This window comes from Lysobacter sp. ISL-50 (assembly GCF_018612875.1).
GTDB lineage: Bacteria > Pseudomonadota > Gammaproteobacteria > Xanthomonadales > Xanthomonadaceae > Lysobacter.
Window position 1 is genome coordinate 1 of the sequence record NZ_JAGGRI010000046.1, and the last position, 45,238, is coordinate 45,238.

General features: G+C 68.0%; 29 protein-coding genes. 14 read left to right on the top strand and 15 right to left on the bottom strand.

The features are described 5' to 3' along the window. Positions 1 to 1,539 (bottom strand): ATP-dependent RNA helicase RhlB (gene rhlB / locus J7J50_RS21960; RefSeq protein ID WP_215097561.1); only part of this gene is annotated, 1,539 nt, incomplete at its 3' end. A gap of 275 nt (positions 1,540 to 1,814) precedes the next feature. Between rhlB and trxA the strand changes: the two genes are divergently transcribed. Together trxA and rho are read left to right on the top strand one after the other, a co-directional pair. Then, positions 1,815 to 2,147, top strand: a complete 333-nt coding sequence (gene trxA / locus J7J50_RS21965) for a thioredoxin (RefSeq protein WP_057944869.1) — start codon at positions 1,815 to 1,817, stop codon at positions 2,145 to 2,147. A 249-nt stretch (positions 2,148 to 2,396) separates the two neighbouring features. Further along, entirely contained in the window at positions 2,397 to 4,166 is a 1,770-nt protein-coding gene (rho, locus tag J7J50_RS21970) for a transcription termination factor Rho (protein ID WP_215059939.1), read from the top strand. 99 nt (positions 4,167 to 4,265) lie between these two features. On the opposite strand, the gene J7J50_RS21975 is transcribed toward rho, so the two are convergent. From J7J50_RS21975 to J7J50_RS21985, 3 genes are all read right to left on the bottom strand, one after another. Then, on the bottom strand, positions 4,266 to 6,065 hold the full coding sequence (locus tag J7J50_RS21975; RefSeq protein WP_215059937.1) for an XVIPCD domain-containing protein: 1,800 nt from the start codon (positions 6,063 to 6,065) through the stop codon (positions 4,266 to 4,268). A gap of 227 nt (positions 6,066 to 6,292) precedes the next feature. Further along, positions 6,293 to 6,490, bottom strand: coding sequence for a hypothetical protein (locus J7J50_RS21980; RefSeq protein WP_215059936.1), 198 nt, complete (start codon positions 6,488 to 6,490; stop codon positions 6,293 to 6,295). Between the two features lie 192 nt (positions 6,491 to 6,682). Beyond that, positions 6,683 to 7,537, bottom strand: a complete 855-nt coding sequence (locus J7J50_RS21985) for a protein tonB (RefSeq protein ID WP_215059934.1) — start codon at positions 7,535 to 7,537, stop codon at positions 6,683 to 6,685. A gap of 203 nt (positions 7,538 to 7,740) precedes the next feature. On the opposite strand from J7J50_RS21985, the gene J7J50_RS21990 reads away from it, so the two are divergent. After that, a complete protein-coding gene (locus J7J50_RS21990; protein WP_215059932.1) occupies positions 7,741 to 9,579 on the top strand; it encodes a monovalent cation:proton antiporter-2 (CPA2) family protein in 1,839 nt (612 codons plus the stop codon). Between the two features lie 750 nt (positions 9,580 to 10,329). Here J7J50_RS21990 and J7J50_RS21995 read toward each other — a convergent pair. The 5 genes from J7J50_RS21995 to J7J50_RS22015 form a co-directional block, all read right to left on the bottom strand. Next, a complete protein-coding gene (locus J7J50_RS21995; protein WP_215059930.1) occupies positions 10,330 to 13,698 on the bottom strand; it encodes an ankyrin repeat domain-containing protein in 3,369 nt (1,122 codons plus the stop codon). After that, entirely contained in the window at positions 13,691 to 13,948 is a 258-nt protein-coding gene (locus J7J50_RS22000) for a YcgL domain-containing protein (protein WP_215059928.1), read from the bottom strand. The genes J7J50_RS21995 and J7J50_RS22000 overlap by 8 nt, the downstream gene beginning before the upstream one ends. A gap of 395 nt (positions 13,949 to 14,343) precedes the next feature. Continuing rightward, positions 14,344 to 15,972, bottom strand: coding sequence for a S8 family serine peptidase (locus tag J7J50_RS25190; protein ID WP_215059926.1), 1,629 nt, complete (start codon positions 15,970 to 15,972; stop codon positions 14,344 to 14,346). Positions 15,973 to 16,285: 313 nt separating this feature from the next. Further along, a complete protein-coding gene (gene cydB, locus J7J50_RS22010) occupies positions 16,286 to 17,290 on the bottom strand; it encodes a cytochrome d ubiquinol oxidase subunit II (RefSeq protein WP_215059924.1) in 1,005 nt (334 codons plus the stop codon). 28 nt (positions 17,291 to 17,318) lie between these two features. Continuing rightward, positions 17,319 to 18,719: a cytochrome ubiquinol oxidase subunit I gene (locus J7J50_RS22015; protein ID WP_215059922.1), complete on the bottom strand. Its 1,401-nt coding sequence runs from the start codon at positions 18,717 to 18,719 to the stop codon at positions 17,319 to 17,321. A gap of 668 nt (positions 18,720 to 19,387) precedes the next feature. Here J7J50_RS22015 and J7J50_RS22020 point away from each other — a divergent pair. Further along, positions 19,388 to 21,763: a S9 family peptidase gene (locus J7J50_RS22020; RefSeq protein WP_215059920.1), complete on the top strand. Its 2,376-nt coding sequence runs from the start codon at positions 19,388 to 19,390 to the stop codon at positions 21,761 to 21,763. 204 nt (positions 21,764 to 21,967) lie between these two features. Next, complete coding sequence (gene hemF, locus J7J50_RS22025) at positions 21,968 to 22,876, top strand: oxygen-dependent coproporphyrinogen oxidase (RefSeq protein ID WP_215059918.1); 909 nt, start codon at positions 21,968 to 21,970, stop codon at positions 22,874 to 22,876. Between the two features lie 165 nt (positions 22,877 to 23,041). Here the strand turns inward: hemF and J7J50_RS22030 are convergent, their stop codons facing one another. After that, a complete protein-coding gene (locus J7J50_RS22030; protein ID WP_215059916.1) occupies positions 23,042 to 23,527 on the bottom strand; it encodes a YetF domain-containing protein in 486 nt (161 codons plus the stop codon). 844 nt (positions 23,528 to 24,371) lie between these two features. Further along, positions 24,372 to 27,155, bottom strand: a complete 2,784-nt coding sequence (gene polA / locus J7J50_RS22035) for a DNA polymerase I (protein WP_215059914.1) — start codon at positions 27,153 to 27,155, stop codon at positions 24,372 to 24,374. Positions 27,156 to 27,446: 291 nt separating this feature from the next. On the opposite strand from polA, the gene J7J50_RS22040 reads away from it, so the two are divergent. The 3 genes from J7J50_RS22040 to J7J50_RS22050 all read left to right on the top strand — a co-directional run bounded on the left by J7J50_RS22040 (position 27,447) and on the right by J7J50_RS22050 (position 29,030). Further along, a complete protein-coding gene (locus J7J50_RS22040) occupies positions 27,447 to 27,785 on the top strand; it encodes a DUF2782 domain-containing protein (protein WP_215059912.1) in 339 nt (112 codons plus the stop codon). Positions 27,786 to 27,871: 86 nt separating this feature from the next. Further along, a complete protein-coding gene (locus tag J7J50_RS22045; protein ID WP_215059910.1) occupies positions 27,872 to 28,315 on the top strand; it encodes a GNAT family N-acetyltransferase in 444 nt (147 codons plus the stop codon). A 166-nt stretch (positions 28,316 to 28,481) separates the two neighbouring features. Next, complete coding sequence (locus tag J7J50_RS22050; RefSeq protein WP_215059908.1) at positions 28,482 to 29,030, top strand: hypothetical protein; 549 nt, start codon at positions 28,482 to 28,484, stop codon at positions 29,028 to 29,030. Positions 29,031 to 29,078: 48 nt separating this feature from the next. Here J7J50_RS22050 and J7J50_RS22055 read toward each other — a convergent pair whose 3' ends face one another. Then, a complete protein-coding gene (locus tag J7J50_RS22055) occupies positions 29,079 to 30,290 on the bottom strand; it encodes a phytase (protein WP_215059943.1) in 1,212 nt (403 codons plus the stop codon). Between the two features lie 166 nt (positions 30,291 to 30,456). Here J7J50_RS22055 and J7J50_RS22060 point away from each other — a divergent pair, with 166 nt between their 5' ends. Next, positions 30,457 to 32,799, top strand: a complete 2,343-nt coding sequence (locus tag J7J50_RS22060) for a TonB-dependent receptor (RefSeq protein ID WP_215059906.1) — start codon at positions 30,457 to 30,459, stop codon at positions 32,797 to 32,799. A gap of 302 nt (positions 32,800 to 33,101) precedes the next feature. On the opposite strand, the gene uvrD is transcribed toward J7J50_RS22060, so the two are convergent. Beyond that, entirely contained in the window at positions 33,102 to 35,279 is a 2,178-nt protein-coding gene (uvrD, locus tag J7J50_RS22065) for a DNA helicase II (protein WP_215059904.1), read from the bottom strand. 62 nt (positions 35,280 to 35,341) lie between these two features. Between uvrD and J7J50_RS22070 the strand changes: the two genes are divergently transcribed. Continuing rightward, a complete protein-coding gene (locus tag J7J50_RS22070; protein WP_215059902.1) occupies positions 35,342 to 36,361 on the top strand; it encodes a hypothetical protein in 1,020 nt (339 codons plus the stop codon). Between the two features lie 140 nt (positions 36,362 to 36,501). Here the strand turns inward: J7J50_RS22070 and J7J50_RS22075 are convergent, their stop codons facing one another. Continuing rightward, on the bottom strand, positions 36,502 to 37,170 hold the full coding sequence (locus tag J7J50_RS22075) for a TIGR00645 family protein (RefSeq protein WP_215059900.1): 669 nt from the start codon (positions 37,168 to 37,170) through the stop codon (positions 36,502 to 36,504). A 272-nt stretch (positions 37,171 to 37,442) separates the two neighbouring features. Here J7J50_RS22075 and J7J50_RS22080 point away from each other — a divergent pair, with 272 nt between their 5' ends. The 4 genes from J7J50_RS22080 to J7J50_RS22095 all read left to right on the top strand — a co-directional run bounded on the left by J7J50_RS22080 (position 37,443) and on the right by J7J50_RS22095 (position 42,989). Next, entirely contained in the window at positions 37,443 to 38,153 is a 711-nt protein-coding gene (locus J7J50_RS22080) for a glutathione binding-like protein (RefSeq protein ID WP_215059898.1), read from the top strand. A gap of 94 nt (positions 38,154 to 38,247) precedes the next feature. Next, positions 38,248 to 40,539, top strand: coding sequence for a S9 family peptidase (locus J7J50_RS22085; protein ID WP_215059941.1), 2,292 nt, complete (start codon positions 38,248 to 38,250; stop codon positions 40,537 to 40,539). A 40-nt stretch (positions 40,540 to 40,579) separates the two neighbouring features. Further along, the gene (locus J7J50_RS22090) at positions 40,580 to 41,008 is read left to right on the top strand and encodes a cytochrome c oxidase assembly factor Coa1 family protein (protein ID WP_215059896.1); all 429 of its coding nucleotides are present in this window, start codon (positions 40,580 to 40,582) and stop codon (positions 41,006 to 41,008) included. Positions 41,009 to 41,111: 103 nt separating this feature from the next. Beyond that, a complete protein-coding gene (locus tag J7J50_RS22095; protein WP_215059894.1) occupies positions 41,112 to 42,989 on the top strand; it encodes a DUF885 domain-containing protein in 1,878 nt (625 codons plus the stop codon). 159 nt (positions 42,990 to 43,148) lie between these two features. Here the strand turns inward: J7J50_RS22095 and J7J50_RS22100 are convergent. After that, the coding region (locus tag J7J50_RS22100; protein ID WP_215097564.1) for a serine hydrolase domain-containing protein at positions 43,149 to 45,238 on the bottom strand (2,090 nt) is incomplete at its 5' end.

Here is a 45,238-nt window from a genome sequence, read left to right on the forward strand (position 1 = left end):
CTCGCCTTCGGCCGGATTCGCGCCCGGATGCGCGGCATCGGTCACCGCGCCTTCGACCCGCGGCTTGCGCGGCGGACGCGGCGCGGCGGCTTCGGCGCCGGCCACGGCGGCATCGGCCGGCTTGGCTACGCCGTCTTCGCTGCGCGTACGTTCGCGACGCGGCGCGCCATCGCGGCGGCCTTCGCTGCGACCGCCGCTGCGGCCCGCGCCCGGACCGCCGGAACGGCTGCCGCGACTGGTCACTCCGCGGCGCGCATCGTCGGCGGCGCGCTGCTCGCGCGCTTCCTTGAAGATCGAACCGATGCTCTCGTTGTCGTCGTCGCCTTCCTCGCCCGGCGGAATTTCGCGCGGCGCGCGCGGCAGCGCGACCAGCAGCTCGGCATCGACCGGCAGGGTCGGCAGCTTCTGCTCGATGTAGGCCTCGATGTCCGGCAGGCTCATCGCATAGCGCTCGCAGGCGAAGCTGATCGCGTCGCCCTCGGCGCCCAGGCGCGCGGTGCGGCCGATGCGGTGCACGTAGTCTTCCGCGTCGAACGGCAGATCGTAGTTGTAGACGTGGCTGACGCCGTCGATGTGCAGACCGCGCGCGGCCACGTCGGTGGCGACCAGGATTTCGAGCTGGCCCTTCTGGAACTTGTTGAGCAGCGACTCGCGCTTCTTCTGCGGCACGTCGCCCGACAGCACGCCGACGCGGTAACCGCCGCGCTCCAGCGCGCGCGCCACCCGCTCGACCCAGGCCTTGGTGTTGACGAACACCATCGTGCGCGCGCCTTCGCTGCGCGACAGCAGGCCCAGCAGCAGCGGGATCTTTTCTTCGTCGGCCGGGAAGTACACCTTCTGGCGCACCTTGGCGGCGGTGATGAACTCGGTTTCGACGACGATCTTTTCCGGCTCGTTCATGTGCTCGTAGGCGAGCTCGAGCACGCGATGGCTCAGCGTCGCCGAGAACAGCAAGGTCTGCCGTTCGGTGCGGATCGGCATGCGCCGCAGCAGGAAGCGGATGTCCTTGATGAAGCCCAGGTCGAACATGCGGTCGGCTTCGTCGAGCACGCACATCTCGCAGGCGTGCAGCGACACGACCTTGTGCTGCTTGACGTAGTCGATCAGGCGGCCGGGCGTGGCGATGATGACGTCGGCGCCCTTCTGCAGCAGCTCGCGCTGCTTGTCGTAATCGACGCCGCCGTAGACCAGGGCGAACTTCAGGCCCAGGTCGGAACCGAACTTCACCGCGTCCTTATGGATCTGGATCGCCAGTTCGCGCGTCGGCGCCAGGATCAGCGCGCGCGGGTCTTCGGGCTTGCGCTCGGCCAGGGCCGGGCGGGTCAGCAGGCGGTTCACCACCGTGACCAAAAAAGCCAGCGTCTTGCCGGTGCCGGTCTGGGCCTGTCCGGCCACGTCGCGGCCGGTCAGCGCGATCGGCAAAGTCAGTGCCTGGATCGGCGTGCAGCGCGAAAATCCGGCGGCCTCAAGGCCAGCCAGCAGGCTCGGATGCAGGTCGAAGGAGGAAAACGTAATGTCGGTTAAAGGCTTGTCGCTCATGCGTTTCGGAGATCCGCGCCGGTTCGGCGTCGTAGAGTGTCGCTTGCGTGGGTGGCGTCGGCGAAGCAGACTGCCGGGGCCGAGCCGACACCCGTTTTGCATTGGGAAGGCTGGCTCGATGAGGCCGTGGCGCGACACATTCTTTGAGGCCAGGGGCCTTGAAGGAGCCGCGAAACGCCCCAGTTTAGCGTAAGCCCCGCCCGGCATGGCCTGCCGGGCCGTTCCGTTCAAGATTCGCCCGATCCGTATGGACCGGGCTCCCGCAGGAGACCCCCGTGAGCGAAAAAGTTCTGCATGCTGGCGATTCCAACTTCGACGCCACCGTGCTGCAGTCGTCCGAACCGGTCCTGGTCGATTTCTGGGCCCCGTGGTGCGGTCCCTGCAAGGCGATCGGCCCGATCGTGGAGCAGCTCGCCGAGCAGTACGACGGCAAAGCCAAGGTGGTCAAGGTCGATGTGCAGGAATTCCCGTCGCTGGGCGTTCGCTACAACGTGCGCAGCATCCCCATGTTGTTGATGTTCAAGGACGGCCAGGTCCATTCCAGCCAGCTGGGCGCGCCGCCGAACATCAAGTCGCTGCTGACCCAGATGATCGACAAGGCCATCTGAGGCCTGTCATCGAAGATGCGTGACGCTTGCGCCCGCAGCGGGCGCAAGCGCTCCGGGCCTTGCCCGGCAACGTGAACGGTATAGCCCGGGAAGCTTGCCGCCACGCAGCAGCAGTGCTAGTTTCGCAACACCCGGCGTCGGACTTCGCGTCCCTGCGCCGCACCCCGTCTAGCTACTCATCATCAACCCACGTCCCTGACGTCCCGCTCGCCCGATGCGAGCGCTCGCCGCTTAGCGAGGAACCTCCGCTTGTCCGATAAGACCCCCGACGCTGGCGATACCGCCGAAAAGCGCGTGCGCAAGCCGCGTGCCAGCAAAGCCGCCGACGCCGCCCCCGCGGTCGTCAGCGATGCCAGCCCGCTGATCCCAGCCCCCGTCGCGCCGCCCGCGCCCGCCGCCATCGCGGCCGCCGAGCCGGCCGCGCCCCGTCCTCCCAAGATTTCGCCTGCTCCGGCCGCCAGCGCCGGCGAGTCCGCTCCGGCCGCCTCCGGCGCCGCCGAGACCGCCGCGCCGCAGAACCAACACGGTGAAGGCAACAACCCGCAATCGCAGCAGCAAGGCCAGAACCAGGGCCAGCAGCGCGACGGCGGCTTCAACGACCGCGGCGGCAATCGCCGCGACCGCTTCCGCAATCGCCGCGACCGCGATCGCAACGGCCGTCCGCAGCAGCAGCGCGGCGGCGACGACGGTTTCAACGAAGGCAACGGCGAGAACTTCGTCCCGCGCCCGCACCCGCAGGTGCCCGAGGGCTTCCCGCAGTATTCGCTGGGCGACCTCAAGCGCATGCCGGCGCCGAAGCTGCTGGATCTGGCCGATCAGCTCAGCATCCAGGAAGGCGTGGCCCGCGCGCGCAAGCAGGACGTCATCTTCGCCCTGTTGAAGGTGCTGACCCGCCACGGCGAAGGCGTCGCCGCCGACGGCGTGCTGGAAATCCTGCCGGACGGTTTCGGCTTCCTGCGCGCGGCCGAGGCCAGCTATCTGGCCGGCCCGGACGATACCTACATCTCGCCCAGCCAGATCCGCCGCTTCAACCTGCGCACCGGCGACCACCTGTCCGGCCGCATCCGCTTCCCGAAGGACGGCGAGCGCTACTTCGCGCTGTCGGTCGTGGACAGCATCAACGGCGAGCCGCTGGAAGCGTCGAAGAACAAGGTGCTGTTCGAGAACCTGACGCCGCTGTTCCCGCGCCGCAAGTTCAAGCTCGAACGCGCCGACGGTTCCACCGAAGACATCACCGGCCGCATCCTCGACCTGATGGCGCCGCAGGGCAAAGGCCAGCGCGCGCTGATCGTTTCGCCGCCCAAGGCCGGCAAGACGATGATGATGCAGCAGGTCGCCACCGCGATCACGCACAACCATCCCGACGTGCACCTGATCGTGCTGCTGGTGGACGAGCGTCCAGAAGAAGTGACCGAAATGCAGCGCACCGTGCGCGGCGAAGTGGTCTCCTCGACCTTCGACGAACCGGCCGCGCGCCATGTGCAGGTCGCCGAGATGGTGATCGAGCGCGCCAAGCGCCTGGTCGAACACAAGAAGGACGTGGTGATCCTGCTCGACTCGATCACCCGCCTGGCCCGCGCCTACAACAACGTCGTGCCCTCCTCGGGCAAGGTGTTGTCCGGCGGCGTGGACGCCAACGCCCTGCACCGTCCGAAGCGCTTCTTCGGCGCCGCGCGCAACGTCGAGGAAGGCGGCTCGCTGACGATCATCGCCACCGCCTTGATCGACACCGGCAGCAAGATGGACGAGGTGATCTACGAAGAGTTCAAGGGCACCGGCAACTCGGAAGTCCACCTGAACCGCCGTATCGCCGAAAAGCGCGTGTACCCGGCCATCGACATCAACCGTTCGGGCACGCGCCGCGAAGACCTGCTGATCGAGCCGGAGCTGCTGCAGAAGATCTGGATCCTGCGCAAGCTGCTGCACGGCATGGACGAAATCGGCGCGATGGAATTCCTGCTCGACAAGATGAAGACCACCAAGTCGAACGACGAATTCTTCAGCTCGATGAAGCGCTGAGCGATCCGCGATCGAACAAGAAAAAGCCCCGCGATCCGGGGCTTTTTCCGTTTCGGCGCGCACCCGCGGCGACAACGCCGCGGGTGCCTCGGGCCGGCGTCAGAAGCCGCGGCCGCCGTTTTGCGACAGCTGGGTTTGCGCCTGCGATTGCTCGTGGGCGGTGTGCTGCGCCGCGAGCTTGCTGCTGGTTTCCACGCTCTGGTGCGAGCCGGTGGCGACATCCAGCGCGACCATGCGCCGCGTCGGCGAATCCAGGTCGCCCTGCACCGCGAACACGCGGCTGCCGTCCTTGCTCGCGACCAAGTGATCCACCTGGGTCAAGCCGCCGGCGCGAGTGGCCGGCACCAGCGCCGCGGCCAGATTCTTCTGCTGCTGATCGTTGAGTTTGGGCATCTCGGTGCCCTTGACCTTGTCGAGCAGGTCGCGGAACTGGCCGTTCAACGCATTCGCGCTGCTGGTCAAAATACCGGCCACGCGCAGCCCGTCCTCGATCGTGCCGCCGAGCTTGTTGGTGTTGCGATTGGCCGCTTCCTGCGCCGCCGCCGGCAGCAGGTAGGTGCCGCGCTCGCGATCGCCGTCGCGATCGCGCACGTAGCGCTTGACGTCCTTGAGCTCCAGGTCGAGGAACTCCTTCGACGCGTTCTTGGCCGCCTGCGCCAACAGCATCTGCTGTTCCAGGTTCAACTTGTCCAGGTTCTGGCCCGACGCCAGGGTATCGACCAGCGAGGCGGGCTGCACTTTTTGCTTGAGGAACGCCAGGAAGCGCTCGCGCGTTTCCGGGTTCTCGCCGATGCCGTCGACGATGCGCGTGGCGGTGGACAGCGCGTTGGGGCCGTCGGTGGGCATGCCCGCGATCTGGCGCATCACGCCGCTGATCGCGCGCTTGGGCTCCATGCCTTCCGCGAACGGGAAGCGCTCGCGGAACTCGTCCCATTGCGGCGCCAGAATCGCTTCGCGCGCACGCTTGATCAGCTCATACGCGCCGGCGGCGAAGGCCACCACGGCGACGCCGACCGGCGCGATGCCGATCAGGCCGCCGACCAGACCGGCGTTGCGCGCACCCATCAGCAAGGCGACGTTGCCGATGCTGCCGGCGGTCTTGAAGCCGCCGCTGAGCAGGTCGAACGCGGCGTCCACGCGCTGGTCGGTGTCCAGCGCCTTGCCGGTGACCGGATCGCGGCCGTTGAAGACGCGGCCGGCGTTGTGGCCGATCTCTTCCGCGCCGCCGACCACGGTCTTGATCGCGCTGTAGCGTTCGAGAATCTTCGCCGCGTCGCGTTCGCGGCCGGTGCGGGTGGCGAATTCCAGCACGGCGCCGAGCGCCACCGCGTCCAGCGGCTGACCGTTGCGCTGCGCGGCGCTGCCGGCCTCGATCGCGGCCTGCAAGGCTTCCAGGGTTTCGGCGACATCGCCGTGACCGCCGCTGACGGCGAGTTGCTTGAGCTCGTTCAACGGCCGGTCCACCGACGCCGGCGGCTGGCTGTCGCGATGGGCCGACCAGGTCTTGGCGTAGCCGACCAGCGAGGCCTGCAGGTTTTCCGGCATCGCCACGGCATAACCGTGGAACGGCGGCGACATGCGTGCATCGGAGCGGGTCTCGCCCGGATGCAGCTTCCAGTTCAGCGCGGTTTCGGCCAACGCGCCGCCGGGCGCGGCGACCGAATTGACGGTGGCTTCGAGGGTGTCCTCGTCCACCACCAGCCCGTTGCGTTGCAGCGCATCGGCGACGACCGCGCGCAGCACGGTATCGCGCGACCACTCGTCGTCGGCGGGCAGCAGCGCGGTGTAAGCGCCGGCGGGGGTTTGCGAATCGCCCTGGCCGGCGTACCAGCGGTGGGCGGCGGGGTCCTCGGCCGGACTGCGGCCGGGAGGTGAAATCGAATCGACTGCGGCATTCATAGACACTGGCTCCATGTCGGTGCTACTGCTTCACGAGTCGCCGAGCCCGACTAGGGAGTGCGGGTGCTACGGGTGGCGGGCGAACCGGCATCATGCCCCGGACTGGGGTCCGGGACAATTCGGGGGCGGATGGGCGGGGCCGGCCGCGTTCGCGCGGGCGCGGGGCGAGCGCCCGGGATGCGCAGCCCATGGTCCGCTCGATGCAACGATGGATCGCCGCGAAACCGTTACCGGTCCGTCGGTCCTCCCTGATTGCGCAAGCACACGAACGATTCGCCTGCGCCGAGCCGAGGATCGGGGTAAGCCAGGCCGTCGCCGGCCTGATCGCCCGCGATCAATCCCCAATGCCCGGTCGGATCGTCTATCAAGCCCGGATCGCACGCGCTCAACAACAGCGCCAGCAGCATCGCCGCGACGATTTTCATGACCACCTCCCTGTGTAGGACAACGGATGCGCTCCTGCGCGACGCCGGACGCGTTGCGGCCGGGTCGTCCGTTATTGTCCTTGGGCGCTATCGCACAGGGCGCGACCAGTCACAACGCATGTGCATTGTCGTGATGGGATCGGTGTCTTGAAGCCGCCAGGCATCGGTGGAAACCGTGCCTGGCCTTGCGATTTATCCCTGCGACAAGGGCGTCAGCAGGCGCGGCCCGCGACCGAGCATGCGCAAGCCGGTGCCAGAAAACGCATCCACACCGGCGGTCGCATCCTGGTCGGTGGGCAGCCACGGCGCGCGTGCGCGCGGGCCGGGCACGTAGGCCTCCCACTGGCCGTAGGCCGGGCGCTTGCGCTCGAACAGGAAGTCCACCGGCACGCGCACCTGCCAATGATCGGCGCCGACTTCAGCGCCTTCGCGCGGCGGCGTGAAGCGCCAGCGCTTGACCGCGCTGAGGCTGGCGGCGGCGAATTGCTTGCGGAAAGCGTCCATCTGCCGCTCGCTGCCGATCGCGCGCAGATTGACCTGCTCGGCGAAGGCGTCGCTGACCTTGCCGTCGCGGCCGATGCGCGCGACCAGATACACCGTCGCCGGCAAGCGCGCGGCGGCCGCGGCGCTCGGGTAGGACGGCGGCGGCAGCGACACCGAGGCCGGCATTTCGGCCGGCTTCGTCTCGCCGAAGTGAGCGCTGACGATGCGCAGGGTGTAATTCTCCGCGCCCTGCTCCGGCGCCTGGCGCAGGACCACGCGCACGCTCATCGGCGTGCCGTCGGCATCGGCGGCGTCGCCGGGATGGGCGGGATCGAATTTCCATTGCGGCACTGCGCCGCGGATCAGCTGACTGACGGACGCGGGCACGTCGCTTTCGCGGTCGATCTGCAGGCCCTGCACATGGCCGTCGGCGGCGATGCGGACCTTGCCGGTCAGCACCATGCTCATTTCGATCTGTTTGCGCACCGCGCCCGGACCCTTGCCCGCGGCCAGCGCCGGGATCGCGAAGGCCAGCAGCAGCGCCGCGCAGGTGGTTCGTTTCATCATGTTCATCCGTAAACCCCTTTAATTCAGATTCGCTTCCGCCGCCGCGCGGACGATTGAAATTCGGCGACCGGGCAACCATAGCAAAGCATCGGCGTCATCCTTCGCTGCGGTCGGACCGTTGCTATCCATAACGCAACTTCGCCTCGCTACCCTCCCCCAACCGGCGCCGTCGCGCGCCATAATCCTGATCGGAGGTGCCCATGCACGGTGGCGGTCTAGAACTTGCGTTGTTGTTTCTGCTCGCCGCGGTCATCGCGGTGCCGGTGTTCCGCAAGTTCGGGCTGGGCGCGGTGCTGGGTTATCTGGCCGCGGGCGTGGTGCTGGGGCCTTACGGAATCAAGGTGATCAGCGATGCCGAGCCGGTCCTGGCGGCGTCGGAAATCGGCGTGGTCATGATGCTGTTCGTGATCGGCCTGGAACTGTCGCCGGCGCGGCTGCGGGTGATGCGCAAGCCGGTGTTCGGCGCCGGCGGATTGCAGGTGTTGCTCAGCGGCCTGGCCCTGGGCGCGCTGGCGATGTTCGGCGGCCAGTTGGGCTGGAAAGCGGCGACCGTGGTCGGCCTGGGCCTGGCCCTGTCCTCGACCGCGGTGTGCCTGCAATTGCTGTCCGAGCGCAAAGGCCTGTCGGCCGATTACGGACGGCTCGCCTTCGCCATCCTGCTGTTCCAGGATCTGGCGGCGATTCCGCTGCTGGCGGCGATCCCGCTGCTCGGCAAGGCCGCGGCGGTGGAAGGCCTGAACTGGATGGCGGTGGCCAAGGCGGTCGGCGCGATCGCGGCGGTGGTGTTCGGCGGCCGGGTGTTGCTGCGACAGGTGTTCCGCATCGTCGCCCGCACCCAGATGCCCGAGGTGTTCACCGGCGCGGCGCTGCTGACCGTGCTCGGTTCGGCCTGGGTGCTGCAGACCGCCGGACTGTCGGCCGGCCTGGGCGCGTTCCTGGCCGGTGTGCTGCTGGCCGATTCGGAATTCCGCCATGAGCTGGAATCGCAGATCGAGCCGTTCAAGGGCCTGTTGCTGGGCCTGTTCTTCATGGCCGTGGGCATGAGCATCGACCTGCAGCGCGTGCTCGCCGAACCGCTGCTGATCGGCGCGATCGTCGCCGCGCTGCTGGCGGTGAAGTTCGTATTGCTGTTCGGCGTGGGCATCAGCGCCGGCGGCCTGGACAAGCGCGGCGCGTTCCAGCTGGCGACGGTGATGTCGCTGGGCGGCGAGTTCGCTTTCATCGTGTTCAACGAAGCGGTCAAGGCGAATCTGCTCGACGATCCCACCCGCGATCGCCTGATCGCCGCGGTCGGCGTGTCGATGGCGCTCACGCCGCTGCTGATGATCGCCGCGCAGCGCATGCTCGATGCGACGCCGGCGCCGAAGGACAAGCGGCCGTACGACGAGATTCCCGATCATCATCCGCAGGTGCTGATCGCCGGCATGGGCCGCTTCGGCCAGATCATCGCGCGCCTGCTGGTCGCTCACCGCACGCCCTTCATCGGCATCGAGAACAGCGCCGAGCAGGTCGATTTCATGCGCCGCTTCGGCAACATGATCTATTACGGCGATCCGGCGCGGCCGGAGCTGCTACGTTCGGCCGGCGCGGCCAACGTGAAGATTTTCGTGGTCGCCATCGACGATCGCGACAGCGGCATCCGCACCGTGCGCACGATCCGGCGCCTGTATCCCAAGGCCAAGGTGTTCGCCCGCGCGCGCGACCGCCGCCACGCCTGGGACCTGATGGACCTGGGCGCCGAGCCGATGCGCGAGACCTTCCACTCCAGCCTGAAATTGGGCGAAGAAGTGTTGGTGGAACTGGGCGTGGAGGCCGAGATCGCGCGCGATCATGTCGAGCGCTTCCGCGAGCTGGACGAACGCATGCTCAACGCGCAGTACCTGGTGCACGACGATGAAGACGCGCTGATCCAGAGCGCGCGCGACGGGCGCAAGGAACTGGAGGAGTTGTTCAACGCCGATCGCGGCGAAGGCATCCTGGCGGGGATGGTGGATCAGCAGAGCACGACGCTGCCTGGGGAAAGCGTGACTCGGCATTGAGCGTCAGCCGGTGCTTGGGGTTTCACCTGGCCTCGTGTCGGGGCTGAAAGCCCCTCCCACAAAAAACCTCGGACCGGCGCAGGGTTTGTGGTGGATGGCCTTCGGCTACGGGGACTGTTGAGCGTCAGTCGGTGTTTGGGGTTTCACCTGACCTCGTGTCGGGGCTGAAAGCCCCTCCCACAAAAAACTTCGGACCGGCGCAGGGTTTGTGATGGGCGGCCTTCGGCTACTCAGACTGTTGAGCGTGAGCCGGCGCTTGGGGTTTCACCTGACCTCGTGTCGGGGCTGAAAGCCCCTCCCACAAAAAACTTCGGACCGGCGCAGGGTTTGTGCTGGGTGGCCTTCGGCTACGGGGACTGTTGAGCGTCAGCCGGTGTTTGGGGTTTCACCTGGCCTCGTGTCGGGGCTGAAAGCCCCTCCCACAAAAAACTTCGGACTGGCGCAGGTTTGTGCTGGGCGGCCTTCGGCTACTGAGACTGTTGAGCGTCAGCCGATGTTTGGGGTTTCACCTGACCTCAGTCGGGGCTGAAAGCCCCTCCCACAAAAAACCTCGGACCAGCGCAGGGTTGTGGTGGGCGGCGTTCGGCCACTGAGACTCATGCGAAGCCTCGCGTAACCCCGAGCACTTTTGTGGGAGGGGCTTTCAGCCCCGACACCCGCAGCGGTTAACCACTCAGGCCCGACGACCTGACCGAAGCCCGGAATACGCGATCGACAGACCACGGCGAAGGCGCGATCCGCGCCGCGCCGTCAGCCGCCGCCCGGCCCGCGCAGAAACCGCGCCATCGACACGCCGCCGTTGCTGCCGTTGCCCGGCGTCGCCGGAGCGAACTCGGCGGCGATATCGACGAAGCCGCGCATCACCGCGATCTCGCGCGGCGTGCGGTTGAGCGCATCGCGCACGTCCGGGTTGGCGCCGTGGCGCAGCAGGCGCTGCACCACGCGCAGCAAACCATGCAGCGCGGCCAGATGCAGCGGACCGAAACCGCGCGGGTCCTGCACGTCCAGCGAAGCCTCATGATCGAGCAGCAGTTCCAGACCGGCGATCAGCACGTCCTCATCCGCGGCGGTGCCCGGCTCGGCGCGCGCGCCCAGCAACAGCAACAGCGGCGTGGCGCCGGCGGCGGACTGGTCGGCATCGACGCCGGCCAGCAGCAAGGTGTCGAACAAGGCGACCAGGCGGCTGCGCTCGCGCGCGGTGAAGCCGAACATGGCCGCGCAATGCAGGGCCATGCGGCCTTGCGCGTCGCGCGCCTGGACGTCGGCGCCGGCGGTCAGCAAACGCGCGGCCAGATCGGTCAGGCCGAGCGCGCAGGCGACCATCAACACGGTCAGATCGCCCGGCAAGCGCTGTTCCAGCGAAGCGCCGGCGGCGACCAGACGATCGACGATTTCGCCATGACGCATGCTCACCGCGGCCGACAACGGCGTCGCCCCGGAATTGGCCGCGCGCTGCGGATCGGCGCCGCGCGCGAGCAGCAGATCGACCACCGCGCGATGACCGCCACCGGCGGCGCGCAGCAGCGAGGTGCAACCCTGACTGTCGGGCGAATCCACCGACAGGCCCAGGTCGAGCAGGCGGCGTACCGCGTCGGCGTCGCCGACGATCGCCGCGGCCGGCACATCGGCCGGCTGCAGCGGGCGGCGCGGCAACGGCCAGCCGCGCCAGTCCAGCCAATCGGCGAGGTCGCGCCGGCCCGAGGCCAGGGCGACGCCGAGTGGGGTCTGGCCGTCGGCGGCGAGCAGATCGGGCGCGGCGCCGTTCGCGACCAGGCGCTTGAGCATGGCTTCGCGGCCGAGCGCGGCGGCCAGATGCAGCGCGCTCATGCCGTGGCTGTCGCGGGTGTTCAGATCGACGCCGGCGGTGAGCAGGCGTTCGAGCAGGCGCGACCAGCCCAGCCGCACCGCGATCGCCAGCGCGGGATCGCCGTTGGCCGTGCACGCGAACGGATCGGCGCCGCGTTCGAGCAGGTCGAGCGCGAATTGTTCCAGCCCGCGCGCGGCCTGATCGCCGGCCGAACAAGTGGCCAGAAACCGTCCCAGGCCGCCGCGGCCGGCCGGCGAGACGCCGTGGCGCAGCAGCGTCTGCAGGGCCGGCAGCGAGGCCGGCGCGCGGTCGAGCAGGGCGAACAGCACCGTGTCGCCCTCGGCGTTGCGCACGTTGACGTCGGCGCCCTGGCCGAGCAGCCATTCGATGCGTTCGGCGGTCGGCACCTGGCCGTCTTCTTCGTGCAGTTGCGCGCCCAGCTCGGCCGGGCTGAGCAGCTTGGCCAGGCCGGTGAGTTCCGAAGCGCGGCCGTCGCGCAGACCGTCGCGCAACAGCGCGGCCGGCATGCGATCGACGATGACGCGCTCGCCTTCGGGCGCATCGCTGTCGCCTTCGCCACTGACCGCGGTCGGCAGCGGATAGGCGCGATCGAGCGCGGCGACCAGCGACCAGCGTCCGGCCTCGGCGGCGCGATCGACCGCGCGCTTGCCCTGGCGATCGCGCAGTTCCGCGTCGATGCCCAGATCGAGCAGGCGCACCACCAGCGGCGGCGACGCGGTTTCGGCTTGGCAGGCCAGGATCAGCGCGCTGGCGCCGTCGGCGTCGACCGCCTGGGCCTCGGCCACGCCGCCTTGCGGCAGGTGTTCCAGCAAGCGTTCCAACACCGCGGCGCGGCCGCCGCGCGCGGCTTCCAGCAGCGGCGTGCGCTGCTGGCTGTCGATCGCGTTGGCGTCGGCGCCGGCGGCCAGCAAGGTGGTGACGATGTCCAGATGGCCGGCGAAGGACGCGGTGTGCAGCGCGCTACGGCGCTGACCGTCGCGGGCGTCGATGCGGGCCTTGTGCTTGAGCAGCAGCTGCACGCCGGCCGGATCGTCCTCGTCGCCGCCGGCCGCGGCCAGCAGCGCGGGCGCGCCGCCGGGGTGTTCGGTCTTGGCGCCGCGCTCGAGCAAGAATTTGGCCAGCCGCCAGTTGCCGCTGGCGCAGGCCACGCCCAGCGGCGACAGGCCGTCCTGATTGAGCGGTTCCAGCTCGGCCTGGGCGTCGCGCAGCAGCGCCGCCACGCCCGGATCGGAGCTGCGCGCGGCGTGGTGCAGCGGCGTGTTGCCTTCGAAATCGGCCAGGCGCGGATCGGCGCCGTTGGCGAGCAGGGTCATCACCGCGTCGGGGCGGCCGTGCCAGCTGTCGCGGGTGGCGGCCAGCAGCGGCGTCATGCCGGCGTGGCTGGCGTTGAGGTCCACGCCGCTGGCGATCAGCGCGCGCAGCAGGCGCAGGTCGGGCAGCACCGCGGCCAGCACCGGCAGGCTGCGGCGGTCGCGTTCGTCGCCAGTGGGCTCGGCGTTGACGTCGGCGCCCAGTTCGATCAGTTCCAGCGCGCGCTCGACCTTGCCGGCGCGGGCGGCGGCGTACAGGGCCGGGGTCAGTTGCGCATCGGCCAGCGGTTCGCCGTCGTCGAGCAGGTCGTCGGCGCCGTGCACGGTGTCGAGTTCGGGATCGAATTCCACGCCCGGCAGCGGCTGCGCCGGGGCGATCGACTGCAGCAATACGTGCAGCGCCGGCGAGGCCACGGCGAAGACCGCCGCCAGCCCCCAGCGCGCGCCGTCGAGCAACAGCCCGGGCCAGGCCAGCAGCACCGCCGCGCCGGCCAGGCCGGCGACGATCGCCGCCACGCCCAGGCCGCGCCACGCGCCCAGATCCAGCTCCGCCAGCCGCGCCCATTGCGGCGGCAACGGCGCGCCGTCGCGTTCGGCGCCCTGCCACAGCGGCCACAGCCGCCACAGGCCCAGCAGAATCAGTCCGGCGACCACGCTCAGGCCGAGCGCCGCCAGCAGCGATCCGCTCTGCATCAGCGCGCTCAGCGGCCAGGCGACCAGCGCCGCGGTGGCCGCGGTGACGCCGCCCCACAGCGCCGACAGGGTCAGCAGTTCCGGTTTCCACGCCGGCGTCGCCTCGCGCCGTTTCCACATGCGCGCCGCCAGCGCGAACGCCGGCTGCGACAAGGCGCCGCCGATCAACGCGATCACCCCGCCGACCGGACCGCCGCCGAAACCGGTCGCCAGCGCCAGCGCCAGGCCGGCGGCGAGCGCGAGGCCGAAACCGCGGGAGAGGGCGCTCGGGCTGCGGGGCTCAGGCATCGGGCGTCGTGACCTCGCCGATCACCGGGGGAAATTGCAGATGGAAGCCGCGGGTGCGGAGGTTTTCGCGCACCGCCGCCGCGTCGGCGCGAGCCAGCTTGCGCTGCGCGCTCAACTCGACCTCGAGCACGAACTGCAGCGAACCCAGCTGCGCGCGCACGGGCTCGGGCAGGCGCTCGAAATCGTCGCGCGCGCTCAGGTACACGTAGGTGTCTGCCTTGCGGAGACTTTTGTAAACGTAGGCTTGCATGGGGCGGGCGGTACAGCCGGGGGAGACTGTTTTTCTGCATCGCAGATGTGATGCACAGCATACCTGCCCGTCCGGTCTACGCGAACTTCCATGTTCAGCCCCAGGCCCGGACCGAAGTGCTACGGCGGGTGCCGGTCGCGCAGGGGTGGCGACCCCTGACAGCCCCCAATGCTCCTTTGATGGTCGGCGATGACCGCCGGCCTTCGCCGCCCCGGCCGACGGCGGCGGACTTGGCCGCGGCCATCATCGGGCGGCGCCAAAGCCAGGGCGATCGCTTTTCGTACCTGCGCCGCCCACGATCGCCAAGGCGGCGAGCCCGGGTCACGCCCCGCCCGGCCACGAACGCCGCCCTCCGGCCGAAGCCGGAGGACGGCGGCGGTCCGGCGTGGGCCGGCTCAGTTGGGCGCGGACGCGCCGGTGGAAGTCAGCCGATCCAGGGCTTCGAACGCGCGGACCATGCCGGCGCCGTACTCGTTGTCGCGGCCGGGCGCGCCGAGATCCTGCGCTGAAGAGGTGATCGCCTCGCGTACCTGCGCCGGCGTCGCCGACGGCCGGGCCGCGAACAGTAGCGCGGCTACGCCGGCCACATGCGGCGAAGCCATCGAGGTGCCGCTCATCATCGCGTAGCTCTCGGCATCGTAGACCGGGGTCGGGTTGAGCGTGGCGGTCTGTCCGACGCGGGCGAGCAACTGCTGTCCGGTCTCCTTGTTGACGCTGGCCAGGCTGATCGAAACCGAACTCGCCAGCCGCCCGGTGATCCCGAACGGATCGTTCACGTTGTTGGCCAGCACCATGCCGACGCCCCCGCCGTTCTTCGCCGCCGCGACCTTTTCGGTAACCGTGTTCTCGCCGCGCGCGCACAACACGATCTTGCCGCTCCAGCTGCCGGCCGCGGTGCAAAGCCCGCCGTCGACCAGCGCGCCGCTGACCGTGGTGGACGCCGAGCCGCCCAGCGGCAGCGTCGGGAAGCTGTCGGCGCCGACCGTCAGCGGCGTGCCGCGAACCGGATAGGTGCTGGAAATATCCACGCCCGGCGCGGCGATATCGACCGCGTCGTTGAATTGCGAGAATGGCGCGCGGGCCTGGTTGGCATCGATCGCCGCCACCGAAAACACGCTTGCGTAGGACGCCGGATACGACTTGCTGCTGTTGCCGGAATTGCCCGCCGCGGCCACCGACAGCACGCCCTGGCTCAACAACTGGGTGAACGCGTTGCTCTCCAGCGAACTCGACACCGGACCGCCGAGGCTCATGTTGATGACCTTGGCGCCGGCCTGGGCGCAGCGATTGGCCGCATCGACCAGACTCGACGCGAACGACGCGTGGCCGCAGGTGGGGCCGTCGAAATATTTGACGATGTGCAGCGAGACCTTGCCCGGGCTCACCCCGATCACGCCCTTGCCGTTGTTGCCGACCGCGGCGATGGTGCCGGCGACGTGAGTGCCGTGCCCGCAGGTGTCGCTGTTCCAGGTCTTGCCGGTGGGCGCGTAGCCGTTCAGGGCGATGCCGGCGAAGTCCTCGTGGCTGGCGCGCAGCCCCGAATCGATCACGCAGACCTTGACGCCGGTGCCGTCGGCGCCGGCGGCGACCGCATCGGGCGCCTGCACCTGCGATACGCCGTAGGGCACGAATTCGCCCATCGGATAGCGAAGCGCGTCTTCTTCCACGATCAGGTTCTTGTTGCCGCGCAGATTCGCCACGACCTCGGCCGGCAAGGTCATGACCACCGTGTTGAGATGGTCGAATTCGTAGTGGGTCTTGGCGCCGATCAGGCGCGCCGAGCGCGCGCTCTTGTTCGCCGCGATGGAGGAACGCAGGGCATCGACCTTGTGCTGGATCAGCGACTTGATCCCGGTCTTCTGGCCGGACGCGTAGCGAATCGAGACGCGGCTGGTTTCGCTCGCCGGTTGATTCGGGAACGACGGTTCCACCGGTTGCGCGGCGGCGACCAGGCCGGACAGGCCGAGCGAGATCGCCGCGACCAGCGCGACGGAAAGCGGATGACGCGAATGCGTGATAGCCATTACTTCAGTTCCTTCTTCGAGTACGGATTCGGCCTGTCTGGCCGGCGATGCGCCCGCGGCGACGCGTTGCCGCGGGACGCAGCCAAGCTAGCGGCGCAGTCGAAAATCGAACAAGGCGTAAAGAATCCACACCGGCCGCAATGCGGACGACGCGAATCACACTTCGAAGAAAGGTTCTAACGAATGCAACGAAAACATCGCGAACAGTCGCCGGCGTACGGCGCGATCATCGCGCGTTCGCAAAGCGCGCCGCGCAAGCGCACAGCGATGCGAACGAAGAAGGTTTCAGAGGAAAGCGATGCGTCGCGATGTTTCAGTGATAACCGACATCGGCCGCGACCTTGCCGCTGAACACGCGATACGACCAATACGTGTAGCCCAGGATCGCCGGCAACAGCACCACCAGTCCGGCCAGCACGAAGCCTTGCGACGACGGCGGCGAGGCCGCGTCCCAGATCGTCAGCCCCGGCACGATGTTCGGCCAGATGCCCGCCACCAGCCCGATGAAGCCGAGCACGAAGAACCCCAGCGCGTACACGAACGGATGCCCGTCGCGACCCTCGCGCATGACCGAGCGCCACAGCGCCCAGGCGTTGGCGATCACCAGCAGCGGCACCGGGAACAGCCAGTAGAAATTCCCGCCCTCGAACCAGCGCGCCATGATCCGCGAATCCAGAAACGGCAGCCACGCGCTGACCAGGCCGATGAACACCGCCACCACCAACACCAGCGGCCGCGCCAAGGTGCGCGCGACCAGTTGCATGCGCCCGTCGGTCTTCAGGATCAGCCAGGTCGAACCGAGCAAGGCATAGCCGAACACCACCGCCGCGCCGGTCAGCATCGAAAACGGGCTGAACCAGTCGAAGATGCCGCCGACGTATTTGCCTTCCTGCATCGGCATGCCTTCCATGATCGCGCCCAGGATCACACCCTGCGCGAACGCGCAGAACAACGAGCCCAGCGAGAACGCCGCGCCCCAGGCTTTCTTCGCCCGCCGCGCCTTGAAGCGGAACTCGAAGGCGACGCCGCGGAACACCAGCGCGATCAACATCAGCAGCACCGGCAGATACAGCGCCGACAACACCAGCGCATAGGCCTTCGGGAACGCCGCGAGCAGGCCCGCGCCGCCGAGCACCAGCCAGGTTTCGTTGCCGTCCCAGATGGGCGCGGCGGTATTCATCATGTGATCGAGCTGGTCTTCGTCCTCGGCGAACGGCGCCAGGATTCCCAGGCCGAGCACGAAGCCGTCGAGCAGCACGTACATCAGCACGCCGAAGCCGATCACGCCGAACCAGATCACGGGCAGCCAGTATTCCATCGTCCTACTCCGTTTCGATTCGAAGCGCTCAGGCGCCGGCTTCGCTGGATTCGTCCGGCACCGACAACGGTCGCGCCGGGGTCTTGTCGCCCATCGCGCCGCGCGGCGGCGGCTCGTGCGGATGCGGGCCCTTGCGGATCAACTTGACCAGATAGCGGAACCCCGCGCCGAACACGGTCAGATACACCACCGCGAACACGATCAACGACGTCATCACGCTGGCCGCCTCGATCGGGCTGACCGCGTCGGCGGTGCGCAGCAAGCCGTAGATCACATACGGCTGGCGGCCGATCTCGACCACATACCAACCGGCCAGGATCGCGACGAAACCGCTCATGGTCAGCACCCGCCAGCCCCACAGCGCCGCGCGCGACCGGTACAAGCGCCCGCGCCACAACTGCCACAGCGAAAACACCACCAGGACCAGCATCGCCACGCCCAGGCCGACCATCACCCGGAAGGCGTAGAACACCGGCTTCACCGGCGGCCGCTCGCTGGCCGGCACCGACTTGAGCGGCTGGATGTCGCCGTCGAGGGTGTGGGTGAGGATGAGGCTGCCGAGCTTGGGCACGGCGATTTCCAGATCGTTGCGTTCGGCTTTTTCGTTCGGCACCGCGAACAGGATCAGCGGCACGCCTTCGCCGGGCGGGTTGGATTGCCAATGCGCCTCCATCGCCGCGACCTTGATCGGCTGATGCTCGCGCACGTTCAAGCCGTGCAGATCGCCGACGAACACCTGCGTTGGCACGGTGATCGCGGCGAAGATCACCGCCGCCTTGAGCATGCGCTTGCCCGCTTCCACATGCACGCCGCGCAGCAGGTACGAGGCGCCGACGCCGCCGATCACGAAGCAGGTGGTGATGAACGCCGCCAGCACCATGTGCGCGAGGCGGTACGGGAACGAGGGATTGAAGACGATGGCCCACCAACTGTCGGGCTCGAACACGCCGTTGACGATCTTGTAGCCGGCCGGCGTCTGCATCCAACTGTTGGCCGAGATGATCCAGAACGTGGAGATCAAGGTTCCCAGCGCAACCATGCAGGTCGCCAGGAAATGCACGCGCTCATCGACCCGGTTCCAGCCGAACAGCATCACCCCGAGGAAGGTCGCTTCCAGGAAGAACGCGGTCAGCACCTCATAGGACAGCAGCGGCCCGAGGATATTGCCGGCCTGTTCGCTCAGCACCGCCCAGTTGGTGCCGAACTGGAAACTCATGACGATGCCCGACACCACGCCCATGCCGAAGGACACGGCGAAGACCTTGGTCCAGAAGAAGAACAGATCGCGCCACAAGGTGTCGCGGGTGCGCAGCCAGCGCCATTCGACGAACGCCAGCCAACTGGCCAGGCCGATGGTGAAGGCGGGAAACAGGATATGAAACGAGATCACGAAGCCGAACTGGATCCGCGACAGCAGCAGGGCGTCCACGTGCATTGCCTCCATGGCGCATCACGACGCGCCAGCGGGTTCATTTTGCGCCGCACCATGCACCGATGCGGGCGGTTGCGTGGAATCACATAAACCGCAAAGGCGGTGAGCGTGGCGTAGTGGCGGGGTGAAACGGCTTGCGTTGTGTGCGCACTATCGCGTTGCGAACATGCCGGATCAAGCGCTTGCGTCGCCGTCGGCGACATTCGATGTTTCCGCCCGCGTCGCGTTTCGCGGTTCGATGCCGGGCGGCATGTGCGACAAAACGCGGCGATTCGATTCGCGCGAATTTTCCCTCGCGGCGAAGGTTTTCGTCGCTCACTTCCGCTCACCTGAGACGTTTTGTCCAGTGGATATTTGCGCTCGTTCATATCGGCGTACCTCATGCCGTTCCCTTCTCCCGCTTGCCACCCAAGGTGACTTCCTTCGGGCGCGGGAGAAGGTGCCCGAAGAGCCTGCCCCGCGAAGGCGGGGGGCGGATGAGGGCCGCGGCCGCGAAGGCAGACACGCTCGCCGCCCAGCTCAAGACAAAACCGCCGATCCGGCAAACCCCAAGCCAATACCCCGCCAATCCCGCGATTTCGCCCTTATCCCATGACCAACGGCCGGCCCGGCGCCCCGCTCCGGACTGATACGCTGCGCCCACTTTTGTCCCTAGAGCCCGTTCGATGCGCCTCTCCTACGCCACGCTCGCCGCCCTGCCCCTCGCGCTGCTCGCCAGCGCCGCCTTCGCCCAGGCCGCGCAGCCCCTGACCCTGGCCGACACGATGGCCGACCCGGACTGGATCGGGCCGCCGGTCGAACGCGCCTGGTGGGCCTGGGACGGCCAGCGCGTGCAATACCAGCTCAAGCGCGACGGCGCGAGCATCCGCGATACCTGGCAGGCCGGCGTCGGCGGCGGCACGTCGCAGCGCCTGGACGGTGCCGCGCGCGGCGACATCGACGCCATCAAGCCGGCCTACGACGCCCAGCGCACGCGCATGGCCTTCATCCGCAACGGCGACGTGTTCGTGCGCGATCTGCGCAGCGGCGCGCTCACCCAGGTCACCCGCAGCAACGACACCGAGGCGCGGCCGCAGTTCGGACGCGACGGCAATCTGGTGTTCCGTGTCGATAACCAGTGGTACCAGTGGCGCGCCGGCCAGGGCGTGAGCCAGGCCGCGCAGGTGCGCGCCGAGAACGACCCGGCCAAGCCGCCGAAGGCCGACGTGCTGCGCGACTATCAGCTCGCCACCATCGACACCTTGCGCCACGATCGCGCCGCGCGCGAAGCCGCGCGCGAGCAGGACGAAGCCTGGCGCAAGAGCGACGCCAGCCGCGCGCCCAAGCCGGTGTACCTGGGCGACGACGTCGAGATCATCGACAGCGCGCTGTCGCCCGACGCGCGTTACCTGCTGGTCGTGACCCAGGCCAAGAAGGGCGATGCCGGCACCGTCGGCAAGATGCCCAAGTACGTGACCGAATCGGGTTACGAGGAATTCGAGGAAACGCGCACGCTGGTCGGCCGCAACGATCCGCTGCCGCAGAAGCTGTGGCTGGTCGATGTCGCCAACGCGAAGGCCAGCGAACTCAAGTTCGACAAGCTGCCGGGCATCACCGACGACCCACTCGCCGCGCTGCGCAAGGCGGCCAAGCGCGACGCGCTCAAGGGCGACCGCCCGGTGCGCATCGGCACCGACGGCGACGGCAGCGGCGTGGCCATCCACTGGAGCGACGACAGCCGCCACGCCGGCGTGGTGGTGCGCGCGATCGACAACAAGGACCGCTGGCTGACCTCAGTGGATCTGGCCAAGGCGACGCTGGAAACCCGCCACCGCCTCACCGACAAGGCCTGGGTCGGCTGGGATTTCAACGATTTCGGCTGGTTCGCCGACGGCGGCCTGTGGCTGCTGTCGGAACAAAGCGGCTACTCGCACCTGTACGTGAGCGACAACGGCGGCGCGCCGCGCGCGATCACCTCGGGCAAGTGGGAAGTCTCCGCGCCCGAACTCGGCGCCGACGGCAAGACCTTCTTCTTCCTGTGCAACCGCAAGTGGCCGGGCGACTACGAAGTCTGCGCGGCCGATCGCGGCGGCGGCGCGGTGCGCGAAGTCACCGCGCTCGACGGCGTGGAAAGCTTCTCGGTCTCGCCCGACGGCGGCAAGCTGCTGGTGCGCTATTCGCAGAGCTACCTGCCGCCGCAGCTGGCGGTGGTCGACAGCAGCGGCGAGAACACCGTCAAGCTCACCGACACCCGCAAGAGCGCGTTCAAGAACCGCGAGTGGATTCAGCCCGAATACGTGCAGGTCCCGTCCAAGCACGGCGCCGGCACGGTCTGGGGCAAGTTCTACGGGCCGAAGAACTACGAGCCGGGCAAGAAGTATCCGATCGTGATGTTCGTGCACGGCGCCGGTTATCTGCAGAACGTCAGCAACCGCTACTCCAACTACTTCCGCGAGCAGATGTTCCACAACCTGCTGGTGCAGGATGGCTACGTGGTGCTCGATCTGGACTACCGCGCTTCGGAAGGCTACGGCCGCGACTGGCGCACCGCCATCTACCGGCAGATGGGCCATCCCGAACTCGAGGATTACCTGGACGGCCTGGACTGGCTGATCGCCAACAAGCAGGGCGACCGCGACCGCGCCGGCATCTACGGCGGCTCCTACGGCGGCTTCATGACCTTCATGGCGCTGTTCCGCGAACCGGGCAAATTCAAGGCCGGCGCCGCCCTGCGCCCGGTCTCGGACTGGTCGCAGTACAACCACGAATACACCGCCAACATCCTCAACACCCCGGACCTGGACCCGGAGGCGTACAAGAAGTCCTCGCCGATCGAGTACGCCTCGGGCCTCAAGGACCACCTGCTGATCGCCCACGGCATGATCGACGACAACGTGTTCTTCAAGGACTCGGTGATGATGACCCAGCGCCTGATCGAGCTGCGCAAGGATAAGTGGGAAATCGCGCCGTACCCGCTGGAACGGCACGGCTTCACCCATCCGGAGGCGTGGTACGACGAGTACCGGCGGATCTATGAGTTGTTCAATCGGACGTTGAAGTAAACCCGAGCGTTTCGCGCCGCGCCTCGACGCCCGCCCGCGACCGATGGCCGCGGGCGGGCGTTGTCGTTTGCGGCGCGGCGTCGCATGGCCGCATCGCGCGGGAAGGCGCCGAAACGCGCAGCGGACTTGCTCCCAAGGCTTCACCGGACTTGGCTGCTCGCGCCCGCTCCTGCCACCGCCCCGCGGCATCGTTAGAATGACCGCATGAGCGACTTCGACCGCGTACGCGACTATCTCTCCGGCCTGCAGGACCGCCTGTGCGCCGCCATCGAACAGGCCGACGGTGAGGCGCGCTTCGCGGAGGACATCTGGCAGCGACCGGAGGGCGGCGGCGGACGCACGCGCATCCTGCGCGGCGGCCAGGTGTTCGAGCAGGCCGGCGTCGGGTTTTCCGATGTCTCCGGCAGCCAGTTGCCGCCTTCGGCCAGCGCGGCGCGGCCGGAACTGGCCGGTGCGTCGTGGCGCGCGGTCGGGGTGTCGCTGGTGTTCCATCCGAACAACCCGTACCTGCCGACCACCCATGCCAACGTGCGTCATTTCCGCGCGATGCGCGACGGCGAAACGGTCGCGTGGTGGTTCGGCGGCGGCTTCGACCTGACTCCGTTCTATCCCTTCATCGAGGACGTCCGCCACTGGCACGGCACCGCGCGCGCGCTGTGCGAGCCGTTCGGCGGCGAGGAGCGCTATCAGGCGCACAAGCGCTGGTGCGACGACTACTTCTTCCTCAAGCACCGCAACGAGACCCGCGGCGTCGGCGGTCTGTTCTTCGACGATCTGCACGGCGACTTCGAACGCGATTTCGCCTATCAGCGCGCGGTCGGCGACGGTTTCCTCGACGCGTATCTGCCGCTGGTGGAGCGCCGCCGCGACATGCCGTTCGGCGAGCGCGAGCGTCAGTTCCAGTTGTATCGGCGCGGGCGCTATGTCGAATTCAATCTGGTGTTCGACCGCGGCACCTTGTTCGGCCTGCAGTCGGGCGGGCGCACTGAGTCGATCCTGATGAGCCTGCCGCCGCTGGTGCGTTGGGAGTACGGGTTCTCGCCGGAGGCCGGCAGCGATGAGGCGAAGCTGGCCGACTATCTGCGGCCGCGCGATTGGCTGGGCGAGGGCTGAGTCGCGGGGTGGTTGCGTCATCGCCGGCAGTTCGCTGTCGGGGCTGAAGCTCCCTCCCACAAAAAACCTCGCGGCCTCATCGACACCTGGGGCGTGCGCGAAAGCTTCGAAGTCTTTTGTGGGAGGGGCTTCAGCCCCGACGCTCTCGTCTCAGCCCACGCAGCCCTACCCGCCCTGATCCGCCTTGTGCACGATCGTGATGTGCCCGTTGGTCTCCAGCATCGCCAGGGCCACGTGGTCGATCTCGCTGCAGTCGTTCTCGCGCATCGCCTTCTCGAAATCGGCGCGGCTCACCAGTTCGCGCCGCAGCACGTTGCGGAAGACGTGGCCGTCGCGCGCCAGCACCACCGGCTCGCCTTCGAGCACGCGCTCGGCGCGGGCGCTGCGCGCGGCCAGGAAGCCGACCGACCAGTTCAGGACGATCAGCGTCGCCGCCAGGATCAATCCGCCGGTCACCGAGTTGTCGGTGCCCAGCAAGGCGTTCTGCACCGCGTTGCCCAGCAGCACGATCAGCAGCATGTCGAAGGAGGTGAACTGCCCCATCGAGCGCTTGCCCGAGACGCGGATCATCAGCAGGAGGACGAAGTAGACGATGCAGGCCCGCACCAGATACTCCCACCACGGCATCGACAGATCGAAGGCATCGGACATCGGGCAAGCTCCTGGAACGGCGGACGGGCGACGGTAGCGCGGCGGATTGTGGCGCCGCCGCGCGTGCATCGCATGTTACGGGCGGTGGCGGCGCGACCGTGGCGGCGGCGGCGCGGGGCAAGGCCTGCCGCTGCGGGCACCGGGGCGGGATCAGTGCGGCGCATCGTGGCGGGCTGTCGTTGCAATGCGCCTGACGGTGTCGGGGGGCGCACGCGGATGCGCACGCCGGTCGGAGCCGCTCCGGATCGATCGCGGCGGGTCGGGTCAGCCGCCTTGGCCGTGTTCCCGCCTCGGCCAAGGCAATCGCACGGACCTCGGCCCGGATCGCGCGGAGATATCGCCGATCCCGCCCCGCGATCGCTGCCGCCATCCGCGCCTTATTGATTCTAATTATTTCCAAACCCAGGCAAACGACGAACCCGCGCGATTTCATATCCGCCGGTTTTGTTTTACCCGCGCCGACGGCGAATCGGACTTTACCCGGCGAGTGATTTCGAGCGCGCCGATATACCCCGCCGCGCGTGGTGAAAGACCGCTTCGCGTATCGCCGCGGCGACCAACAAAAAAGCCGCTCTGCATCGCAAGGCGGCTTTCGGCGCTACAAATAAAAAGCCCCGCAGGCAGGGGGGGCCGGCGGGGCTGGTGGAGCGTGACCTGGGGAGGGGTCGTTCGCTCCGGGGGATCACTCCAGGGGAGGGAGAGATCGGCGACAGACGTTGCATCTGTCGCGACCTATATGACCACCTGGCACATGGATAGTTCGTGAAGATCAGAGTTAATAAATTGTTGGATTCAGGACCGATTCATTAAACCAAATCCAGCAAAATCAATGGCTTCCAGATAATCAATGCGCTTCGTCCCAATTAATACCGACCCCGGTATCAACGACAAGGGGCACACGTAGCGTGGCCGCCGCGGACATGCGTTGCGAGGCCTGCGTCACCAATTCTTCGACGAACCCATCTTCCACTTCAAACACCAGTTCGTCGTGTACCTGAAGAATCATCTTGGCACGATCGTTGTGAGCGGCAAGCCATGCATCGATGTCGATCATCGCGCGCTTGATGATGTCGGCCGCGGTGCCCTGCATCGGTGCGTTGATCGCGGCGCGTTCGGCGCCCGCGCGCAGGCCCTGGTTGGAGGCCTTGATGTTCTCCAGGTACAGGCGCCGGCCGAACACGGTTTCGACATAGCCCTTATCGCGCGCATCCTGCCGCGTGCGCTCCATGAAATCGCGCACTCCGGGATAACGGCTGAAATACAGGGCGATGTAGTCTTGCGCCTCGCTGCGGCCGATGCCGAGCTGGCGCGCCAGACCGAACGCGCTCATGCCGTACATCAAGCCGAAGTTGATCGCCTTGGCCGCGCGGCGTTCGTTGCCGCTGACTTCATCGAGCGATTGCTTGCCGAACACTTCCGCCGCGGTCGCGCGATGCACGTCGGCGCCGGATTCGAACGCGCGCACCAGGCCCGGGTCTTCCGACAGGTGCGCCATGATCCGCAACTCGATCTGCGAATAATCGCAAGCCACCAGACGCCGGCCCGCGGGCGCGATGAAGGCGCGGCGGATGCGGCGGCCGTCTTCGGTGCGGATCGGGATGTTCTGCAGATTCGGATCGCTGGACGCCAAACGCCCCGTCGCCGCGCCCGCCTGGTGATAGCTGGTGTGCACGCGGCCGGTACGCGGATTGACCATCTCCGACAGCTTGTCGGTGTAGGTGCTGCGCAGCTTGGCCAGGCCGCGGTATTCCAGGATCACCCGCGGCAGTTCGTGCTGATCGGCGATCGCTTCCAGCGCTTCTTCGTTGGTGCTGGGCTGGCCGGTCGGCGTCTTCACCAGCACCGGCAGTTTCAGCTCGTCGAACAACAGCGCCTGCAACTGCTTGGGCGAATCCAGATTGAAGGTGCGCCCGGCCAGTTCGGTCGCCTTGATCTGCGCTTCGAGCATTCGCTTGCCCAGGTCCTGCGATTGCCGGCGCAGTTCGTCGCCGTCGATCATCACGCCGTTGGCTTCGATGTGCTCCAGCACCGGCACCAGCGGCATTTCGATGTCGCGGTACACGCGTTCGAGTTCCGGCTCGGCGGCCAGACGCGCGCCGAGCACGCGGTGCAGGCGCAAGGTCACGTCGGCGTCTTCGGCGGCGTAACGCGTGGCGTCGTCGATGGCGACCTGCGAGAACAGGATCTGCTTGGCGCCCTTGCCGGCCACGTCGCTGTACTTGATCGTGTCGTAGCCCAGATAGCGCTTGGCCAGCGAGTCCATGTCGTGACGGCTGCCGGTGGCGTTGTAGACGAAGCTTTCCAGCATGGTGTCGTCGGCGTAACCGGCGAGCTGCACGCCGTGGCGGCGCAGGATGTGCAGGTCGTATTTGCCGTGCTGGCCGAGCTTGCGCCGCGCCGGATCGGCGAACACCGGACGCAGCGCCGCCAGCACCAGCTCACGATCCAACTGCGCCGGCGCGCCGGGATAATCGTGGCCGAGCGGGATATACACCGCGCGTCCGACTTCGGTGGCGAAGCTCAGGCCGACCAGGTTGGCCATCATCGGGTCGAGCGAATCGGTTTCGCTGTCGAAGGCGAATTCATCGCTGGCCTGCAAAGCCGCGACCAGCGCATCGAGCTGCACCTGCGTGGTGATCGCCTCGTACTCGCCCTTGACCGCCAGCGCGGCGTCCGGCGTCTCCGCGGCGGCGCTGGAACGGGCGTGGCCGGCGGCGGTCGCGCGCAGGCCGGCGCGATCGGCGGCGATCTCGTTCGCGGTGGCGTTGCCGCTGCCTTCCAGTTCGCGCAGCGCCTGCTTGAAGCCGTAGCGCGCGTACAGCGTGCGCAGCGATTCGGCGTCGCGCTCGCGCAGCGCCAGTTCGCGCGGGCCGCGGTCGAGCTCGACATCGGTCTTGATCGTCGCCAACTGGCGGTTCAACGGCAGCCGGTCCAGCGCGGCGCGCAGGTTGTCGCCGATCTTGCCCTTGATCTCGCCGGCATGGCCGATCACCCCGTCCAGGGTGCCGTATTCGCCCAGCCACTTGGCCGCGGTCTTGGGCCCGCACTTCTCCACGCCGGGGATGTTGTCCACGCTGTCGCCCATCAGCGACAGCAGGTCGATCACCTGATTGGGATTGACCCCGAACTTGGCGAACACCGCCTCGTCGGAATCCATGCGGCTGCCGCTCATGGTGTTGACCAGGGCCACGCCCGGGCGCACCAGCTGGGCGAAGTCCTTGTCGCCGGTGGAGATGGTGACGTCGATCGCGTCGTCGCCGGCAAAAGCGTTGGCGCGCAGGGCCAGGGTGCCGATCACGTCGTCGGCCTCGACGCCGTCGATGCGCAGGATCGGGATGCCCAGCGCCTCCACGATCTCGCACATCGGCAGCACCTGCGCGCGCAGGTCGTCGGGCATCGGCGGGCGATTGGCCTTGTATTGCGGGTCGAGATCGTCGCGGAAGGTCTTGCCCGGCGCGTCGACGACGAAGGCCACGTAGTCGGGACGTTCGTTCAAGGTCGAGCGCAGCATGTTGACCACGCCGAACAGCGCGCCGGTGGGCTCGCCGGCGTCGTTGCTCAGCGGCGGCAACGCGTGGAAGGCGCGGTAGAGGTAGCTGGAACCATCGATGAGGACGAGTCTTTTCATGGGCCCGATTCTACGCCGACCGGTCGCCGGGGCTGCGAATCGCCGGTGGACGGCGCGGGGTCGGGTGGGTTCGTGTCGGGGCTGAAGCTCCCTCCCACAAAAGACTTCGGAGCTTTCGCGGGCACTTCACCTGTCGGTGAGGCCACGAAGTCTTTTGTGGGAGGGAGCTTCAGCCCCGACCCGCAGCCACACCAACGACGCACGCCGCGAAGCCGAGCCCGCACCCCCACCGATGCGCACGCTTAACGCGCCCCCGGCGTATGCTGTCGACCTGAAAAACGGAGAACCGCCATGCGCGCCCCCCACGCGTCGCCGCCCCCCTTCGCCGCCCGGTTCGGCGTTCTGTTCGCGGCCCTGTCGCTCGCCCTCGCGCTGAGCGGCTGCGCCACTACGGCCGCCGCCGACGATCCCACCGCCGCGCTCAGCAACGCCGAAATCCGCACCCGCACGGTCGAGAACGGCGACACGATCGAGGAATACCGCGTCGCCGGGCAACTGCGCGCGGTCAAGGTCACGCCGGCGCGCGGCCCGATCTATTACCTGGTCGATGAAAACGGCGATGGCCGGCTCGACACCAGCAAGGGCGAAGGCACGGTCTCGCCGGTGTATTTCAAGCTGTTCAGCTGGTAAGCCGGGCCGCACGCCCGTCCCGTGAGCGGCCGGCGACCTCGCCGGCCCGATCGACCCCCGCCTGTGTCCTCAATCGTCCCGATCCCATGCCCGCCGATTCCCTTCCCGAAATCCGCACCATCGTCGGCGATGCCGAACTGCGTGCCGCGTGGCCGCTGGTGTCGCAGCTGCGGCCCGAATTCGACGAGGAACGCTTCGTCGCGCAGATGCACCGCCAGATCGCCGAAGGCTGCCGCGCCACCGTCGCCTTCGATGCGCAAGGCGTGCCGCGCGCGTTCGCCTGCTGGCGGGTGATGGAGATGCTCGCGGTCGGCCTGCACGTGTACGTGGACGATCTGATCACGGATCAATCCGTGCGCAGCCAGGGCTACGGCAAGGCGATGCTCGACTGGCTCAAGGCCGAAGCCAAGCGGCTGGGCTGCGTGCGCCTGCAACTGGATTCGGGCACCCACCGCCCGCACGCGCATGCCTTCTACATGCGCGAGCGGCTGCGCATCGAAGCCTTCCACTTCGGCGTCGAACTGACCTAAGCCCACGCGGGCATCGCCGCCGCATAAAACCCACGCCTCGATACATATTGGCGGCCGCGCGGCCACGGCGCCCGCGGCGACCGTTTCGTGAGGCACGCGCGCGCGGCCGCGCAGGCTGCTAGGGTGCCTTCGGGTCCACAGGGGTGGCGACACAAGGATGAAGTCGATGACTCGCTCTCAGCGTTCGCGCGGTTTCGCCGTCGGCTGTCTCGCCGTCGCCTTGGCCGCGCTGCTCGGCGCTTGCGGCGAACCGGCCGCGAACGTGGCCGAGCCCAAGCCTTACGATCGCCTCGGCGTGCACATGCAGATTCCGGGCAACTGGAAGCTCAGCGACGACGAACGCATCGCCAGCGTGCACTACCTGACCGTGGAGAGTCCCGGTTCGGCGGTGTTCATCGCGATGGTGCAGACCGACCGCAGCCGCGAGCTGGAAGAATTCGCGCGCAGCTTTTCCGCCGAGGCCGACAAGCAGACGCCGGCCGTGCTCGGCCGCGACAGCCGCTTCGACTTGTCCGCGTTCGCCGAAGGCACGATCCGCGAGCACTACGTCGTCAGCCTGGCCGGCGTGAAGGTTCCGCACCTGCGCGAGTACCGCAAGATCACCGGCGCGCATCGCACCGCGTTCCTGATCACCCAGAGCGCCGACGAAGACCTGGCGCGGACTCAGCCCGGGCTGGATCTGCTGGTGAAGTCGTTCAAGCTCACCGACCGCTGAAATCCGCCGCGCCGACATGCGCGCCGGCGTGAACGCGCGGCGGCGCGCTCAACCGCCCTGGCAGCGGCTGCGCAGATTCAAGGCGCGGGCGATGTCGCGCCAGTCGAACGCGCCCACCGCCTGATCGTCGTGCACGGCGTAGAACACGCCGTCGGGAAAACGCACCGAGCCGCTTTGCTGCAGCCACACGCCGTCGGTGTTGCCGACCGTGCCGCCGGCGAACGCGCCCAGATGGCGCAGGCTGGCGCGGTCGAACACGTGGAACACGCTGCGGTCCTTGAACTGATCGGTGGCTATCCAGTAACCGCTGCCGTCGGCGCACTGCCACAGGGCGATGCCTTCGGCCTGCGCCTTGAACAGGCCCAGGCCGATGGTCTGGCCGCGATAGCGGCCGTCGAGCGTGTAGTCGCGGATCGCGGTGCCGGTGCCGAGGTCTTCCTCGGCGATCAGCAGGCGGTCGTGCGCGGGGTCGCCCCAGATCGACTCCGGTACGCGGATCGCACCGGCCGCGCTGGTATCGCCGAACGCACCCAGGTGGCGCGCGACCGGCTCGCCGCCGCGCAGGTCGATGCGATAACGCTGCATGCGCCGGCCCAGTTGCTCCAGCGGCGGCGGAATCTCGTCGCCCCTGGCGTCCTCGCCGGCCATGTAGGCGTCGGTGACGATCACTTCCAGTTCGTCCGCGCTGATGCCGCGCACCCACAAACCGTAAGGCTGCTGCAGTTGTTCCTGGCCGAAGCTGGCGAGCGCGCGCAATCGCGGCGCGCGCGTATCGGCGATGCCCGGCGCGTTGAGCGGCGCCGACGGCAACGACAGCGACAGCACCTGCACGCGGTGGTTGTCGCGTTCGACCACGAAGGCCAGATCGCCGAACACGGCGATGCCGTTGGGACGGCGGAACTCGCCCAGTCCGTTGCCTTCGCGGCCGTAGCGCGCGACGCTCGCGCCCTGGTCGCCGTCGTAGATCACCAACCCATCGCCCTGCTTGGCCGTGGCCAACAACCACAAGCGTCCGTTCGGCGCGCGCCACACCGCCGGCGAATCGATATTGTCCTGCGGCGTGGCCGCGGTCACGAACGCCTCATCGACCCGCCGATAATCCACGCCGGCGCGCGCCAGCAACGGATCGGCGTCGGCCGCGCCGCGCTCGTCGGGCTCGCGTTGCGCGCTGTGCGCGGGCGCTTGCACGCCGCGCTGCGAATCGGAAGTCGCGCAGCCCGCCAGGACGAAAGCGAGGGACAGCATCAGGGTCGGACGCATCGGCATGCCTGGATTCGAAAGGTAATTCCCCGAACGCTGTTATAGAACCGTCACGTGCCGCTTTCATGACAAGGCCGCCGCGGCGAAGCGAGAAATCACGCACACAGTCATCGTCCTGCCATCCCCCGGACTTACAACGTTCGCCACTTGTTCACCGGCGAACCCCATGCGCAGCCCGCGACGTTCGAAGCTCCGCCATCACGCGCTCAGCGCCGCTTTGTTGAGCGTGCTCGCCGTCCCGGCCGTGAGCGCGCAAGCGCCGGCGACCGATTCGGCGACCGAACTAGACCGGGTCACCGTGACCGGCCAGATCGCCTACCGCGACCGCAGCGAAGCGACCGCGCCGACCTTGAGCTACGGTCTGGATTACTTCCAGCGCTTCGAGCCGCTGACCGTGGGCGACATGCTCAAGCGCGTGCCCAGCGTGGGCTTCGTCTCCGACGTGCTCGAATACGACGGCGCGCGCCTGCGCGGCCTGGACCCGGGCTACACCCAGATACTGATCAACGGCCGCAAAGTGCCCGGCGCCGGCGGCGATCGCTCGTTCTACGTCGATCGCATTCCGGCCGAACTGGTCGAACGCATCGAGATCATCCGCAGCCCCAGCGCGAACCGCTCCGGCGACGCGGTGGCCGGCGCGCTCAACATCGTGCTGCGCGACGCATACGAGTTCGACGGCGGTTATCTGCGCGCCGGCGCGCTGCATTTCGACGACGGCAAGATCAAGCCGGTGTTCGGCGCGGTCGGCAGCGGCGAAGTCGCCGGCGGGCGCCTGCTCGGCGGCGTCAACGTGCAGGGCCGGCACAATCCCAAGCGCAAGCGCAGCGACCGTTTCGATGCTCCCGACGGCGATTTCGTCGATCGCGAGGACCAGAGCGACGTGCGCGACGGCACCGACTACTCCGGCAACCTGTCCTACACCCGCGACATCGGCACCGGCCGATTGAGCCTGGACGGTTTCTACGTCCACACCGACCGCACCGAAACCGAAAACTCGCGCGAGTACAACGATCCGGTCAGCCGCGAGCGCGCGCGCCTGTTGTCGCTCAACGATCAGAACGTCGACATCAAGCAAGATAACGCCAGCCTCAACGCGCGCTATGTGTTCGACATGGCCGGCGGCCGCAGCGAGATCGACCTGGGCTACGCCCGCTTCGAAGACCGCCGTCACGACACCGAGCAGGAAGTCGGCTACGACGACGAAGACAGCCCGCCGTCGTTCGACGGATTCGAAGGCACGCGTATCCTCGGCGACACCCGCGACAGCGAATTCAGCCTCAAGCTCGCCCACAGCCGCGCGCTGGGCGCGGCCAAGATGGAGTTCGGCATCGACGGCCTGGACAAGCGCCGCACCAGCGCGCTGCGCACCAGCGACGTCGAGGCCGAGGACGAAGGCGAGCCGCTGCCGGCCTACGCCGATTTCGCCCGACAGGCCAGCCGCATCGAAGAGCGCCGGCTCGATCCGTACCTGATGTTTTCCGGCAAGCGCGGCCGCGTCGATTGGGAGACCGGCCTGCGTTACGAAACCACCCGCGCGAAGATCCGCAGCGTCGCCGGGGAAGGCGAGGACGCGGTGCGCAACGACAAGGATTACGGCCTGCTGCTGCCGTCGGCGCACCTGCGTTTCAACCTGACCGGGCACGACCGGCTCAGCGCTTCGATCGCGCGCACCGTGCGCCGTCCCGATTTCAATCAGCTGCTGCCGATGACGCTGGAAGAGGAGTACGGCGACAACGATTTCCTCGGCAATCCGCAATTACGTCCGGAAACCGCCTGGGGCCTGGATCTGGGCTACGAGCATCGCCTGGGCCAGCGCGGCGTGGTCGGCTTGAACCTGTTCTACCGTAAGGTGCGCGATCTGATCGAGATCGTCGGCACCGGCCGGCCCAGCGCGACCGCGCTGGACGATCACGAGGATGCGATCGAGGACTTCCTCGACGACCATCCCGGCGCCGGCCCGGGCACGCCCGGTTATCCGCTGCTGGACCCGGACAGCTTCGTATTCACCGCCGCCAACGTCGACGACGGCCGCGTCTACGGCGCCGAATTCGATCTGTCCACGCCGCTGACCGCGTTGGGCTTGGCCGACACCGGCGTGTTCCTCAACTACTCGTGGCTGGACAGCGAGGTGGACGACGACTTCGGCCGGCGCCGCTTCAACAACCAGCCGCGCTCGGTGCTCAACGTCGGCTTCATCCAGGACCTGCCGACGCTGGGCATGTCGTTCGGCGCGAGTTACCGGCGCCAGGGCGATGCCTACTCGCGCGTGCTGGGCGAGGAGGTGTCGACGCATTACGGCGCGGATCTGGAAGCGTTCGTGGAAAAGCGTTTCGGCTCGCGGGTGGCGGTGCGGTTGACCGGATCGAATCTGCTCAACGCGTCGAAAGATGAGAACTTCAACAAGTTCAATACGCTGGGCGAGCAGATGGATCGCGAGTTCGATGAGTACGAGCGCGAGCGGGAGAAGGCCGGGCCGGTGTATCAGTTGGTGGTGCGGTATGCGTTTTGAACGGCGGGGATAGGCGGCTTGGGATTGGTCGCCGCCGAATTGCCATGCAATCGCTACGGGCTTGTGCCCCTTTGCTCGTCATTCCCGCGAAGGCGGGCTCCGCTTTACTTCGGCGGAGCCGAACATCCAAAGCCTTCAGCGTCATCCTCCAAGATCGTCATTCCCGCGAACGCGGGAATCCAGCGACTTCAAACGTTCTCGCACGAAAAGCCCTGGATTCCCGCCTTCGCGGGAATGACGGCAGGTGGGGACGCTGTTGCCGATTCCCGATTCCCAATTCCCAATTCCCGCCTCAACCCGCCTCACCCCGCCTGCAAATTCGCATAAGCCAACACCAGCCACTTGCTGCCGGCATCGTCGAAATTCACCTGCACGCGCGCATGCGCGCCGCTGCCTTCGTAGTCGGTGACGGTGCCGCTGCCGAAGGTGGGGTGGCGCACCTGCGAGCCCAGCTTGACCGGCGGCGCCTCGATCGAGGCGTGGCCCATGTCGCGGCGCGGCGCGCTGTTGAACATCGGCCGCGATACCTGCACCTTCGGCCGCACTTCGTTGAGCAACGAGGTCGGGATTTCGCGCAGGAACCGCGACGGCGTGCCGAACATGTCCATGCCGTGGATGCGCCGGGTCTCGGCGTAGCTCAGCACCAACTTCTCGCGCGCGCGGGTGATGCCCACGTAGGCCAGGCGCCGCTCCTCTTCCAGGCGTCCGGATTCTTCCGTCGAACGCGCGCTCGGGAACAACCCCTCTTCCAGCCCGCCCAGAAACACCAGCGGGAATTCCAGGCCCTTGGCGCTGTGCAGGGTCATCAGCTGCACGCCGTCTTCGCCGGCCTGGGCCTGGCCTTCGCCGGCTTCCAGCGCGGCGTAGCTCAGGAACGCGATCAGCTCCGGCATCGCCGCGGCATCGTCTTCGTCGCTGCGGGTGAAGCGCGAGGCCACCGACACCAGTTCGTCGAGGTTCTCCGTGCGCGAATCGAGCTGGCCGCGCGATTCGTTGGCGTAATGCTCGCGCAAGCCCGAGCGTTGCAGGACGTGGTCGATCTTCTCCTGCAGCGGCATCTCCACGACATCGCTTTCCAGCGTATCGACCAAGGTCGCGAAGCCGGCCAGGGCGTTGCGCGCACGCGCGGCCAGCACCGATTCCTGCGATACCCGGCGCGCGCCTTCCCACAGCGGCACCGCGTCGGCGCGGGCGCGCTTGCGCACTTCGTCAAGAGTGCGCTCGCCGATGCCGCGCGTGGGCGTGTTGACCGCGCGCTCGAACGCGGCATCGTCGGCGCGGTTGGCGATCAGGCGCAGATAGGCCAGGGTGTCCTTGATTTCGGCGCGCTCGAAGAAGCGCTGGCCGCCGTAGACGCGGTACGGCACCTGCTCGGACAGCAGCGCTTCTTCGTAGGCGCGCGATTGCGCGTTGCTGCGGTAAAGAATCGCGACGTCGCCGTGACTGCCGCCGTCGCGCACCCACTGGCGCAGGCGCTCGATCACGAAGCGCGCCTCGTCCATTTCGTTGTAGGCCGCATACAGGTCGATCGGCTCGCCGTGGCCGGTGTCGGTCCACAGCTTCTTGCCCAGGCGGTCGGGGTTGTGCGAGATGACCGCGTTGGCGGCGTCGAGGATGTTCGCGCTGGAGCGGTAGTTCTGCTCCAGGCGGATGGTCTGCGCGCCGGGGAAATCGCGCAGGAAGCGCTGCACGTTCTCGACCTTGGCGCCGCGCCAGCCGTAGATGGCCTGATCGTCGTCGCCGACCACGAACACGTGGCCGCTGTCGCCGGCCAGCACGCGCACGAAGGCGTACTGGATGGCGTTGGTGTCCTGGAATTCGTCCACCAGGATTTCGCGAAAGCGCGTGCGGTAATGGGTCAACAGGGCGGCGTTGTCGCGCAGCAGCTCGTGCGCGCGCAGCAGCAGTTCGGCGAAATCGACCAGGCCGGCGCGTTCGCAGCGCTCCTGATAGGCCTCGTAGCAGCGCAGCATCACATCGGCCCAGTCGTCGCCGGCCGGCTGGATGTTGCGCGGGCGCCGGCCTTCGTCCTTCTGCGCGTTGATCCACCAGGTGATCTGGCGCGGCGGGAAGCGGGTTTCGTCGAGTTCCAGCGCCTGCACCACGCGCTTGACCAGACGCAGCTGGTCGTCGCTGTCGAGCACCTGGAAGCCTTCCGGCAGCTTGGCCTCCTGCCAGTGCAGGCGCAGCAGGCGATGGGCCAGGCCGTGGAAGGTGCCGATCCACATGCCGCGCGCGCCGCGCGCCAGCTGCGCGTCCACGCGCATGCGCATTTCGCCGGCGGCCTTGTTGGTGAAGGTCACCGCGAGAATGCCGTGGGTCGGCACGCCGTAGACTTCGTTGAGCCAGGCGATGCGATGGGTCAGCACGCGGGTTTTGCCGCTGCCGGCGCCGGCGAGGACCAGATAGTGGCCGGCGGGGGCCGAAACGGCCTCGCGCTGGGCCGGATTGAGTGCGTCGAGCAGGTGCGATACGTCCATCGGGTTATTGTACCGGCCCGGATGCGGGAACCTTCCCGCCGCGACGGGTTCCAATCACGACCATGACCGTTCGCGCCCTGTCGTTGCCGACTTTGCTGGTTTGCGCCGCGCTCGCGGCGAGCGCCGGCCCTGCGCGCGCGCAGCCGCCGTCGGCCGCGGACGACGACGCCGGAACCGCCGCGCGCGGCGATGAACGCGTCATCCGCGCCGGCGACACTCGCCTGCACGTGATCGTCGAAAACGCCCCGAGCCGGCTGCGCGCCGACGAACTGCAGCGCTGGCTGGCCGAATGCGCCAACGCCGCGCTGACCGCGTTCGGCCGCTTCCCCTTGCACGACGCGCAGGTGCGCATCCGCCTGGTGCCGCGCCGCGGCCGCGATTCCAGCCCGGTGCCGTGGGGCCAGACCGTGCGCGAGGACGGCGTGTCGGTGCTGCTGTACGTGCGCGAAGACGCCGGCATGGCCGAGCTGCGCGGCGACTGGACCGCGGTGCACGAGCTGTCGCACCTGTTCCATCCCTACCTGGGCGACGACGGCCGCTGGCTCGCCGAAGGCCTGGCCAGTTATTACCAGAACGTGTTGCGCGCCCGCGCCGGCCTGCTCGACGCGGACGAAGCCTGGCGCCGGCTCGACGGCGGATTCCAGCGCGGCCGCCGGGTCGGGCCCGGCGCGCGTATGGACGAGGTCGGCTGGAGCCGCGGCAGCACCATGCGCATCTACTGGGCCGGCGCGGCGTTCTGGCTGGACGCGGACGTGCAGTTGCGGCGCGAACACGGCACCGACCTGGATCGGGTGCTGGGGCGTTATTCGCAATGCTGCCTGGACAGCGACTCGCGCCTGGAGCCGCGGGAATTCATCGCCGCGCTCGATCGCGCCGGCGGCCGCGGCGTGTTCGCGCGCCTGTACCGGCGCTATGCGGCGATGACCGGATTTCCGTCGCAGGACGCGCCGTATCGCGCCCTGGGCATCAGCGAGAGCGACAAGGACACGCTGCGTTTTTCCGATGACGCCGACGCGGTGCGTCTGCGCCGGGCGATCATGGCCGCGCCACGAACGGATACTGGGCCGGCGAAAAGCGATTAACCGCTTCGCTACCGCTTATGTGGGAGGGGCTTCAGCCCCGATGCTTTTTTATCCGAAGCGTTGTTCGCGCACGGCAGCGGCTGAGAGAAAAGCATCGGGGCTGAAGCCCCTCCTACAAAAGAATCCGAAGCGTCTCGTGGTCAGTGCGCCTTGGCCGGCGCCTTGTGCGCGGCGCTCATCAGCTTGTCGGTCATCGCGATGCCCAGCGCCGAGACGATGAACAGGAAGTGGATGATCGACTGCCACATCACGCCTTCCGCCGTCACTTCGCTGCAGCGCGCCAGCTTGGCCGTCTCGGCGACGCTGTTGGCGGCCGTCGCCACGCCGCTGGCGGTCATCGAGGCGATCGCGCGCGCCGCTTCGTAAGCCTCCGGCGTGCCGCACAACGGCAGGCCCAGGTTGCCGGCGCCGATGAAGGTCTTGAGCAGATGGATCGAAGAGATGCCGATGATCGCCATCGCCAGCTTGACCTTGAGCACGCTGGCGTTGACGTGGCTCAGCCACTCGGGCTGATCCGGATGGCCTTCCAGGCGCATGCGCGAGACGAAGGTCTCGTAGCCGCCGACGATGACCATCACCAACAGGTTGGAGATCATCACCACGTCGATCAGGCCCAGCACGATCAGCATGATGCCCTGCTCGGTCAGGGTCGCCGCGTCGTGCACCAGGTGGATCAGTTCCTTGACGAACTGGAACACGTACACGCCCTGGGCGACGATCAGGCCCAGGTACAGCGGCAGCTGCAGCCAGCGCGAGCTGAAGATCAGGGCCGGCAGGGGATTGAGTCGGGTGATCTTGGGATCGGTCATGCGGAACTCGGAACTCGTTGAATGGGAAGGCGATTCCCGCGAGGCGGGGGTCCAAGAGTAGCCGGGCCGGGACGACATCGCCATGTCGGGGCGCGGCGCGGATTCAGTTAATGCGCGCGCGGTCGCCGCTTTCGCCGCCGATTCGCCCCGTCGCGGGCCGATCCCGCCGGCGCGCGCCGCGCCCCGCGGCACACGCCATTCCATCGGTACGCCCCAGCCGCGCGCGGGGCCGTGCTTACACTGCCGGCTTTCCCCTGCCGAGCCCCGCGCCCATGATCGACCTGCACTATTGGCCCACGCCGAACGGCCACAAGATCACCTTGTTCCTGGAAGAAGCCGCTCAGGCCGGCGCCGCGCTGGCGTATTCGATCAAGCCGGTGGATATCGGCGCGGGCGATCAGTTCAAGCCCGATTTCCTCGCGATCTCGCCGAACAACCGCATGCCGGCGATCGTCGACCATGCGCCGGCGGACGGCGGCGCGCCCGTCAGCGTGTTCGAGTCCGGCGCGATCTTGCAGTATCTGGCGGAAAAGACCGGCCTGTTCGCGCCGGCCGACCTGCGCGGCCGGGTCGCGGTCGGCGAATGGCTGTTCTGGCAGGTCGGCGGCTACGGCCCGATGCTGGGCCAGAACCACCACTTCAACCGCTACGCGCCGGAAAAGGTGCCCTACGCGATCGACCGCTATCAGCGCGAGACCGAGCGCCTGTACGGTGTGCTCGACCGGCGCCTGGCCGGGCGCGACTACATCGCGGCCGATACACTCACCATCGCCGATTTCGCCTGCTACCCCTGGACCCGCGAACACGAATGGCACCACGTCGATCTGGCCGCCTACCCGAACGTGCAGCGCTGGCACGACGCGCTGAGCGCGCGCCCGGCCTTCCAGCGCAGCTACGAAATAGGCAAGGTATACCGCGCCGACAAGACCATGACCGACGAGATGCGCCGCCATCTGTTCGGTACGCCGGCGCCCCAACCCTGATCCAGCACCCGCCGCCGGACCGCGTTCCGGCGGCAGCAACGGACCCATCGCCCGCATGAATCACTCCCGCCGTCTCGCCGTTTGCCTGCTCGCCATGACGCTGACCGCCACTTCCGCTCTCGCCGCTTCCCCCTCCGCCACGACGGCCGCGCCGGCCGCCGGCAAGCTGACCCTGGACGCCCTGACCGGCGACGCGCCGTTGTCGGGGCCGAGCCTGGTCAAGCCCAAGATCGCGCCGGACGGCAGCCGCGTCGGTTTCCTGCGCGGCAAGCAGCGCGACCGCAATCGCCTGGACCTGTGGGCCTACGACATCGGCAGCGGCAAGACCACGCTGCTGGTCGATTCCGACGACGTGCTGCCGGGCGCGGAAGTGCTCAGCGACGCGGAGAAGGCGCGGCGCGAGCGCCAGCGCATCGCCGCGCTGTCGGGTATCGTCGATTACCAGTGGTCGCCCGACGGCAAGCGCCTGCTGTTCCCGCTGGGCGGCGAGCTGTATCTGTACGACCTGCAGAAAACCGGCAAGGCCGCAGTGCGCAAGCTCACTCACGGCGAAGGCTTCGCCACCGATCCCAAGCTTTCGCCCGAAGGCGGCTTCGTCAGCTTCGTGCGCGACCGCAATCTGTGGGTGATCGATCTGGTTGACGGCAAGGCCACGCAGTTGACCCGCGACGGCAGCGACACCATCGGCAACGGCGTCGCCGAATTCGTCGCCGACGAGGAAATGGACCGCCACACCGGTTATTGGTGGGCGCCGGACGATTCGGCTATCGCCTTCGCCCGCATCGACGAAACCCCGGTGCCGGTGCAAAAGCGCTACGAGGTCTATCCCGATCGCACCGACGTGGTGCAGCAGCGTTATCCGGCCGCGGGCGATCCGAACGTGCGCGTGCGCCTGCTGGTCGCCAGCGTGCGCGATCGCGAGATCGGCGTGTGGCCGCTCAACGCCGACGGCAGCAAGGGCGCGCACGGCAAGCGCACCTTGCCGGCCGGCCAGACCACCGAGATCGATCTGGGCAAGGAACAGGACATCTATCTGGCGCGGGTGGATTGGCGCGATGCCGATCACCTGACCTTCCAGCGCCAGTCGCGCGATCAGCACAAGCTGGAGCTGATCGAAACCGATCTGCAGTCGGGCCGGCAACGCAGCCTGGCCAACGAAACCTCCAAGACCTGGGTGCCGCTGCACAACGACCTGCACTTTCTCAAGGACGGCCGCATCCTGTGGAGCAGCGAACGCAGCGGTTTCGAGCATCTGTATCTGCTGTCGGCCGACGGCCGCGAATCCACGCCACTGACTTCGGGCGAGTGGCCGGTGGACAGCGTGCTCGCGGTCGATGAAGCCGCCGGCCAGGTGTATTTCTCCGCCGGCAAGGACACTCCGACCGATGCCCAGGTGTATCGCGTGCCGCTCGCCGGCGGCGCGATCGAGCGTTTGTCCAAGACCGACGGCATGCACGCGGCCAGCTTCGCCAAGAACGCCAGCGTCTACGTCGATGCCTGGTCGAATCCGCAGACGCCGCCGCAACTGGAGTTGTTCCGCAACGACGGCAGCCGCATCGCCGCGCTGGTCGAAAACGATCTGGCCGATCCCAAGCATCCCTATGCGCCGTATCTGCAGGCGCAGCGTCCGATCGAGTTCGGCACGATCAAGGCCGCCGACGGCAAGACCCCCCTGCACTACAGCCTGATCAAGCCCAGCGACTTCGATCCCAACAAGCGTTACCCGGTGGTGGTGAACGTCTACGGCGGCCCGGCCTCGCAGACGGTGAAGCGGGCGTGGGCGCCGGACTTCAATCAGTACCTCGCGCAACGCGGTTACGTGGTGTTCTCCATCGACAACCGCGGCACGCCGCGGCGCGGCGCGGCCTTCGGCGGCGCGCTGTATCGCAAGCAGGGCACGGTTGAGGTTGAAGATCAGCTTAAAGGCGTTGAATGGTTGAAGTCGCATTCTTGGATCGACGGCGGGCGCATCGGCGTCTTCGGTTGGTCAAACGGCGGCTACATGACCCTGATGCTGCTGGCCAAGGCCAGCGACCAGTACGCCTGCGGCGTCGCCGGTGCGCCGGTCACCGATTGGGGCCTGTACGACAGCCACTACACCGAGCGCTACATGGGCTTGCCGAAAACCAATCCGGACGGTTATCGCGAAGGCCGCGTGCTCGAACACCTGGACGGGCTGAAGTCCAAGCTGCTGCTGATCCACGGCATGGCCGACGACAACGTGCTGTTCACCAATTCCACCGTGCTGATGAGCGCGTTGCAGCAACGCGGCCAGCCGTTCGAACTGATGACCTACCCCGGCGCCAAGCACGGCCTGCGCGGCCGCGACAATCTGCACCGTCTGCGCCTGACCGAGGATTTCTTCGAGCGTTGCCTGAAGCACTGACGCGCGAATCGTCCCATCCCAGCGAAAGGAAGCCACCGCGATGAACAGCGAATACCGCAAGCCCTGGGTGCAGCGCCACTGGATCGTGCTGCTGGTGTTGGCCGCCGGCGTGATGACGGCGCTGATGATCGGCCTGGGCGTGATGACCGTGTACTCGCTGATGACGACGCTGAAGCGCTCGCCGGTCTACATCGAAGCGATGAACAAGGCCCGCGCCAGCACCGAGCTGGCCGCGGTGCTGGGCCGGCCGATCGAGGAACCGCAGTGGATGGTCGGCGCCAGCCAGCAACAGGAAGGCGAGGGCCATGCCTTCTTCGTCATCCCCGTGCACGGCCCGAAGGGCAAGGCCGACGTGCATGTCGATGCGGACTTGCACGACGGCGTGTGGACCTTCAGAACCCTGCGCGCCAAGCCCGAGCACAGCAACCAATTCATCGATCTGCGCGAGGCCGACTCGGCGACGCGCTGAGCCGCCGCCGCCGGCGCGTGCCCGCCGGCGCATGACCTTCGGGGCTTGGCCGGCGCGCGCGCCGGGCCGATGCTGGCCGCTTCAGTCCATCGGGTCATCGCACATGAAGCCGCTCGTTCTCGCCGTCGCCCTGGCGCTGTCAGCGCCCGCCCTGCTCGCCTGCGCGCCCGCCGCGGCCGCGCAAGCCGTCCCCGCCGCCAAGCCCGCCGCCGCCAAGGCGGTGCCGGCCTGGGTCGCCAAGAGCGACGAATACACCCGCATCCTGATCAAGGCGCAGGCCGACTTCGCGCCGGAAGGCTTCTCCTTCTTCGGCATTCCCGGTTACGACGACAAGGTCACCGACCTCAAGCCCGAAGTTAATCAGCGCTTCCGCGCGGCGATGGCGAAGGCCAAGAGCGAGCTGCAGGACAAGCTGGCGAGCGAACGCGACGCGAACGTACGCCAGGATCTGCAGATCCTGATCGGCTCGATCGACAACACCGTCGAGGGCAGCGAGCTCAACGAGAAACTGATGCTGCCGTGGTTCGACGCGCCGCAGACCGTGTTCTCCGGCCTCAACGGCCTGCTCTCGGACCAGACCCCGCCCGAACGCCGCGCGCTGGCGCTGGCGCGTCTGCAGGCCTATGTCGGCCAGGCCCCGGGCAGCACGCCGCTGACCCAGCTCGCGCGCGAACGCTACGAAGAACGCCTGAGCGATCGCGCCCTGCTGCAGCCGACCCGGCTGGAAGTGGAGCAGGCGCTGGCGAACGTGGACACCTACGTCGAAGGCATCCGCAAGCTGTTCAAGAAGTACGACATCCAGGGCGCCGAGCCGGCGCTTAAAGCGATGCAGACCCAGCTGACGGATTACGGCAAGTGGGCCCGCGCGAAAGTGCTGCCCAAGGCGCGCACCGACGCGCGCCTGCCGCCCGAGCTGTATGCCTATCAGCTCAAGCAGTTCGGCATCGACATCGATCCGCAGCTGCTGATCCGCCGCGCCCAGGTCGAATTCATGGAAACCCGCGCGGCGATGCGCCAGCTGGCGCCGCAGGTCGCGCAGGCCAAGGGCCTGAAGGTCGCCGATCCGCACGACTACGTCGCGGTGATCCGCGCGCTCAAGCGCGACACCATCGCCAACGATCAACTCGAATCGCGTTATCGCAAGGTCATCGACGCGATCGATCCGATCATCCGCGCCGAGCGCATCGTCGATGTGCCGCAGCGGCCGCTGGTGATGCGCCTGGGCAGCGACGCCGAATCGGCGGCGCAGCCGGCGCCGCACTTCCTGCCGGCGCCGCTGGTCGGCAACACCGGGCAGCAGGGCCAGTTCGTGCTGCCGGTGGCGGTGCCCAACGCCGGCGGCAAGGCCCTGCATTACGACGACTTCAACTACGAATCGGCGGCGTGGACGCTGTCGGCGCACGAAGGCCGTCCGGGCCACGAACTGCAGTTCACCGCGATGGTCGAGCGCGGCATCTCGCTGGCGCGCTCGATGTTCGCCTTCAATTCGGTCAACGTCGAAGGCTGGGCGCTGTACGCCGAAGCCGAGATGGTTCCCTACGAGCCGCTGGACGGCCAGCTGATCGCGCTGCAGTTCCGCCTGCTGCGCGCGGCGCGGGCGATCCTCGATCCGATGCTCAACCTCGGCCTGACCGACCGCGTCAGCGCCGGCAAGGTGCTGACCGAGCAGGTCGGTTTCTCCGAAGCGATGACCAAGCAGGAACTGGATCGCTACATGTTCAATGCGCCGGGCCAGGCGGGCAGCTATTTTTACGGCTACAGCCGCATCCTGGAACTGCGCATGGACACCGAGCTGGCGCTGGGCGATCGCTTCGACCGCTTGAGCTTCAACAACTTCCTGCTCGACCAGGGCCTGCTGCCGCCGGCGCTGCTGGGCAAGGCGGTGCGCGAGGACTACGTGCCCAAGCTCAAGGGCACGGAAAAGGGCAAAGGCAAGAGCAAGGCCAAGAGCAAGGCCAAGAGCAAGAACAAGGGCAAGTAACCGCGCGCCGCGTTATCCGGTTCGCGCAACGACAAGGCCGCGGCGATTGCCGCGGCCTTGTCGTTTGCGATCGATGGCGGTGCCGGTTTCAGTCCGAAGGCGGCGCCGATGCGCGCGAAGCGGCGCACCTAGTATCGGATCATCGCCACAGGGACCAACTCAGTACACCAGCGACCACTGCATCGTCTTCAGCGCGAACACCAGCCACACCACCGCGATGCAGGCCACGGCGATGGCCAGCGCGCACGCGCGGCGCAGCCGTCGCACCGGCGCGCTCCAGGCGGCGCGCAGGTTGAGCGCGGCGATCACCGCGGTGGCGATGCTCAACAGGCCCAGCAGTTGCGCGATCCGGATCAGCGGATCGAGGCTGCCGTCCAGCGAGCGCACCGATACTTCGGTGCGGCTCAGTATCCAGACCCACAACAGCGCCAGCAGCACGTTGCCGCTCAGGCCGATGAAGGTGAGCAGGCGCAGATCGCGTTCGCGGCTGTCCAGCAGCAACGGACGCTGGGTGCGGTGGCGCACCAGCGCGGCGACCGGCCACAACGCCAGCGCCAGCACGTGCGCGATCGCGGCCAGGTACAGCAACGGCAATATCCAGCCCGGCGAGCGCCACGCCGGCACCGGCTGCAGCCACATCGCCGCGGGCACGTCGTCGCTGCTGACCGCGATCACTTCGTTGTCGATCACCTTCGCCGCGAGGCGGCTGTCGCCATCGACTTCGCGCCACAGGTACGGGCCGATCTCGCGCCAGCGCTTCACCCGTCCGTCGGGCTTGCGCAGCGACGACACCGATACGGTCTCGTCGCTGTTCAACTCGACGACGGAGGTGGCGAACAAGCGCCCGATGGCGAGGAAACTGCCCGAGGACTGGCGGCTGCTTTCGTAGCGCCCTTCGATCTGGCGGCCGTGCAGATACGCGGTGACCTGGGTCGGCGGCGGCGGTTCGCGCGCGGGGTAGTAACGCCGCAGCAAGCCGTCGATCAGATCGCGATGCAGGGCGCGCCCGGCGCGCGCCGGGCCGGAGGCGGACACGAACACGCCCAGCTTGTGTTCGGGCAGCAGCACCAGATCGCTCTGGAAGGCTTCGGTCGCGCCGCCGTGGCCGAGCGTGATCGGGCCGTAGCTGTCGTGACGGAAAAAGCCCAGCGTCATCGCATCCAGTCCGGGGATCGGACGCACCAGCGTGTTCTGCATCGCCTGCGCGGTGTAGCCCTGCAGGATCATGTCGTTGCGGTAACGCCCCTGGTCGAGGTGGGCGATCATGAAACGCGCCATGTCCTCGCCGGTGGCCGACAGGCTGCCCGCCGGCGCCGGGTTGACCAGTTCGAACGGAATCGGCGGCGCGCCGGGGGCGACGTAGCTTTTCGCCATGTCCGCGGCCAGACCCTTGGGCAAAGGCTGGCGGAAGCTGGAATGACGCATGCCCAGCGGCGCGAAGATGTGTTCTTCGACGTAGTCCTCGAACGGTTCGCGGGCGACGCGCTGGACGATGTAGCCGGCCAGCGCCACGCCGTAGTTGGAGTAAGCCGGCACTTGCCCGGGCGGATAGATGCGCTGCGGCTGCACCGCTTTCACGTAGTCGCCCAGCGACATCAGCCGCGAGGGCTGCGCGGCGAACAGGTGCTTGCTCGATTCCTCGAACCCGGCGCTGTGCGTCATCAGATGGCGCAGCGTGATCGCCTGGCCGTACTCGTCGCGGATGCGGAAATCCAGATAGGTGTTGATGTCGGCGTCGAGATCGAGCTTGCCGCGTTCGACCAACTGCATCACCGCGGTCCAGGTGAACAGCTTGGAGATCGAGCCCGGCCGCACCAGGGTGCGCGCGGCGTTCATCGGCTTGCCCTGTTCGCGGTCGGCGTAGCCGTAGCCCTTCGCCAGCAGCACTTGCCCGTCCTTGACCAGCACCACCACCGCGCCGGTCAGGCCGCCGCGCGCCAGCGCCGTGGGCACCAGACCGTCGATGTAGGCCTCCGCGTCCGGCGAACTGACCGGCGGAATCGGCGCGGGCCCGGTCGGGGCGACCAGGATTTCGCCCAGGCCGCTGCCGCCCGGTTCGGTCGGCAGGGGCGCGATGGGCGCCGACGCGACCGGCGAGGGCGCCGGCAGCGGCCGCAGTTCTATCGGCGCGGCCTCGGGCGCGGGCGCGGCCAGCGGATCTTTCGGCGCGGTTTCGCCGGCGCCGTCGGCGATCGGCGACGCCGGTTTCACCACGCCGCCGGCCAGCGGCGCGATGTAGGGCGCGGCGC

Bases quoted from the DNA above. Each gene is read 5' to 3' on its own strand.
- J7J50_RS21975 (WP_215059937.1), bottom strand. From the start codon at position 6,065: ATGAATGCCGCAGTCGATTCGATTTCACCTCCCGGCCGCAGTCCGGCC.
- J7J50_RS21980 (WP_215059936.1), bottom strand. From the start codon at position 6,490: ATGAAAATCGTCGCGGCGATGCTGCTGGCGCTGTTGTTGAGCGCGTGC.
- J7J50_RS21985 (WP_215059934.1), bottom strand. From the start codon at position 7,537: ATGAAACGAACCACCTGCGCGGCGCTGCTGCTGGCCTTCGCGATCCCG.
- J7J50_RS21990 (WP_215059932.1), top strand. From the start codon at position 7,741: ATGCACGGTGGCGGTCTAGAACTTGCGTTGTTGTTTCTGCTCGCCGCG.
- J7J50_RS21995 (WP_215059930.1), bottom strand. From the start codon at position 13,698: ATGCCTGAGCCCCGCAGCCCGAGCGCCCTCTCCCGCGGTTTCGGCCTC.
- J7J50_RS22000 (WP_215059928.1), bottom strand. From the start codon at position 13,948: ATGCAAGCCTACGTTTACAAAAGTCTCCGCAAGGCAGACACCTACGTG.
- J7J50_RS25190 (WP_215059926.1), bottom strand. From the start codon at position 15,972: ATGGCTATCACGCATTCGCGTCATCCGCTTTCCGTCGCGCTGGTCGCG.
- cydB (WP_215059924.1), bottom strand. From the start codon at position 17,290: ATGGAATACTGGCTGCCCGTGATCTGGTTCGGCGTGATCGGCTTCGGC.
- J7J50_RS22020 (WP_215059920.1), top strand. From the start codon at position 19,388: ATGCGCCTCTCCTACGCCACGCTCGCCGCCCTGCCCCTCGCGCTGCTC.
- hemF (WP_215059918.1), top strand. From the start codon at position 21,968: ATGAGCGACTTCGACCGCGTACGCGACTATCTCTCCGGCCTGCAGGAC.
- J7J50_RS22030 (WP_215059916.1), bottom strand. From the start codon at position 23,527: ATGTCCGATGCCTTCGATCTGTCGATGCCGTGGTGGGAGTATCTGGTG.
- polA (WP_215059914.1), bottom strand. From the start codon at position 27,155: ATGAAAAGACTCGTCCTCATCGATGGTTCCAGCTACCTCTACCGCGCC.
- J7J50_RS22040 (WP_215059912.1), top strand. From the start codon at position 27,447: ATGCGCGCCCCCCACGCGTCGCCGCCCCCCTTCGCCGCCCGGTTCGGC.
- J7J50_RS22045 (WP_215059910.1), top strand. From the start codon at position 27,872: ATGCCCGCCGATTCCCTTCCCGAAATCCGCACCATCGTCGGCGATGCC.
- J7J50_RS22050 (WP_215059908.1), top strand. From the start codon at position 28,482: ATGACTCGCTCTCAGCGTTCGCGCGGTTTCGCCGTCGGCTGTCTCGCC.
- J7J50_RS22055 (WP_215059943.1), bottom strand. From the start codon at position 30,290: ATGCGTCCGACCCTGATGCTGTCCCTCGCTTTCGTCCTGGCGGGCTGC.
- J7J50_RS22060 (WP_215059906.1), top strand. From the start codon at position 30,457: ATGCGCAGCCCGCGACGTTCGAAGCTCCGCCATCACGCGCTCAGCGCC.
- uvrD (WP_215059904.1), bottom strand. From the start codon at position 35,279: ATGGACGTATCGCACCTGCTCGACGCACTCAATCCGGCCCAGCGCGAG.
- J7J50_RS22070 (WP_215059902.1), top strand. From the start codon at position 35,342: ATGACCGTTCGCGCCCTGTCGTTGCCGACTTTGCTGGTTTGCGCCGCG.
- J7J50_RS22075 (WP_215059900.1), bottom strand. From the start codon at position 37,170: ATGACCGATCCCAAGATCACCCGACTCAATCCCCTGCCGGCCCTGATC.
- J7J50_RS22080 (WP_215059898.1), top strand. From the start codon at position 37,443: ATGATCGACCTGCACTATTGGCCCACGCCGAACGGCCACAAGATCACC.
- J7J50_RS22085 (WP_215059941.1), top strand. From the start codon at position 38,248: ATGACGCTGACCGCCACTTCCGCTCTCGCCGCTTCCCCCTCCGCCACG.
- J7J50_RS22090 (WP_215059896.1), top strand. From the start codon at position 40,580: ATGAACAGCGAATACCGCAAGCCCTGGGTGCAGCGCCACTGGATCGTG.
- J7J50_RS22095 (WP_215059894.1), top strand. From the start codon at position 41,112: ATGAAGCCGCTCGTTCTCGCCGTCGCCCTGGCGCTGTCAGCGCCCGCC.